Consider the following 54,002-nt stretch of genomic DNA (forward strand, 5'->3'; position numbering starts at 1 on the left):
GCTGTCGGGCGGAGAGAAGCAGCGGGTCGCCATCGCGCGCACGCTGGTGAAAAATCCCCCGATCGTGCTGTTCGACGAGGCGACAAGCGCACTCGATTCGCGCACCGAGCAGGAAATCCTCGCCACCATGCGCCGCGTCAGCCGCGACCGCACCACGCTGGCCATTGCCCACCGGCTGTCCACCATCGCCGATGCGGACCGCATCCTGGTGCTCGATCAGGGGAAGCTGGCCGAATCCGGTTCACACACGCAATTGCTGCGCAAGCGCGGACTTTACGCCGAGATGTGGTCGCGTCAGCAGGCCGAAGGGGACGACGCGGTCGAAGCCGCCGAGTAGGCGCCGCCCCAGGTTCCGGACTGCGGGTTGTGCTGCAGTGCACCATTGCGTAGGCTGTGCCCACTTCTGCGCCCTTCCACCTGAGGGAGCGGCGCGCCCCGAAATCGAGAGAAAAGATCATGGCCGCTACCGCAGCGAGGCCGAGCGCGTTCCGGCGCGACTGGCTGTCCAACATCCGCGCCGACGTCCTTGCCGGGATCGTCGTCTCGCTCGCGCTTATCCCTGAGGCGATCGGCTTCTCGATCATCGCCGGGGTCGATCCGCGCGTGGGGCTCTATGCCTCCATCGCGATCGCGATCGTCATCTCCTTCACCGGCGGGCGACCGGGCATGATTTCCGCCGCAACCGCGGCGGTTGCCGTGGTGGTGGTGCCGCTGGTGCGCGAACATGGGGTCGAATACCTTTTCGCCGCAACCATCCTGATGGGGGTGTTCCAGGGTATCGCCGCGCTGCTGCGCCTCGACCTGCTGATGCAGTTCGTCAGCCGCTCGGTCATCACCGGCTTCGTCAACGCGCTGGCGATCCTGATCTTCATGGCGCAATTGCCGCAGCTGACCGGCGTCGGGTGGGAAACCTATGCCATGGTCGCGGCGGGCCTTGCGATCATCTACGGGCTGCCGCGCCTGACCACCGTCGTGCCCTCCCCCCTCGTCGCCATCGTGGTGCTGGGGCTGGTCGGATGGTGGATCGACGCGCCGGTGTTCCACGTCGCCGACATGGGCGAGCTGCCCGAGGGGCTGCCGAGCGTGGTCTTCCCCGACGTGCCCTTCTCGCTGGAGACGCTGCGGATCATCGCGCCCTATTCGCTGACCATGGCAGCGGTCGGCCTCCTCGAATCGCTGCTGACCGCGCAGATCGTGGACGACATGACCCACACCGGCAGCGCCAAGCGCCGCGAATGCGCGGGCCAGGGCGCGGCGAATATCGTCGCGGCCCTCTTCGGCGGCATGGGCGGCTGCGCGATGATCGGGCAGTCGGTCATCAACGTCACCAGCGGCGGACGCGGGCGGCTATCGACATTCGTCGCGGGCTTCGCGCTGCTGATCTTCCTCGCCGTGCTCGGCCCGGTGGTCGGACAGGTCCCGATGCCCGCACTGGTCGCGGTGATGATCATGGTTTCGATCGGCACCTTCAGCTGGAACTCCATCCCCAACCTCGCGAAGCATCCGTGGCAAAGCTCTGTGGTGATGGTGACCACCGTGGTCGTCGTGGTCGCGACCCACAACCTCGCGCTGGGAGTGCTGGCGGGCGTGATCCTGTCCGGCATCTTCTTCACGCAGAAGGTGATGGGGATGTTCTCCGTCGTGCGCACGCGAGAGGGGGAGACCGCGACCTACACCGCGACGGGGCAGATCTTCTTTGCCAGCGTCGACCGCTTCACCGCGGCGCTCGGCCCCGAAAGCGAACGCGCCGATCCCGCCAGCCACGTCGTGATCGACGTCACCGGCGCGCATTTCTGGGACATCAGCGCGGTAGGCGCGCTGGACAAGGTGGTGGAACGCATGCGCCGCAACGGTCGCAGCGTGCAGGTGATCGGCCTCAACCGCGCCAGCACCGACCTGGTCGATCGCTACGCGCTGACCGACAAGACCGGTGTGGAAATCGGGCTTGCCCCGCATCCGTAGGCAAGACGCCTACAGGATATATTTGCTGAGGTCGGTGTCCTTCGCCAGAGTGTCGAGCTTGTCGCGCACATAGCCGGCATCGACGGTGATCGTTTCGCCCGAATGGTCCTCGGCATCGAAGCTGAGTTCCTCCAGCAGCTTTTCCATCACCGTCTGCAGGCGGCGGGCACCGATGTTCTCGACGCTCTCGTTCACCTGCGCGGCGATGGTCGCGACTTCGCGGATCGCGTCGTCGGTGATCTCCAGCGTCACCTTCTCGGTGCCGATCAGCGCCTTGTACTGCGACACCAGGTTGGCCCGCGTCTCGCTCAGGATGCGGATGAAATCCTCCACCTCCAGCGCTCGCAGCTCGACCCGGATCGGCAGGCGGCCCTGCAGTTCGGGCAGCATGTCGCTGGGCTTCGCGACATGGAACGCGCCGCTCGCGATGAACAGCACATGGTCGGTCTTCATCGGCCCGTGCTTGGTCGAAACCGTGGTCCCCTCGATCAGGGGCAGGAGGTCGCGCTGGACCCCTTCGCGGCTGACCGAGCCGCCGCTGCGCCCCTCGCTGATCGCGATCTTGTCGATCTCGTCGAGGAAGACGATCCCGTTGGTTTCGGCATTGCGCAGCGCGACCTGGGCCACGTCGTCCTGATCGAGGCGCTTTTCCGCCTCCTCGTCGACCAGCTTGTCCCACGCGTCCGGCACCTTGAGCTTGCGCCGCTTGGTCGGCTTCTTGCCCAGCGCCTTGCCCATCATGTCGGACAGGTCGATCATCCCGACATTGCCGCCCATGCCGCCCATGTCGAACGGCATGGAGGGGCTTTCCTCGATTTCGATCTCCACCTCGGTATCGTTCATCGCGTTCTGCACGATCCGCTCGCGGAAGCTCTCGCGCGTCGCCTCGCTGGCGCTGTCGCCGACGAGCGCGTCGAGCAGTCGCTCCATCGCCGCCTTGCTGGCCGATTCGCGCACGCTCTCGCGCCGACGGTCCTTCTCCAGCCGGATCGCTTCCTCGACCAAGTCGCGGGCGATCTGTTCGACGTCGCGGCCGACATAGCCGACCTCGGTGAACTTGGTCGCCTCGACCTTCACGAACGGGGCCTCCGCCAACCGAGCGAGCCGACGGCTGATCTCGGTCTTGCCGCACCCGGTCGGGCCGATCATCAGAATGTTTTTGGGCGTCACCTCGTCGCGCAGCTCGGGTTCGAGCTGCTGGCGCCGCCAGCGATTGCGCAGCGCCACGGCGACCGCGCGCTTGGCGTCTTTCTGGCCGACGATATGCTCGTCCAGCGCGGCGACGATCGCCTTGGGAGTAAGGGCCTGGGTCATGGTACTTGTATCCGGAAAGTTTGGACTTCAGACCGTCTCGACGGTCACGCTGTCATTGGTGAAAACGCACACTTCCGCCGCGACCTGCATCGCGCGGCGGGCGATCTTCTCCGCGTCGTCTTCGTAATCGACCAGCGCGCGCGCCGCGCTGAGCGCGTAGTTGCCGCCGCTGCCGATCGCGGTGATCCCGCCTTCGGGCTCCAGCACGTCGCCATTGCCGGTCAGCACCAGCAGCGTGTCGGCGTCGGCCACGATCATCAGCGCTTCGAGGTTGCGAAGATATTTGTCGGTGCGCCAGTCCTTGGCGAGTTCGACGGCGGCGCGGGTCAACTGGCCGCTATATTGTTCCAGCTTGCGCTCCAGCCGCTCGAACAGGGTGAAGGCGTCGGCGGTCGCACCGGCGAACCCGCCAACGACCTTCCCGCCGTCGCCGATGCGGCGGACCTTCTTCGCATTGGGCTTCATCACCGTGTTGCCCATCGAGACCTGGCCATCGCCCGCGATCACGGTCTTGCCGCCGCGCTTGACCCCGATGATGGTGGTGCCGTGCCACTGTGTCAGGCCGTGGCTCGCCGATCCATTATCCATGGCGCGGAATATGGGGCCGCGCCGATAGGGATCAAGCCGCCATCGCGACGCAGGTTCGCCAGTCCTAGGGCCCGGTGTTCGAGCCGCTCATCGGGCCCTGCCCCGCGCCTACGCTGCCGATATTGCCGAACAGATCCTCGAGGAAGCTGCGTTCGCGACCGAGCGTCGGCGTCCTGTCGCCATCCGGCGAGAGATGGACGACATTTTCCATCCCGCTGCGATCGATCGACGCCACGTTGCCGCTATCGTCGAAGCGAACGGCGAGGACGCGATTGTCGGTGATCCGTACGCGGACCAGCGGCCCACGCGATGTGGCGTTATGAACGTAATACCAGGTCGGCTGCCCGTATTCGCTGGTGAAGCTGGGGCGCCCCATCGTCGCTGCGACCGATCGCTGATCGTCGATCCCGGGCTGGATCGTGCTCGCCAGCGTATCGTCGAAGACATAACCGCGCTGTTCGGTAATGGAGCTACAACCGCCCCCCGCCAGAGCCAGCGCACCCAGCGCCATCCAGCCCGTCGCCCTTGCCTTCGTCATCGGTACCACCGTCCTTCACGTATCGTTCCGATCCCACCCCCTTCATCTGAGGGTCTGGATCGCTATATCGGGCGCAGCCTTACGGCCTCGCGCGCGGCGACGCAACGCCGCCCAGGCCGCGCTGCCCACGCCGCCTTGAATTGCCGCTGAATGAAAGATCGATCCATGTCCTTTCTCTCCCGCCTGCTCGGACTGGAACGGGACCCGCGCGAGGCCTTGCGACCGCTATGGCACCGGGTCGTGGCGGAGGCGCGCGATCCGCACTGGTATGCCGAATGCGGAGTAGCCGACACGCTGGATGGACGGTTCGACATGGTGTCCAGCGTGCTCGCCATCGCGATGCTGCGGGCCGAGCAAGGCGATGCGCACGCGCAGGACGCGGCCCGGCTGGCCGAGCTTTTCGTGGAAGACATGGAGGGTCAGCTCCGCGAAGCGGGCTTCGGCGACCCGGCGGTCGGCAAGAGAGTGGGTCGCCTGATGAGCGCATTGGGCGGTCGCATGGGCGCCTATCGCAGTGCCCTGACCGAACGGAACGACGAAGCCATGACGGCGGCGGCAGCCCGCAACGTCACCTTCCTGGAAGACGGGGGCTCCCCCGCATGTGTCGCCCGGGGGCTGATGGCCCTTGCCGACCGACTCTCCGCGCTCGACTATGCCAGCGTACTGAAGGCCGATTGGTGATGAGCCGACCCGAATTCAGCCGACCCGTCCGCCTCAGGCAGATCGATTCGCGCCCGGTTTCGCTCACCGCGACCGAAGAGGAGCGCGCCGCGCTGGCGCGGCGGTTTGGCATTCGCGCGATCGACCGGCTGGAAGCGGAAATCGCCCTGATCCGCGACGGCGACCGGGTCATTGTGGATGGCACGATGATAGCCGATATCGTGCAGTCCTGTGCGGTGTCCGGCGACGACTTGCCGGTTCCGGTGGAGGAGGAGTTCGCCCTGCGCTTCGTCCCCGCCGGATCGTTTCGACCACCCGAGGAGGGTGACGAGATCGAGATCGAGATCGAACTCGATTCGGACGACTGCGACGAGGTCGAATACGAAGGCGACAGCATCGATCTGGGCGAGGCGGTGGCGCAGACCCTGGCGCTGGCGATCGACCCCTACGCGCAAGGGTCCGGGGCCGACGAAGCACGCGCGGTGGCGGGTATTGAAAGCGACGAGACGCCGCGTGGGCCGCTGGCCGATGCTCTCGCCGCGTTGAAAAAGGCCGACTGAACGCCTGTCAGTTCGCCAGCGCTTGCATGCGCTGCAGGTAGCGGGCGATCGTATCGATCTCCAGATTGACCGTATCGCCGGTGCGAAGCTCGCCCAGCGTCGTGACCTCTCCCGTATGCGGAATGATGTTGAGACCGAACCGGACATTTCCGTCGGCGGTATCTTCCACCTTGTTCACCGTCAGCGATACGCCGTCCACGGTAATCGAACCCTTTTGCGCAATGAACGGCGCGATCTCGCGATCTGCTTCGATCGTCAGGCGGACCGAGCCGCCCTCTTCCGCCGCTGACACGACCTTTCCCACCGAATCGACGTGGCCGGTGACGAGGTGCCCGCCCAGTTCATCGCCCAGCCGCAGCGCCTGCTCCAGATTCAGCCGCTCACCAGCCTGCCAGTGGCGGGCGGCGGTACGCGCCAGCGTTTCCGCCGACATGTCGACGTCGAACCACGCCGCGCCGGGCTCCCCGCCCCGCTCGACCACCGTCAGGCAAGCGCCCGAACAGGCGATGCTCGCGCCGATCGCGATCTTCGCCGGATCGTACGGACAGGCGATCCGCACGCGCGTGTCTCCGCGCTGTTCGACCCGTTCGATCGTTCCGATGGCTGTGACGATCCCAGTGAACATGCCTTCTCCTCAGTTACGCCGCCGCTCATAGGATTCGTACCCGTCGCTGCCAAGCTGGCGACGTTCGCGCAGCATCCAGCGATCGTGCGCCTCCGCCAGTTCGCCCAGCCCGATATCTCCAATTGCGGGCAATCCGTCGCCGATCACGATTGGCGCGCGATAGATGTCGAGGCGGTCGACCAGATCTTCGGCAAGAAAAGCCGCCGCGGCCTGTGCCCCGCCCTCGACGTAAAGCGACAGTGCGTCCGACCCGGCAATATCGCCGGGGGCCGCGATCGCCTGTGCGCCCTCGACCGGTTTCGAGGTCAGGACCCAGCGCTCGGGCGACCGCCGTTCGAGGCCCGGTAGACGGACATCGAGCCGCGGCGCGTCCGCGCGCCATGTCTTGCCGCCCACTAGGATCGCGTTATGCATCGCACGCTGGATGTGGCAGTGCGCGCGCGCCGTTTCGCCGGTGATCCAGCGGCTCCGCCCATCCGTCAATGCGATCCGCCCGTCGAGCGACATCGCCAGCTTCAGCGTCACCATCGGACGCCCATATCGGTGGCGGGTGAGATAGGGGGAGAGGCTGCGCCGGGCGGCTTCGCTCTCGCGATAAACGACCTCGATGCCGGCCGCGCGCAGGCGCGCCGTTCCCGCCCCTGCGGTGCGCTGGTCAGGATCCTCGATCCCGATCACGACGCGGGCCGGAGCCGCCTCCACCAATAGATCGGCGCAAGCCGGTCCGCGCTCCGATCGATGCGCGCATGGCTCCAGCGTCACATAAACGGTCGCACCGCGCGTCTTCGCGCCCGCCGTCTCCAGGGCTGCAGCCTCGGCATGGGGGCGGCCGCCCGCTCGGGTCCAGCCGCGCCCGACCACCGCTGCGCCGTTCACGATAATGCAGCCGACCGCCGGGTTCGGACGGCTTGCGGGCGTTCCCCTCAACGACAGGCGCGCAGCGGCGGCCAGCCAGTCGGCATCACTGGGCGGGGGCGTCACTGCCCTTGCCCACAACCTCTTCGATATAGGCTTCGCGCTTCTTCTCTTCCGCCGCGCGTTCCTTCTCGGCCTGCGCTTCGATCTTGTCGGTATCCATGCCGCTCATCTTGCCCAGCGTACGATAGAGGTCCCGCTTCTCCTCCTCGCGCCGCGCCAGTTCGGCGGCGATGATGTCCTTCTTCTTCTGGTTCGCGATGTTGGAGGCGACGATTTCCGCCTCCGTCCGGTCGGGCGCGAAGGTGGTGATGTAGATAATGTCCGGCTTCTCCGGCGGCACATCGACCTTCTCGGTTCCGAATGCGAGCAGGAGCCCGCCCGTCAGGGCGACGGAAACGAGCAGGATCGGGATGCGATAAGGCTGCGGACGGCTGAACTCTTGCCAGAAATCGCGCATGCCCGAAGCGGGGTTGAGACGGGAAAAGAAGCGCATGGGCGCAAGATAGGCGTTCTGCCCGCCCCGCGCCAGTCCGGCCAGCCGGACGTATCAGCCGAACGCCGCGTAAAGCGATCGCCCGTGGGCCCGCAACCACGCATCCGCTTCGCCGATGTCGCTTTCGAAGATCTCGCCCAGCAGCGCGTGGAAGCGTGGCGAGTGATCGAAATGGACGCGATGCGCGGTCTCATGCGCCGCGACCGATCGGCGGACGAAGTCGGGTGCCTGCACGAGCCGCCAGTTGAGCCGGATCGTCCCTTTGCTGGAACAGCTTCCCCACCGGCGACGCGCATTGCTGAGAGCCAGCGGTGCGGGCGGCAAACCCGCTCGGCGGGAATAGTCGGCCAAATCCTGCGTGAGCAGGCGGCTTGCCTCCGCCCGCAGCCAGCGGCGCAGGCGCGCTTCCAGCAGGTCGCGTGGCCCGCCTATGCGAATGACGCACGCCGCGCTTTCGTGCGCCACCTCGCGCGAACCGTTCGCATCCCAGGCAATGGCGCAGGTTTCACCTCGATAGGCGATGCTGCCGCCGGGGCCGGGGGGCCGCCGCTCGGGAATGCGGGCGAGCTGCGCCGCCAGCCAATCGCTCCGCTCGGCCGCGAAACGCAGAGCGTCGGCGGTGCGACCCCAGCGCGGCAGGGTGACGCGCACGCTTTGCCCGTCGTCGGCTGGGCGCAGGATGATGCGCCGCGCGGTCGGGTGGCGCACGATCGAGACCGGCACGTCGCGATCGCCGCACCGCACCGTCGACGGCGTGGCCGGGTCGCGGCGCAGCCAGTCGATCATTCATCGCCCCAGTCGACGATGTGGTGTTCGAGCGGACCGGCCTTCGTCTCGCTGATGACCCGCCCCGCAACACCCGCGCCGCTGCGATGGACTTCGTCGCGATCGCCGCAGATGAGGTAATGCCAGCGGGGCAACCGCCGCCCCTCCGATCGGCGGCGATAGGCGCAAGTCTCTGGCAACCAGGACAGGCCGGACACCATGCCCGGGGTCAGGCGCAGGCAATCGGGTACGAAAGCCTTGCGATGCTTGTAATCGCTACACCGCGCCGTTTCGGGATCGAGCAGCTTGCAGCAGACGTTCGTGTCCTCGATCTCGCCAGTGTCCGCATCTTCCAGCTTGTGCAGGCAGCAGCGCCCGCAGCCGTCGCACAGCGCCTCCCATTCCCCCGCATCCAGCCGGTCGAGCGGCAATTCCCAGAAGGCATCGCGCATGCGTTCGCCTCAGCGGACCCAGCGGGTCAATTCGGCCGCCACGGCATCAGCACCCTGGTCCGCCGGCAGAGTTGCGATCGGCTCGCCCTTCGGCCCGAACAGGTACACAAAGGACTGGTGGTTCATCAGATAGCCGCCCCCCGGCTGCTCTTCGCCCTTCGAGTACGCAACCGCGAACTTCTTCGCCACTTCCTCGATCTTCTCGGGCGGGCCGGTCAGGCCGAGCAAGCGCGGATGGAACGCGTCGGTAAACTCCGTCAGAACCGTGGGCGTGTCGCGCTCCGGGTCGACGGTGATGAAGATCGGCTGGATTTTTTCGGCGAGCTGCGGCTGCGCCTTGGCGAACTTCTTCAGGCCCGCCATCGTGCGCTGCATGTCGGTCGGACACACGTCGGGGCAATAGGTGTAGCCGAAATAGACGATGCGATATTCGCCGTCGAAATCGCTCCAGCGGTAGGTCTTCCCGTCCTCCCCGGTCAGTTCGAAGGGACCACCGATGCGTGCCCCGGCGAGCGGGGCCTCATCGATCGGCGTGGCGGTCTGAATTGGTCCGCATGCCGCGAGGAAGAGAGAGATTGCGGCAAGGACGATCATCGGGAAAGGGCGGGGCATGGAATCGACGTTCAGTCTCTGCTAACTGGTGGGGTCGGAAGAGCGGGCAATCCGCCATAGTCGATTTACGGAGTGTATATAAGGTGTCGCAGCGCTTTCTCGCCGGTTTTGCCGCCCTGCTGGCCGTTCTCCCCCTTGCCTCGGTCGGCGTGCCGGCAGCGGCCCAGAACTTTTCCGATGGCTACCAGTTGCTGAAGGCGGTGCGCGATGCCGACGCGACGAAGGCGAGCGATTTGCTTTCCCAGCCCGGCTCCACCGTCGTCAACGCTCGCGACCGTTCCAGCGGGGAAACCGGACTGCATATCGCGGCGAAGCGCCGGGATGCGGCGTGGATCCGTTTCCTCTTGCAGCGTGGCGCAAATCCGAACCTCTCGGATAACAAGGGGGTAAGCCCCTTGATGATCGCGACCCGCTTCGGCGACGTGCCTAGTGTGTCGGCCCTGCTCGATGGCGGCGCGCGGATCAATGATAGCGACGACACCGGCGAAACCCCGCTGATCGTGGCGACCCATCTGGGAGACCCGGCGTTAGCAAAGGTGTTGCTCGACCACGGGGCCAATCCCGACCGGTCCGACAATTCGGGCCGCAGCGCCCGCGATTACGCGCGGCTGGACGACAACCGACGCCTGCTGGAAGCTTTCGCGGCGCACGATGCGAGCGCCTCCGGCAATACCGAGACTTATGGGCCGAGCCTGTGACCTCCGGGCCGCCGAACCTGACAACGAGTAACCGATGATCGAAAACGCTTCCGACCTCACGCTGGACGAATTGCGCCCGGCCCTCGCCCCCGCGATCGCCGACAACGCGGTATTCGACGGCTGGAGCGACGAGGCGCTGACCTTGGCCGCCGAAATGGAAGGTGTCGACCCCGACGTAGCTCGTCTCGCCTTCGAAAAGGGCCAGATGGCTATGATCGAGGCGTGGATCGAGAGCATCGATCGCGCAATGGCGCAGGAATGGCCACCCGAACGGCTCGCTCAACTGAAGATCCGCGAGCGGATACGAACGCTCATCCAGTACCGGCTGGACGCGGTGGCCGGACGAGAAGAGGCATTGCGCCGTGCCCTGGCAATCATGGCCATGCCTCAGAACGCCGCGGCGGCGCTGCGCACGGGATGGCACAGCGCCGATGTGATGTGGCGGCTCGCGGGCGATACCGCGACCGATTACAATCACTACACCAAGCGAGCGATCCTCGCGGGAATCTACGGGGCTACGCTCACCGTATTCCTTGACGACCAGAGCGAGAACAAGGCCGAAACCCGCGCTTTCCTTGATCGCCGGATCGACGGGGTGATGAAATTCGAAAAGGTGAAGGCGCAGTTCCTGGGCAGGGAGCGCGAAGGATTCAGCGTCGTGCGCTTCCTCGGGCGCCTCCGTTATCCAGCGACCTGACGCTTTATTGATAATAAGTTGCAATAACCGGCGCGATCTGTCAGCCCGCACGCGATGAAACTCGAAAATCTCCCGCGCCGGCGCCCTGCGGTGATCACCGCAATCGACTGGGCCGCCCTGCCCGCCGGCGAGGGGAAGCGACTGCGCGCGCTCGGTTTCGAGGAAGGCGCGAACGTCGTCGTCGCCCATCGCGGCGTTTTCGGAGGGGCCGATCCGCTGGCGGTCACGCTGGGCCGGATGACCGTCGCGCTGAGACGCGTGCACGCCGCCGCCATCTCCATTCGTCAGGAGCAGGCGGAGGAAGCATGAGCCAGTTGCGCAAGGTGGCGCTGGTCGGCAATCCCAATGCCGGCAAGAGCGCGCTTTTCAACAAGTTGACGGGTGCGCGTCAGAAGATCGCGAATTATCCGGGCGTGACGGTGGAGCGCAAGGCGGGGCGGATCGTCCTGCCATCGGGCGAACCGGTCGAACTGGTCGATCTGCCCGGTGCCTACGCCTTCGATGCGTCGAGTCCTGACGAGGAGGTCACCCGCCAGGTCGTACATGGCGAATTTCCGGGCGAGGCCGCGCCGGGCGTGCTGGTCATCGTGCTCGATGCCGCAAATCTCGAACAGCATCTCGTCTTCGCGCAAGAGGTGATCGCGCTGGGCCGCCCCGTGGTGATCGCGCTCAACATGGTCGATCTGGCGGAGCGCGACGGCGTGCTGCTCGACGCCGATGCGCTGTCGCAATCGCTCGGCGTGCCGGTCGTGTCGACCGTCGCGGTGCGCCGCCGCGGGATCGAGCCCCTGCTGGAAGCTATCGGCGAAGCCTTCGCCCGCACCGAGCCCGTCGAGGAACGCCCGCATCTGGACATCACCGAGCGGCGGCTGGAAGCGAAAGCCATCGCGCGCGCCGCAATCCTGTCCCGATCCGCGCGCCACCGGATCGAATCGGGTCTCGACCGGGTCCTGCTGCATCCATGGCTCGGCCCGCCGATCCTGTTCGGTCTGCTGTTCGTGATCTTCCAGGCGGTGTTCAGTTGGGCGACGCCCTTCGCCGACGCGCTCGACGGAGCGATCGGCGGATTGTCGAACTGGGTCGTGGCGACCTTCCCATCCGGGCTGATTCGCGACTTCGTGACCGAAGGCGCGCTGGCCGGCGTCGGTTCTGTCATCGTCTTCCTGCCGCAGATCGTCATCCTGTTTGCCTTCATCCTGGTGATGGAGGCGAGCGGCTACATGGCCCGTGCCGCATTCCTGATGGACCGCTTGATGCAGGGCGTCGGGCTGTCGGGCCGCAGCTTCATCCCCCTTCTTTCCAGCTTCGCCTGCGCCATTCCCGGCATCATGGCGACGCGGTCGATAGCGGACCCGAAGGACCGGCTGACCACCATCCTGATCGCACCGATGATGACCTGCTCCGCCCGGCTGCCGGTCTATGCGGTCATCATCGCCGCCTTCATCCCGCAAACCACCGTTGGCGGCGGGATCGGGCTGCAAGGGCTGGTGCTGTTCGCCCTCTACGTATCGGGAATCCTCGGTGCCATGGTGGTCGCGCTGGTGCTGCGCCGGTCGGTTACGGCGGGCGCGGCAAGCGGCTTTATCATGGAGCTTCCCCGCTATCAGTGGCCCCATCCGGGCGACCTGCTGATCGGGCTGTGGCAACGCGCCTGGGTGTTCCTGCGCCGCGCGGGCACGATCATCTTCACCGCCACCGTGGTGCTGTGGATCCTGCTCAGCTTTCCCCAGGCGGAACCGGGCGAGAGCCAGCTTGACGCCAGCATCGCGGGGCACGTCGCAACCGGGCTCAATACCGTGCTCGAACCGATCGGCTTCAACCGGGAAATCAGCCTCGCGTTGATCCCGGCGATGGCCGCGCGGGAAGTGGCGGTGGCATCGCTTGCCACCACCTACGCCGTCGATGCGCCCGATGAAGAGGCGGAAGCAACGGGTCTCGCCAGCACGCTGTCGCAACGCTGGAGCCTGCCGACCGCGCTCGCCTTCCTCGCCTGGTTCGTGTTCGCGCCGCAATGCCTCTCCACCATCGCGGTTGCACGGCGCGAGACGAATGGGTGGAAATGGCCCGCCTTCATGTTGGCTTACCTGTTCGGATTGGCCTACCTCTTCGCCGGAATCACCTATTGGAGCGCCGTGGCGCTCGGACTCTAGCGAAGGATCGAAGGAATGGCAGGCAGCCTCAACAAGGTCATGCTGATCGGCAATCTGGGGCAGGACCCGGAAGTGCGCAGTTTCCAGAACGGCGGGCGGGTGTGCAATCTGCGCATCGCCACCAGCGAGAACTGGAAGGACAAGAACACCGGAGAGCGCAAGGAACAGACCGAATGGCATTCGGTCGCGATTTTCTCCGACGGGTTGATCCACGTATGCGAGAACTACCTGCGCAAGGGCAGCAAGGTCTTCATCGAGGGCAAGCTGCAGACGCGCAAGTGGCAGGATCAGTCGGGCAACGACCGCTATTCGACCGAAGTGGTGCTGCGCGGCTTCGACGGCACGCTGACGATGCTCGACGGCCGCGGTGAAGGCGGCGGCGGGGGTGGCGGCGGCAATTATGGCGGCGGGGGCCAACGCTCTGGCGGCGGGGGCGGCTGGAACCAGGGCGGTGGCGGCCAAGGCGGTGAATCGGGTGGCGGTGCGTCGTCCGGCGGCGGCTCGGATTACGACGATTTGGACGACGACATCCCGTTCTGATCCCGGACACCACAGCGCCTTGCCTACCGATCCAGCGCTAAAGGCGCGCGAGAAGCTTGGCACGCCTCGGTGTTAGCGCTACCTTTCTCGGCACAGTAAAGTTGCTTGGCGGGGGGAGATAGCGGATGAACGAGGACGATCGGATCGCGGTATCGCGGCGACATCTGCTGGCGGCCGGGGCCGGTGTTTCCGCAGCGCTCTGGGTCGGACAGGCCATTGGACAGGAGGCGGAAGGTCAGCCTCTGATGGGCAATCCCGACCTGCCCGAACCGATGGAAAAGCGCATGCGCTGGGCGGTGGTAGGCCTCGGCAGTTTCGCGGTCGGACAGGTGATGCCCGGCTTCGTCGATGCGAACCTGTCGCGCATGACGGCGTTCATTTCGGGCAATCGGGCGAAGGCGGAGATGCTGGGCCAGCGCTATGGCGTGGACCGGTTCTACTCGTACGACGATTACGACCGCATCGCGCAGGACGATGAAATCGACTGCGTCTATGTCGCCCTGCCCGTGGGCCTCCATGCCGAATACACCATTCGCGCCCTGGATGCGGGCAAGCATGTGCTGTGCGAGAAGCCGATGGCCTCGACCAGTGCGGAATGCGAGGCGATGATCGCGGCCGCGCGCAGGAACGATCGCCGCCTGGGCGTCGCCTACCGCATCCATTTCGAGCCGACCAATCGCAACGCGTTCGACATGATCGCCGGCGATGCTCTCGGTCCGCTACGCCACATCCGCTGCGATCACGGCTTCGATGCGACGCCGGAAAGCTGGCCGCCGCATCGCTGGCGGCTGGAAAAAGCGCTGGCGGGTGGCGGCTCGATGTACGATATCGGGATCTACGGCCTGAACACCGCGCAGATGATGCTGCCGGACGATCGACCCGTTTCGGTTGCGGGCGTGTATGCCTATCCCAAGGACGATCCGCGCTTCGCCGAGGTCGAGGGCGGCGTCGAATGGCGCATGGCGATGGCTAGCGGCGCGGTCGTCTCCGGCTCCAGTTCCTACTGCTACCAGCCCTATGTCAGCCGACAGGCTTATCTGGGCGCGAGAGGGGCCATCACGATGGACCCGGCGACGACCTATTACGAAAACGAGCTGGTTCTGCGCGCAGGGAACGGCCGCCGCGCCATCGAGAGCGGACCGCCGGCACGACAATTCGCCGATCAGGTCGATGGTTTCACCCGCGCCGTTCGCGAGGGGCGGGCCCACCGGACGCCCGGCGAGATGGGGCTGCGCGACATCCGCCTGATCGAGGCGATCTATCGCAGCGCCGAAAACGGGGGAGCGTCGGTCGCCGTCTAGGCGGCGCGCGAAAAGCCGCCGCCGAACGCGCCGACCGACCGACGTCGGGACCTAGCTATTGTCGGCGACCGCCGCCAGCGCGGCGGTAAACCCGGCAATGTTCCCCTTGGTCAGCCCGGCGATATTGATACGCCCGCTACCCGCCATATACACGGCGTGATCCTCGCGCAGGCGGCGTATCTGATTGGCATCCAGTTTCAGCATGCCGAATAGCCCGTTCTGCGTGCCCAGCGGTGCGAGGTCGAGCCCGCCGACCTCGTTATCCGCGGCGGCCAGCCGCTCGCGCACCGCGCGCAACCGGCTGCGCATATCTGCCAGCTCGTCCAGCCAGAGATCGGTCAGCTCGGGGTCCCGCAGGATCTCGCGCACGGCCGCTCCCCCGTGGTCGGGGGGCATGGACCAGGTCGCGCGGGCCAGGGCGTTCGCGTTCGAAAGGATCGTGCTCATTTCCGACGGGGTTTTGGCCAGCACGTAGAACGCACCGACCCGATCGCGATAGAGCCCGAAATTCTTGTCGCAACTATACGCCACCAGCGCCTCGGGCACCGCATCGATCACGCTGCGCAAACCCGCCGCGTCTTCTTCGATGCCCTCGCCCAGCCCTTGATAGGCGACGTCGATCACGGGAAGCATCGGACTGTCGGCCAATCGCCGGGCGATTTCCTCCCAACCTTCGGCCGTATAATCGATGCCGGTGGGGTTGTGACAGCAACCATGGAGCAGCAGCGCGTCGCCCTCTCTGGCATCGTCGATGACCGCCAGAACTGCATCGCGGTCTGCCTCCCCATCGCTGCGGGCGTGGGCAAACGGTACGACCTCGAGCCCCAGATCGGCGAGGATCTGCGCGTGGTTTGGCCAGCTGGGCGTACCCAGGAACACGCGGCTCACGCCCGCCTGCCGCGCCAGCGCGAAGGCAAGCCGCACCGCGCCGGTGCCGCCAGGGGTCTGCATACCCTCGATCCGGCCGCCGCGCGTCGCATTCTCGCCGAAGATGTAAGGCATCAGCGCATGAACGAAGCCCATATCGCCTTCCGGCCCAAGATAGGCCTTCGACTCCTGGCTCTCGACGAGCCGACGCTCGGCATGCTTTATGGCGGCAAAGACCGGGGTCGCGCCCTCGTCGGTGCGATAGACGCCCACGCCCAGGTCGATCTTGTCCTCCCGCTCGTCGGCGGCGAACATCTTGATCAGCGCGAGCAGCGCGTCGGGCGATTGGGCTTGCAGGCGGTCGAGCATGGGGCGGGCCATGCCGGTCCCGCGTCCCGCTCGCAAGCCGAAAATCGGCGCGGCCGGTCGGTGCGCGTCGTTCAGCGCCCCATCGGTGTCAGAACGGCAGCCAGCGCTGCTTCTTGGAAAACTTCATGTAGCCGGCATTGATGCCCAGCCGAAGCCCGGCCCCGACGCGGATCGGGATCAGCACGACATCGCCCTTGCGCATGTAGCTCGCGGTCAGCCCGCCGATGACATAGGCTTGGCCCTCCCCGGCCGGAAAACGCTCGTAGAGATCTTCGGAATCGTAAAGATTATAGACCAGGATGAAGGTATTGCCCGCGTTCGCACCCGCGTCGAACCCGATCGATGGACCTGTCCAATAGACCGGCTTTTGCCCTTCCACCTTGTGGAACAACGTGCCCGAGCCATAGCGCGCGCCGAAGATGAACGCGCCGCTGGCCTCACGCCCCACGATGTAGGCGTTGGGTTCCCCCTGCTTCGCCAGCAGGTCCTGAATCATGCGCGCGACGCCTTCCGCGCCTTTACCGAACAGCCCTTCGGCAGCTCCGATCAGGTCGTCGGACTTGTAAGTGTCCGACGGCTCGGCCGCCGCGCGGCTCGCTTCGGCTTCCGCGCCAGTACGCGATTCGCTCCCCACAGGCGACGAAACCGGCGCGGTGGAGGCGGGATCGGACCAGTTCGGCGCGACCTCCTCCTGACTAGAGGGGGCGGGGTTGGTCGGTGGAGCGGGCTCGCCATAAACCGGCGGTTCGCCGGGCTGTTCTTCGAGGTCGGCATCGATCGCGCTCGGATCGACCGTCTCCATCTGCTGGGCTGCTGCGGGCGCGGCGATCAGCATCGCCCCCGAGGTCGCGGCAATCAGGACCCGTGCCCACAAACCTGCGAACGCTTTCATAAATTCTTCCCCGTCTCCGGGTCCGGAACGAACCCGCCGTCGCGACAGATGAGACCCCCGCCGCTGAAGCGGCAATGAATGCGCGACGAACCGAATCCAAAACACGCCAGGATGCGAAGGCAGCGGCTAGAGGGAAGTCGGATCGAAAGCCAGCGCCGATCCCCTTGCCCAGCCCCGACACCCTCGCTATAGCGCCGCCCCTAGCCGCCGCGCGTGTGATACGGAGACGTGGGTGAGTGGCTGAAACCAGTTCCCTGCTAAGGAACCATACCCTTTCCGGGTATCGAGGGTTCGAATCCCTCCGTCTCCGCCACTACCCTGTTCGCCACGATCCATCGATGGTCGAGAAAAGCCGCGGTTTCCTGCGGCTTACGAGGTAATTCGGGTCCTCATGCGTCCCTTCCGATCCGGCACAGTCCGATTGGCTTTATGGGAACGCCTCCGGACTTTGAATTGGGAGCGCTTTGCAGGTCTTGCTTCGCGGTTCGAGCGTCATAAAGGCTTGTGCGAACGGGATGGTATTGTGCCCACTCAATCTGCCTGGGTTCGGTGGAGCTAACGGCTCCGATCGCCGCGCGCCCGAAGGCAAAACGGGCGTCGGCGCTTCAAAGCTCTATTAGGCGTTCCAGCCATTCACGCAGTAGCGATTTTTCCGCCATAGAAAGCCCTGCCGTATCGTCGAGGTGCGCGCGCAGGGCGATGGCGTGGGGAACCGGCCCGGATTCTTGCGAAGCTGCCGTCTCATCAACGATCGCAGCAATCGCCGCATCGCGGGCGAGGGTGAGCATCTGCTCGTCACGTTCCTCGGGCGGTAAGGCCAGAAGCGTGGTCACGATGCCGACCGCGGAGGCATGGATCAGCGCGATGGCCCGCTCTTCCGCGACACGAAGCCGGCCAGCCTGCGCGATCTGCGCCACGCGGCGGCGCAGGGCCGCCATCCCGGCCAGCGACGCAGGCGACTGCGCCAAGGGCGAACCGATCTCGTTCATGATCGCGAATACTTCCGGATTCTCGAGCCCGAAGGCGACATAGCGGCTCCACCCCCGCCGCAGCTCCTCGACCGGATGGGGATGCGGCGGATCGGCTTCCTTTTCCGCCACGAACCGCGCCAGCCTGTCTTGCGCCACGGCGTCGAGCAGGCCGCGCTTATCGCCGAAGATGCGGTAGAGCGTGGGCGGCTGGATCGCGGCCTTCGCGGCGACCGCGCGCGTCGTCAGCGCAGCGGTTCCGCCGCTTGCGATCAGCTCGGCAGCAGCATCGAGCACTGCCCGCCTGGTATCGGTATCGGTGTCGGTGGCTTCGTCCATCGTCATGACCAATCATTATCGACGATACGGGAACAATGATAGCGCCGATTGCGTATCACTGATAACGAATAGGTCATATCACCGGAAGGAGCCCAGTCATGATCCTCGTCACAGGCGCCAACGGCCACCTTGGCCGGGGTATCGTCGAACATCTTTCGGACCGCGTAGGACCGGCGCAGATTATCGCTGCTTCGCGCGATCCGGATTCGCTCTCGCCGCCCGAGGGTGTCGCCGTACGGCGCGCAGACTTCGCCGATCCGGCCAGCCTGCCCGACGCTTTTGCCGGGATGGAGAGGATCGAGATTGTCTCGGTCGACAAGCTCGGTGAGGAAGCACGCAGATTGCACCGCAATGCGATCGTCGCGGCCAGCGACGCAGGCGTCGAACGCATCTTCTACACGTCCCATGCCGGCGCGCGCGAGGGATCGTCCTTTCCGCCCGCCGACCAGCACGCCAGGAGCGAAGCGGACCTCAAGGCAAGCGGCACGCCGTTCACGGCGCTGCGGCATGGCTTCTATGCCGAGAGCTGCCTGCAGATGATCGGCGAGGATCTGAAGGGCAACGAATTGCGCGTGCCAGAGGATGGCCCGGTTTGTTGGACCGCCCGCGATGACTTGGCACAGGCGGACGCGGCACTCCTCGCGGGCGCGGCGACCTTCGACGGGGCGACCCCGCCGCTCACGGCGCCGCGCGCCTGGACCATGGCCGAGATTGCCGAACTCGCCTCGCAGATCACCGGCCGCCAGATTCGCCACACCGTCGTTTCGGACGCGGAATGGAAGGCGGCGAAGGTCGATGCCGGCGTGCCCGAACACTACGCCGAAATGCTGCTGGGCACCTTCCGTGCCGCGCGCATGGGAGATTTCAGCACGGTGGACCCGACGCTCGAAACCCTCCTCGGCCGCCAACCCACACCGCTGCGCGAAGTACTCGCGGCCGCGCTGGCTCCGGCCCCCCAAACCAATCACGCATAAAGGAATTGCCAATGCTTACGACAGACAACGCCATCGCCAATTCGGGCACCTTCGCCTTGGGCCACCGCACCGTGCACCGGATGGGCTACGGCGCGATGCAGCTTGCCGGACCGCATGTTTTCGGCCCGCCGAACGACCGCGAGGGCGCGATCGCCGTGCTGCGCGAGGCGGTGGCGCTCGGCATCGACCATATCGACACGAGCGACTTCTACGGCCCGCACCACACCAACCGCGTGATCCGCGAAGCGCTCGCCCCTTTTCCCGAAGGGTTGACGATAGTGACCAAGCTCGGCGCACGCCGCGATGACGAAGGCGCCTGGCTACCGGCGATGGAGCCGCAGGAACTGATCGATGCGGTCGAAAGCAATTGCGACAATCTCGGGATCGAGCGGATCGAGATCGCGAACCTGCGGTTGATGTTTGGCGGCGGCGACGCGGGGCCCACTCCCGGCGACGTAAGACCGATGCTCGAACCCCTCATCGCGCTGAAGGAACGCGGCCGGATCGGTGCGCTGGGCATGAGCAATGCCCTGCCCGAACAGGTCGAGGCGGCGCGTTCAATGACTGAGATCGTCTGCGTGCAGAACATGTACAATCTCGCCAATCGCGGTGACGATGATCTGATCGATCACCTCGCGGACGACGGGATTGCCTATGTCCCGTTCTTCCCGCTCGGCGGGTTCGATCCCTTGCAATCGGGCACGCTGGAGAATGTCGCGCGGGATATGGAAGCGACGCCGATGCAGGTCGCACTTGCCTGGCTGCTGCAGCGGTCGCCCAATATCCTGTTGATTCCCGGAACGAGTTCGGTCGAGCATCTGCGCCAGAACGTCGCGGCAGCCAATCTCCACCTGCCTGCGGAGGCCGTGGCCACGCTGAACGGAATAGGCAGTTAATTACTGAGCTGTTGTCGGCTGTCGGCGAACCCGGTTGCGCATCAGGAATGGCAACGTCTCGAAGCCGGGACCGCTCAACTGATCGCAGCCCCCCACTTTTCCAGCTTGCGATAGATGGTGGAAGGGCCGACATCGAGGGCCTTCGCGGCCTTGGTGATATTACCGCCGCATCGCTCTATCGCCGCATGGATTGCCATGCGCTCGATCTGATTGAGCGTCATCCCTTCCCACACATCCTGCGGCACAGGGTGTTTCTCCGCAACGAGCGCGCTTGAAGTGGCGACGTTGGGTTGGCCCTCGCTGGCAGGCGCTCCCTGCTGGGCCGGTGCGCCGGGATGCCGCTGCAATGCGAGGTCCAGGATCGGGCCGGACCCGACGACGACGGCGCGGCGAACGGTGTTCTGCAACTCGCGGACATTGCCGGGCCATGGATGTTCGTACAGCGCGGCGCGGCTTTCCTCGCTCAATGCAGTCAGCTCGCGCCCCTCTTCCTTGCCGAAGCGCGCCATGAATTGCTCGGCGATCAGTTGCACGTCCTGGGCACGCGCGCGCAGCGGCGGCAGTTCTAGCGGGATGACATTGAGGCGATAGAACAGGTCTTCGCGGAACCGGCCCGCCGCCACTTCGGCAATCGGATCGCGGTTGGTGGCGCACACGATCCGCACGTCGACCGGCTCGACCTTGCTCGAGCCGACCGGCTGGACTGTCGCGGTTTGCAGGAACCGCAGCAGTTTGACCTGCAGCTTCAGCTCCATTTCGCAAAGTTCGTCGAGGAACAGCGTGCCGCCGTCCGCGGCCTTGGCGGCGCCGATGCGGTTCTCGACCGCGCCGGTGAAGGCGCCTTTCACATGGCCGAACAGCTCCGACTCCAGCAGGCTTTCCGGGATCGCGCCGCAATTTATCGCCACGAAGGGGCCATTGCCGCGCGCACCTGCGGCGTGGATCGCCTCGGCGGTCACTTCCTTGCCCGTTCCGCTCTCGCCGGTGACGAAGACGGTGGCCTTGGAACTCGCGATATTCTCGATCGCCTCATAGACCTGCTGCATGGCAGGCGATTTGCCGATGAAGCCGTGGTACCCGTTTGCGGTGTCCACACTCTTGGGCGTTTGTGCCTTGCGCGCGGAGCGGCCCCGTTCGGCGGCGTTGCGCACCGTGGTCAGTAGCCGTTCGCCAGCCACCGGTTTGACCAGGAAATCGTAAGCACCCAACCGCATCGCGTCGATTGCACGGGCGAGGGAGCCGTCCGCGGTAACGATGATGAACGCAGGGGCCGGTTTTCCACCCGACGCGCTGCTGCTCAGGAGGTCCATGCCGTTGCCGTCGGGCAATTGCAGGTCCAGCAGCACGACGTCGAAATCGCCCCCACGCAGAGCGGCCTTCGCGTCCGCCAGCGTCTCGGCGACATCCACCTTGTGTCCCGCGCTTTGCAATTGCGCCGCATAACCGAGCGCGATGGACGCGCTGTCTTCGACGATCAGAACCGAGTTTACCATCACGCTGCGATCCTGAATGTGGCGGCGTCACCGCTGTCGCTGCAGTCTACCCATTCGATCGACCGTCCGTCACCGAAATGCTCGAGACAGCCACGGATGAGGCCGCATGCGATATGCGCGAGCGGCCGGTGCGATCGATATTCGACAACGCATTCGCCATCCTGCGTCCTCGCCGTCACTTCGGGAGGGACGGCATCGGGGTAGAGCACCTTCACGTCCTGATGGATATGCTCGCGGACATGCAATTGCGCGACGCCTAACGGGTCAAGCTCCAGCACCGGGTAAAATGAGACGTGCCGCGTTCCGACAGGAGGGAGACCGGTCTCCTCTCGCTGCCGCGCAATCCCTCGGTCTCCTCTCGCTGCCGCGCAATCCCTCGATACCTTCGGGTGTCCGCCCCACATGTATATTAGGCAGCGTGCGTGAAGTCGGCAGCGCCAGGTTGTGTCCTCAGGCCCGACTTGCCCCGCCGCGTCCCCCGTTGATCGTCCTAAAGCTCACGTTTGGCTCGACCAGCGCACTGCCCACCGGCCGCATTGACACCGGTATCAAACCTTTCTAGGTCGGTGTGATTGTTGACACCGGTATCAAAGCCGCATCAGAACGGCGATAACGGAAAAAAGATGGGAGAGAGGAATGCTGAGAGGTCGGATTGGCTTGGTTTCGCGCACGCTGTCGTCATCGGCGATGGGTGTTGTGCTGTTGGCGGGAATCGGGCTGCCCTGCACGGCCGCCCATGCACAAGCCGCCGAAGAAGATCCCGCGACCCAGGCCGAGCCTGAAACCGCGATCGACGAAAATGTCATCATCGTCACCGGCTTTCGCGGGTCGCTGAAGGAAGCGCAGGACATCAAGCGCGAGGCGGTCAACGTCATCGACAGCATCGTGGCCGAAGACATCGCCAAGATGCCGGACCTGAACATCGCCGAATCGATCCAGCGTATTCCCGGCGTCGCGGTTTCGCGCGAGGGCGGCGAGGGTCGCAACATTACTTTGCGCGGCTTCGCACCCGATTTTACCCGCACGACGCTCAACGGCATGGAAGTGCCCGCCAGCTCCGACGGCCTCGATTCCGGTGGCTTCACGATCAATGCCGGGCGCTCTTTCGACTTCCACATCTTCGCGTCCGAGCTGTTCAACCGGATCGACGTTCAGAAGTCGCAACGCGCCTCGACCGAAGAAGGCGGCATCGCCGGCACCGTCGACCTCTATACCGCGCACCCCTTCGATTATCCGGGGCTGACCGTGGTGGGATCGGCGCAGGCCGGCTACAATTCGCTCAGCCACAAGATCGACCCCCGGTTCACCGCGCTGGTCAGCGATACGTTCGCGGACGGCCTGATAGGCGTTCTGTTCTCCGCTGCATATTCGGAGCGCACCGTGCGGCAGGAAGGCTTCGGCACCGTTCGCTATACCTCGCCCTACGAAACCGGCGATAGCTGGGCCGATACCAACCCGACCGTCATCGGAACGGTCGATGGCAGCTGCGGCGCAGTCGATCCGCTGGACTGCCTGTGGGCCCCCCGCCTGCCGCGCGCCGACTACTTCGGCAACGATCAGAAGCGGCTTGGGCTGACCGGCTCGGTTCAGCTCGCGCCCGCCGATGGGCTGAAGCTTTCGTTCGACTGGCTGCATTCGGAACTGGAGAACGACCGGCGCAGCTACAACTCGATGGAGTGGCTGCTCACGCACGGCCAGCCTGGCGATTTCACGGGGCAGACCCCTCTCGAATTCGTGGTCGGGCCGGACGGGAAGCAACTGATCGCAGCGTCGTTCGACGATGTGACCAGTTGGTTCGAAAGCCGCTACCAGTATTCGAAATCCACCTTCAACCAGTACATTTTCAATGCCGACTACGACGTCAGCGACGACATCACGTTTAGTGGTCTGGTCGGATATGCGGCGGACCAGGCGGACCGTACCGAGCTGCGTTTCTACACCCGCTCCGCGCCTCATTTCTACAGCTACGATTTCCGGGACAACCCGTACGTCGCGCAAGTGGACTACGGAGGCTGGGATCCGAACGACCCGGACAATTTCATCAACGCGCAGACTTCGGGCAACCGCATAAACAACGTCGACAAGAAGAATTTCACCACGAAAGGTGACTTCGTGTACGACGGCGATCGCTTCAGCGTCCTGCTCGGCGCGGCCTATAACGACCGGTCGGTTCGCTATGAGGAAGGCTACGGCGATGCCGTTTCCCAGTCGCCGCTCGATTACATCATCCCCTTCCCCATCGACAATTTCAGTCGTGGGCTGGACGAAACTCTGGTTCCATTTGCAGTCGTTGATTTCGACGCACTGCGATCCGCTGGCGGGTTCCCCGCGGGCTACACTCTCGACGTCGGACGCGGCTGGAAGGTTTCGGAGGAAACCCTAGGCGGATATGTGGAGATCAATTCCGATTTCGATATCGGCTCCATGCTGCTGCGGGCAAATGCCGGCGTTCGCTATGTGCGGACCAAGGTGACGTCGGAAGCGGTCCTCAACGGCACCAATGTCGAGCAGGGCAACACCTACGACAATTACCTCCCGTCGCTGAACCTCGCGCTGGAGATCACGCCCGATGTCGTCGCGCGCTTCGCCTACGGGCGCAGCATGACGCGGCCGGGCCTGGGCTCGCTCAACATCGCCGGGCCGAGCTTCGGTTACACCACCCGTACCGTCAGCAATCTCGGCAATCCTGCCCTGAAGCCCTACGAGTCGAACGACCTGGACCTGTCCTTCGAATATTACACGCCCAATGGCGGCCTGGTGGCGGTCGCGCTGTTCAACAAGGACATCGTGACCTCACTCAAGACCGACGTGGTCGAACAGATGATCGATCCGGTGTTTTGGCCCGGCATCTACGCGGATCCGGTCTACGATCCGTCGTACAATGCCGATCCGGCAGAGGTGCCCTACACCTTCTACATCCCGGTAAACAGCGACGATGGCAACCGGGTCCGAGGTATCGAGGTAACCGTGAACCAGCCGTTCACCTTCCTCCCGGGCATGCTCCAGTATTTCGGTGTCGCGGCCAACTACACCCATGTGTCGGCCGAAGATTCCACCGGACTGTCGCCCAACTCCTACAACGCCACGTTCTATTACGATCACAAGGATTACGGCGTGCGCCTGTCGGTCAACAAGCGCGATGATTATCTGTTGAGCGAACCGGGCGGAAACGGCCATGTGCAGGAGCGCAAATACGGCCCGACGCATGTCGACTTCTCGGCCTTCGTCAACGTGACCGAGAAGTTCGCGGTGACCCTCGAAGGGATAAATATCACCGACGAGAAGGAATTGATCTATGGCACGGGCTATGGCGACCAATACCTTCCGCGCGAATACAGCCATACCGGCGCGCAGTGGTTCCTGGGTGCCCGGTACACCTACTGAAGCCGGTACGTGCTGAAACAGTATCTTGTACAAAGGACGGCGGTGACCTTGCTGGTTGCCGCCGTCATGGCTTTACCCCTTTCCGGGTGTATGCTCCCCGCAGCCGCGGATGCACCCCGTGCGCCGCTCTCTCCCAGCGCCACCGATGAACGGACGCGTTTGCTGGACGACAGCTATACGGTGTCGCAGCGCTTCGAAGCGAACAGTCCTGCGCACCCCGAACTGGCCATGCCCACCGTTGACCTCGGGGACGGACGCCGGATCATGTTCGATCGTCTCTACGCAAAGCGCGGAATGCGCGAATTGCATGCCGACGTGTTCCTCCCCGCCCCTGCCGCCAAACCGGCGCAGGCGATCGTGCTGGTGCATGGTGGGGCTTGGCGGTCGGGCAACAAGTCCAATTTCTACGCCATGGCCAACCTGCTTGCGCAGCGCGGCTACGCGGTGGTCATACCCGAATACCGGCTGGCGCTGGAAAGCCCTTATCCTGCCGGACTGATCGACGTGAACGCGGCGGTCGGATGGACGATCGAAAACGCCCAAGCCTTCGGGATCGACCCCCGGCGGATCGCGATCGGCGGGGAATCGTCCGGCGGGCAGATGGCTTCGCTCATCGCCTATACCGGGGGAACGGCACTGTTCTCGGGCGGAGCGGCGCATGCGCCGCGCCTCAATGCGCTGATCGATCTGGATGGGGTGCTGGATTTCACCACGCCACTCGCGCTGCGGTACGAAAACGCCGCAGGCGAGGACTCCGCCGCCGCACGCTGGCTTGGCGGATCGATGGAAACCGCGCCGCAAACTTGGCGAGAGGCGAGCGCGGCTACCCATCTGAGCGCAGCTTCGCCGCCTACTCTCATCGTGAGCGGAGAGGATGACCGGTTCACCGCCGGTCGTGACGAAGTTATCGCCACGCTCACCGCGGAGGGCATTCCGGTCCGCCACGTCCACTTCGCGGGACTGCCGCACACTTTCTGGCTGTTCGACCCCTATCTGGGACAGGTCGTGGAAGCGATCGACAGCTTCCTGAAGGACCTGCCGCCCGCGCGCCCATCGCAAGCCGAGGAATGATCAATTGAAGACCACCACCAGCCTTTCCTCGCTCACGGCAATGCTCCTGTGCACCGCTGCCTGCACGACCCTGCCGCCGCAATCCTCCGCCGCTAGGATCGAGGTCAGCAAGGATTGCGGAGCGCGGCCCGCGTGCTTTGCCACCCTCACCGGCGCGCTCCAGTCCGTCGATGCGTCAGACAGCGCCCCGGTGCGTATCAATATCGGTCCCGGGGAATATGAAGAACGCGTCGTGATCGGGCGATCCAACCTCACCATCCAGGGTGCCGGCCGAGACTCGACCGTTCTGCATAACGATCTCGTCGCCGAGAATGCCGGTCCCTATCATCGCGACGGCTGGGGCACGGCGGGATCGGCGACCCTCACGCTGGCCGGACAGAATATCCGCATCGCCGGACTGACGATCGAGAACGGCTTCGACTACCTCGCCAACGATGCCTTGCCGGACTCCGACCCGCGCAAGATCGGCAATTCGCAGGCACTCGCCGTCCTGCTCGACGAGACCAGCGACATGGTGCTGCTGCGCGACGTCGCCCTGCTCGGCTATCAGGATACGCTGTTCGCCCATGGCGGCCGGGCGGTCGTGCGCGACAGCCTGATCGCGGGAAATGTCGATTTCATCTTCGGCGACGGGCAGCTGCTGATCGAGGATAGCGAAATCCGTTCGCGCCCGCGCAGCGGCGTCGATAGCGACGGCTTCCAGTCCTACATTGCCGCCCCTTCCACCCAGCTCTCGCAGCCGGTCGGGATCGTGTTCCGCAATTGTCGGCTGACGCGAGAGGACGGCGTGCCAGATGGGAGCGTGGCCCTGGCGCGGCCGTGGCATCCGACGACCCGTTTTCCCGACGGGCGCTATGCCGATCCCCGGGCGGTGGGCATGGCGGTGTTCGCCGATTGCTGGATGGATGCGCATATCGCGCCGGCCCACTGGACGAGCATGGCGGGAACCGCGCGCGACGGCACGAAGACCGATATATTCCGCCCGCAGGACTCGCGCTTCTGGGAAACGGGGTCCACCGGCCCCGGCGCGCGTCGCGAAGAGATCGGGATCGCCTGGCGACCGGCCATGACCGTGCAAGAGATGAGCAACGTCATCACCCGCGGCTGGGCCGCGGACTGACCGATCCGCCTTCGGTATCGCTAAGCCTCCCGGAGGGCACCTGCCATCTCCGTGGCCGTGAAGACTACTCGGCGAATATCGAGGGCAACCAGAGCGACAGGAAGGGCACGTAGGTGACCAGCGCCAGCGCGGCGATGAGCGTCAGGTAGAACGGCCAGATCGTCTTCACCAGCTTCGTCACCGGAATCTTGCCCACCGCAGACCCCACGAACAGCACCGAACCGACCGGCGGCGTTACCAGCCCGATCCCCAGGTTCAACATCATGATGATGCCGAAGTGGACCGGATCGACGCCGACACCCATGGCGACAGGCAGGAAGATCGGCGTGGTGATCACGATCAGCGGCGCCATGTCCATGAACGTGCCCAGCACCAGCAGCATCACGTTGATGATAAGCAGCGTCATGACCGGGTTATCGGTGATGACCGCGATCAGGCTGGCGAGCTCGGTCGGCACCTCCAGCAGAGCAAGCGCGAAGCCGAAGGCGGTGGCGGTCGCGATGATGAACAGGACCATCGCCGTGGTCCGCGCCGACTTGCGCGCCGCGCCCCAGAATTCGTTCCACCCGAGGCTGCGATAGACGAGCGTGCCGACCAGCACGGTATAGATCACCGCGATCGCCGAGATCTCGGTCGGCGTGAAGATACCGCTCAAGATACCGCCCATGATGATGATCGCGGTCATCAGCCCGGGCAGCGCGACTGCAACCGCGCGCGACAGGGCCCGCCAACCGGGAAAATAGCCCTTGGGAAGCTGCCGCTGGCGGGCGACGAACCACGCCGTCGCCATCAGCATGGCCCCGGTCAGCAAGCCTGGCAGCACGCCCGCCATGAACAGGTCGCCGATCGAAACCCCGATGCCTGACGCGGCGGAATAGATGATCATGTTGTGCGAAGGTGGGATCAACAGGCCGACGATGGCGGCGGTCACCGTCACGTTGACCGAATAATCGAGCGGATAGCCCTTGTCCTTCATCAGCGGGACCATCGTCGAACCGATCGCGGAGGCGCTGGCGATGGCCGACCCGGACACCGCGCCGAACATCATCGATGCGCCCACGTCGACCAGGCCGAGCCCGCCGCGAACCCGCCCAACCGCTGCATCGGCGACGCGCACGAGACGGTCGGCAATGCCGGCGCGGTACATCAGATCGCCGGCGAAGATGAAGAACGGAATCGCCATCAGGGTGAAGACGCTGATCCCCGCGGCGGTCCGCTGAACGGCCACGATTAGCGGAATGTCCATCACGGCGAAGCAGGCGATGGCGGAACCGAGCAGGGCGAAGCCGACCGGCACGCCCAGGATCAGCAGGGCGAAGAGGACCACGAAAAGAACCAGCAATTCCATCAGTCGTCTTCTTGATCAGGTTCGAAAGGGAGGCCGGTGAAAACCCGGGGCAAGGCGAACAGCGCCATCAGCAAACCCGAAACCGGCATCGGGAAATACGCGACCGACCGGCTGATCCCGAGCGAGGCGATGACGTTATCGCGCACCGACCAGCACAGCTGCGCACCGAAAATGCACAGCACCAAACCCAGCAGGAAAATGACCAGCGCGACCACGCGTCGCACGGACAGCGCCCGGTCGCCCAGTCGCTCCTCCAGCAAGGTTATGCGGATGTGGAATTCCTCGTAAACGCCCGCGGCGGTCACGAACATCACGTACCAGATCATCAGCACCAGAGAGGCCTGTTCGGTCCAGGACGGGCTCGATTGCAGGACGAACCGCCCGAACACCTGCCAGCCCACGATGATGGCCATCAGGACCAGGCCGACCGATCCCAGGCGGACCAGCCAGGCGGAAACCGTGCGCGCCATGTCAGCCCTGCCCCATTGCGACGATGCGATCGACCAGCGATTTCTGGGTCGGCGTCACGATGAACCGGTCCCAAACGGGCCGCATCAGCTCGGCGAAAGGGGCCTTGTCGACCGTGTTCACCTTCACGTCGGACGCGGCGATAACCCGTTTCGCTTCGGCGACGCGCAGATCCCACAGGCGTCGCATCTCGACGACCGATCGCTTCGCCGCCCGGCGCACCAGCGAACGATCGTCATCCGCCAGATTGTCCCAGCTCGCCTTGCTCATCACCAAAGCCTCCGGGGTGAAGAGATGTTCGGTCAGGCTGAAATAGCTGACGGCTTCGTAATGCCGCTCCCCCACCAGCGTCGGCCAGTTGTTTTCCGCACCGTCGATCACGCCTTGCGTCAGGGCCTGGTAAATCTCGCCGAAGGGAATCGGCACCGCGTTCGCGCCCAGCGCATTGATCATCGCGACATAGAGGTCCGACGGTGGCACGCGGAGCTTCAGTCCCGCCATGTCCCGGGGATGGCGGATCGGGTTGCGCTTGTTGTAGAAACTGCGCGCGCCGGAATCGTAATAGCACAGACCGATCAGCCCATGCGGTTCGAGCGAGGCGAGGATTTCCTCGCCCACGTCGCTGTCCACCACCTTGCGCATATGCGCCACGGAATTGAAGATGAAGGGAAGGCAGACCGGCAGGGTCGTCGGCTCGATCGAATTGAGCGGCGCAAAATTCACGCGGGTGAGATCGAGACCGCCGAAGCTGGTGATTTCCAACGTGTCGGTTTCGCTGCCGAGCTGACCGCCCGCGAATATCTTGATGCCGAGGCGGCCACCGGTCCATTGGGACAGCAGATCGCCCATGTATCGCACCGCCTGCACCGTGGGATAGTTCTCCGGGTGCGCGTCGGCCGCGGTCAGCATGCCGCCGAGCTTGGGCGCGCAGCCGGCCAGAAACGCGGACGCACCGAGACCAGCCACACCCTTCAGGAAGACGCGGCGATCGGCAGTCGGCGTACCGGTCATGCGATCCCGTGCTCCTTAAGCCACGCGAGGAACATTTGGGGCCAGAGCGACAGCGCGCCGCGATCGATCCTGCGCATTCCGAAACCGTGGCCGCCCTCCGCGAACAGGTGAGTGTCGACCGCGATCCCTTTCGCCTTCAGCGCGTCGCGCATCGCCAGCGTGTTCTGCACCGAAACCGCCCCATCGTCTTCGGCATGCGCGAGGAAGAACGGCGGTGCGTTGCCAGAAACATTGCGATCCGGCGAATGCGCGTTCTCGGCTGCTGCCGTGGGTCGCTCACCCAGCAGCAATCTTCGCGAACCGGCATGGGCCAGCGGTTCGCGCATCGAAATGACGGGGTAAAGCAACGCGGTGCAGGCCGGCGTGCAATCTTCCCGATCCGCGGCATCGACCGGCGCGGCCGCGCCAGCGGCGTTCACGGACGCTTCGGCGGCAACGTGCCCACCGGCGGAAAATCCGATCATCGCGATCCGCGCAGGATCGAACCGGTAGCGTCCGGCCTGATCGCGGGCCAGGCGCACCGCGCGCTGTGCATCGCGAGAGGGGACGTTCGCACGGTCCGCCCAGCCTTCGCCGGGCAGGCGGTGGAACAGTACGAAGGCCGTCAGGCCGTTCTCCGCCGCCCAGCGAGCCGTCTCCAGCCCTTCCTTGTCGACGACGATATGCCGGTAGCCGCCACCGGGAATGACGACGAGCGCACCCCCATTGGGCTGCCGCGCACGAACGACCAGCATACGCGGGTTGGAGATGCCGCTCATCGCACGGTCGCGGATACCGGTATCGGTGCTACGTTCGACCATCTGCTCGACCCGGTTCGGATCGAGATCGCCGGGAGCGCCCTGGGGCCAAAGAGCGATCGTGTCCGACACGCCTGCGAGATCGAGCGTCGCCGTCGCGCCGCCGGGCGACGCGGCTGCGGCGCTCGCGGCACCGCCTCCGAACGCCGCCAGAGCCACACTGGTTGCAAGCAATGACCGGCGATCCAGGCCCACTCTCTTCCTCTCCCCCCGGCTCTTCACATTTTTTGGTAACCGGTGTCATTCGGCATTGCATTGCCGCCGCAAGCTTGTCAAGTTCGCCGGGAGAGGAGCAAATATGAAATTTTCCAGCACCCTGATCGGGCTCGTTACCGGTGCCGCGCTATCGCTGGCAACACCCGCCGCCCTGAGCGCACATCCGGCCGATCCCACCAATGGCGGGGAAGGCGGGCGGATCGTGCGCGTCACCACGCTGGCCAAGGATGGACCGGGATCCCTGGCCGAAGCCCTGGCGGGCAAGGGGCCGCGTATCATCGTGTTCGAGGTTGGCGGCGCGATCGATCTGGAACGATCGTCCCTGCGCATAGACCAGCCCTACGTCACCATTGCCGGGCAGACCGCGCCTTCGCCCGGCATCACCCTGCTGCGCGGCGGGATCGACGTCGCGACCCACGACGTGAAGATCAGCCATCTGCGCGTCCTCACCGGGGTCGACGGGCAGGCCAAGCGCAGCGGCTGGGAGGCGGACGCCTTTTCCACGGTCGCGGCGCATGACGTGGTGATCGAAAACAACACCTTCATGTGGGCGATCGACGAGAACATGTCGGCCAGCGGCCCCCGCTTCACCGGCGATACGGTGGCCGACTGGCGCGCGGGCACCAGCCACGACATCGTCTTCCGCCTCAACATCGCCGCCGAGGGCCTGGCCGATGCCAGCCATCCCAAGGGCGAGCATTCCAAGGGCTCCCTCGTTCACGACAACACCACCGGGATCGTGTTCGACCGCAACATCTGGGCGCACAATGTGGAGCGTTCCCCGCTGGTGAAGGGCGGCGCGCAGGTGCTGATGGTCAACAACTTCATCTACGACCCGATGCACCGGGCGGTGCATTACAATCTCATGGATCTCGAATGGGCCGGGCACGAACCGGTGACGGGCCAGATCACCGCGGTCGGGAACGTCATGCGCGGTGGCAACAGCACCGATCCCGAGCTCCCCTTCCTGATGCTGGGCGGGGTGGGCGATCTTGCCTATTACGGTCGCGACAACGTCGCGGTGGATCGCCATGGCACCAAGCTGCCGGATTTCGGCCGCTACGGCGATACCGCGGCGAGGTTGATCACGGCGGAACGACCCCTCGCCTCGCTGGAGGGATACGACATCATGCCCTCCTCCGATGTGGAGACCACGCTGCTCGCTACCGCCGGTGCCCGCCCCTGGGACCGCGGCGACGAGGAGGTTCGCATCCTCTTCTACATTGCCGAGGGCCGAGGCCACGTCATCGATTCCGAGGAGGAAGTCGGCGGCTATCCGCAGATCGCGCCGAGCCGCGCGCCCTTCGTCGAGAAGAATTGGGATCTGAAGACGATGGCGCCGAAGGCCGGGCTATATCCCGGACAGAAGGCGGGCGCGCAGGAGCATCTGTCGCCGCGGGACCGGGAGATGCGGCAGACCGGGAAGTAATCCTTCCCGGCCCGCGGCCAGGCTAGCGGATGACATCGCCGCCCGAGAGGTCGAAGGCCTCGACCTCCTCGGGCGTGACCGCCAGAACGTCGCCCGGTCGGCCATGCTTCATCGCCGCGAGCTTGAGCCCGAGCTGCGCCATCCGGGCGAGCTCCACCCCTTCGAGCCAGCCGCACAGGATGCCCGTGGCAAAGGCGTCGCCCGTGCCGACCCGATCGACGATCGGCGCGATGCGCACTTCGTCGGTCTGCGAGCAGCCTTCGCGGCGATCGACGCGCGCCGCCAGCCGGTGGACCTGCCCCGTTTCGACATGGCGCGCGGTGGACGCGATGAGTTCGAGGTTGGGATAGGCATCGAATGCGCGCTGCGCTGCGATCCGGCGGCGTTCGGGGCCGGACCCCTCCAGCTCCTCCCCCAGCAACAGCGAGATATCCCGGTGGTTGCCGAGCAGGATGGTTGCCTGCGAGACCAGATCGTTCAGAATCGCGCGGGCATCGCCGTCCCATGCGCTCCAGAGGTTGGCGCGATAGTTCCCGTCGAAACAGATCGGAACCTCTCGACGTCGTGCGGCATCGACCGCCGCCTTCGCCAACGCTACACCGTTCGGGCCGAGCGCGGGCGTTATTCCGGACATATGCAGCAGCGCGGCACCGTCGAGAGCGTCATCGAACCGCAAGTCTTCCGGGCGGACCACCGCGAACGAGCTATGCTCGCGGTCGTAGGTAACGCGTCCCGGGATCGGTCCCGACGGATATTCGAAGAAATACGTCCCCATGCGCCCCGCCGACCGCACGACCGCGCGCGTGTCGACCCCGGCTTCCGCCAGCGCGGCTATGGCCCGCTGCCCGAGGCCGTTCGGCGGGAGGGCGGTGACCATCCGGGCGGAATGCCCCATCCCCGCCAGCGCCATTGCCACATTGGCTTCCGCCCCGCCGACATGCAGGTCGAGCGCGTTGGCCCGCGCCAGCGGCGTGCCGGCGGGCGGCGACAGCCGCAGCAGCATCTCGCCGAAACAGACGACATGCCCCCCCACCGTCGCGCTCATCGGGCGAGCCAGCCCCCGTCGACGGCGAGGATATGGCCCTGCACGTAATCGGCCGCCTTGCTAGCCAGGAATACGGCGGCCCCGCCGATATCGCTCGGATCGCCCCAGCGCCCTTCGGGAATGCGTTCGAGGATCTGGCGATTGCGCGTCTCGTCATCCTGTAGCGCGGCGGTGTTGTTCGTCGCGATATAGCCGGGCGCGATGGCGTTCACATTGATGCCCTTGGGCGCCCATTCGTTCGCCATCAGCTTGGTCAGCCCGCCCACACCGCTCTTCGATGCGGTGTAGCTGGGCACGCGTACGCCGCCCTGAAAGGTAAGCATCGAGGCGATGTTGACGATCTTGCCACGGGTTTCGTCCTGCTTCGACCAGCCGCTCATGTGGCGGGCGGCCGCCTGGCTGAGGAAGAACAAAACCTTCAGGTTCACATCCATGACCGCGTCCCAGTCCTCCTCCGAAAAATCGAGGGCATCGTTGCGCCGGATGATCCCCGCGTTGTTTACGAGGATATCGAGCTTCCCGAAAGTGTCCACCGTCTCGCCCACGATGCGTTCGCACGGTTCGATGCTGGACAGGTCCGCCATCACGACATGCGCCCGGCTGCCTGTATCTTCCACCATGCGGCGGGTTTCGGACGGGTCCCGGCGGGCGACCAGAGTCACATCCGCCCCGGCTTGCGCCAGAGCAACGGCGATACCCTGCCCGATTCCGGTGTTCGCACCCGTCACCACAGCGGTCCGCCCGGTGAGGTCAAAAGCGTTCGCGCTCATAGCTTCGTATCCCTCCGCCCGCGATCAGAGGCTACGCAGGTAGTCGTTCATCTGCTCGTCCGTCGAATTGGCGTAGAACAGCTCGTCGAACTTTTCCCCCGCGATCGCACTCTTCAGCAGGTCCTGGTCGACGTTCTTGACCACCGTCAGCATGTCGTAGCAGGTCTTGGACTTGAGATCGGACAGCACCCCGCGGTTCTTCGCCATGATCTGCGCCCGCTCCTTGGGATAGCCTTCGCCCGGCGTGCCCTCGAACAGTTTGCGATAGCAATCCTGCAGGTTCAGCTCCGCCGCCCAGCCGAAGCCCTTGGCATAGGGCATGGCGATCGCGTTGCCATCGTTGATCTGCGCGAACAGGAAGGCATCGGTCGGATCGATGATCAATCCACAGAAGACGCCCGGCATCGCATTCGCGGCGAGCATCGAGCCCGTCCCCGTGCCGCAGCCGGTGACGACGAAATCCGCCGCGCCGGAATTCAGCAGGATGCCCGTCAGCAGGCCGACCATCGGATAGGTGACCTGGGCTTCGTCGTCGGCGGTGTACATGCCGTAATTGTGCACTTCGTGCCCCAGCGGCTCGACCACCGTGGTCAGCGCGTCGTGGATGATGCCGTTCTTGGCGGCCTGGCTGTTTTCGTTGATGAGCGCGATTTTCATGGGGGTCACCTCTCTATGATTTGATCGATTGGGGCCACCGCGGAAACGCATCGAATCGCGTTACGGTAACCGGTGTCATAATTCGTTATCGACGGTAGCGGGCGAAATTGCAACCGCCCCCACCTAATCGCGCGGTGCCGCTACCGAGTTGCGCACCACCAGGCGGGCGGGAAAGGTGGAAAGGTCCGCCGCCGGATTGGTCGGCTCGATCAGCTTGAGCGCGGCCGATTTGGCCATTTCGCGAATGGGCCAGCCGACAGTCGTCATCGGCGGCAGGATATGCGCTGCGATGGGGGAATCGTCGAAGCCGACGATCGAGAGCTGCGTCGGCACGTCGATCCCCCGCGCCCGCGCCGCGTGGAACGCGCCCGCCGCCATCTCGTCATTGCTGGCGAATATGGCGGTCGGCCGATAGTCGGTATCGATCAGCGTTTCGGCCGCGGCGATACCTGAATCGAAGCGATAATTGCCGCTCCCGATCGCAGCAGAGGGAATGTCCAGCCCATGCTTCTTCATGGCGGCAGCGAAACCCTCGTAGCGCTCCTTGGCGGATCGAAACCCGTCCGGCCCCTTGATGATCGCGATCCGGCGATGCCCTTGCGCCACGAGATGGTCGATCACGCTCTCGACACATTCGCGGTCGTTCGACTGAACCAGATGCTCGTCGTCGTCCAGTCGGGCCGAGCCCATCCGGACATATCCGCATCCCATGTCGCGGCACAGCCGGGCGAGATCGTCGTTCTCCGATATCGGCGGCAGTATCAGCACCCCGAAAAGACGCTGAATTTCCAGAAACGAACGAATGTCTTCCAGCATATGCGGCGATTGCCGGTCCACCGGGCGCACGACCAGCGCAAATTCCGTATCGCGAATGGCGTCGAGCACCCCGACCTGAAAATTCAGCACGGTCTGGGCATTGGGATTGTCGTGCAGCAATCCGATCAGGAAGTTGCGCCCCATGGCCAGAGCCCGCGCCTGCGGGTTGGGCCGATAACCCAGCTCGGCGATCACGCCCTCCACCTTGGTCCGCGTTTCCTTCTTCAGGAGAGGCGAGCGGTTGATCACCCGGCTGACGGTCTTCTTCGAAACGCCGGCCATGCGTGCCACATCGTTGATCGTCGGTTTTTGAGTGGCGTCAGGCATTTGCTTCCCGCGTTAATGACAGGTTGTGCAAGGGATAGACGACCCTGCGCATAATGCGAAGCGCTTCGGACGCCGATTACGGGTTCTCCGCCAAACCGCTTTGACACCGGTGTCGTTATACGCCAAGCGGTATCCACAGTGCTTTAATGACGGGGCGAGGTTTGATGGAAATGGCGAGGGACATCGCGAGCGCGTTCGTGGAAGCGCGAAAATCCGGACGTCCGATCGAGGAATACCCGGGCGAGCGGCCCACCACGTTGGCGGCGGCGTATCGCGTTCAGGACAAGGCGCTGTCCCTGTGGGATCGCGAAGTGGCGGGCTGGAAAGTCGGGAAGATCAATCCGCCCGACAGCGAGGCTCTGGGCGCCAATCGGCTGGCCGGTCCGATCTTCACCGACAGCGTCCAGCGCGAACAAGACCAGCCTGCGCAGTTCGCGATTTTCGACGGGGGCTTCGCCGCGGTCGAGGCCGAGTTCATGCTGCGCCTGAAAACCCTAGACGAACCTCTTCCCCAAACGCCGCGCGAGGCGCTGCGCTGGATCGACGAAGTCCGGATCGGAATGGAAATCGCCTCGTCGCCCTATGCCGGTATCAATGCCGATGGGCCATGCGTCACGATTTCGGACCACGGCAACAACGCCGGGATCCTGCTGGGCAAAACCGTCCCGGAAGAAATGTGGGACGCGCTCGATTCCGTGCCCGTTTCGGTTCGTGTCGAAGATACGGTCGTGGGCAAGGCGACGACGGCGGACATGCTGGACGGGCCGTTCGGTGCGGCCTGCTTCCTGCTGCAGAACCTGGCGGATCGCGGTATCGAACCGCGCTCCGGCTGGTGGATTTCGAGCGGCGCGATCACCGGCGTTCACGAGGTCGGTGCCGGTCAGCAGGTCACCGCTTCGTTCGGAGAAATCGGAAGCGTCGAGATTTCGACCAGCATCTTCGGTGCGTAATACGCCGTAAAGCGAGACGGGCGGGCGGGCTGGCCGCCCCGCCCCCGATCCGGCGGTTAACAGCCCCTAACGCAGCAGCAGCAGCGAGATCCGCCGGTTGCGCGGATCGGTGGGATCGTCGGCGATCAGCAATTCGCGATCCGCGACGCCTTCGATCCGGCTGAAGCGCTTTTCGGGCAGGCCGTCGCGCATCAATTGCTGCCGCGTCGCTTCCGCCCGCCCGGCGGAGAGCGACCAGTTGTTCGCCACCGTTCCCGGCTTCCATTTCACCGCATCGGTGTGCCCGCGCACGATCATCGGCGCGGCTTCCTCCGCCACCGCGTCCGCGATGACGTGCAGCAATTCGCGCGCGTCGCCGGTCAGTACGGTGGTGCCGAGCGCGAACATGGAGAAATCGGCGTCGTCGATCATGTCGATACGGATACCTTCGGGCACCACCATCACCCGCACCTGCCCCGCCAGGCTGCGCAGGCGCGCGGTCTGCGCCAGGCGATCCTGGATCTGCTTCTGCATCTGCGCGGCCCGCGCTGTGCTCGGCGCGGGCGAGGCGCCCTCGCGCGGTCCGCCGGTGGCATCGCGGGGAATGGTGAGCGCCCGCGTCCCGGTCTGACCCGCGGCATTCGGATAACTGTCGGCATCGGTAATCGAACTGCCGCCCAGCAGCCCGTTGGACCCGGCGCTCTGCTCCTTCAGCTTGACCAGCGTCGGAGTGAAATAGTCCGCCAGCCCCTTGCGCTGATCGTCGGTCGTGGAACCAAGCAGCCATAGCAGGAGGAAGAACGCCATCATCGCGGTGACGAAGTCGGCATAGGCCACTTTCCACGCGCCGCCGTGATGGCCCGCCTCCTGGACGATGATCTTCTTCACGATCAGCGGCCGGGGCGCCTCCGCCTCGTTCGCTGCCACGGTGGGCGCGCGCCGCTCCCCGCCGGGCGGCGGGTTGTCCATGAGAGGCGCGCTGGCCACCTCAGCGGCCCTTCAGGACGTCGAGCAGATCGGTCAGCTGCGGGCGCAGCATGTGCGGCAGGCCGGAACGCGCCGATTCCACCGCCAGCGCGTGCGGGTGGCCGTGCAGGCTGGCGATCATCACCTGCTTGACCGACAGGAATATCTGCTGGTCGTGGATGTTGATCTGCTTCAGCCGGGTCGCGAGCGGCCCCACGATGCCGTAGGCGAGCAGCACGCCCAGGAACGTGCCGACCAGGGCGGAGCCGATCATGCCGCCCAGCACCGACGGCGGCTCGTCGATCGAACCCATCGTCTTCACCACGCCGAGCACCGCGGCAACGATCCCCAGCGCGGGCAGCGCGTCGGCAAGATTCTGCAGCGCATGGGCGGGCTCGTCCATGTCGTGGAAATGCGTCTTGATCGCGTTGTCCATCACCTCTTCCACCGCGTGCGTGTCCAGCGTTCCCGAAGAGACCACCAGCAGGGTGAGCGTATCGCAGATCAGGTGGAGCAGCGCCTCGTCCGCCAGCACGCGCGGATATTCGGCGAAGATCGTCGATTCCTGCGGGTTCTCGACGTGGCTTTCGAGCGCGACCGGCCCTTCGGTCTTGAGCGAGCGCATCAGTTTCGCCGACAGGGCGATGGCGTCGATATGATCCTGCTTGGTGTAGCTGTTGCCCTTGAACACGCGCAGCAGCCCTTTGCCCAGCGCCTTGAGCTCGTGCATCGAATTGCCCGCCACCAGCGCGCCGATCGCGGCACCGCCGATGATCAGCATTTCGTGCGGCACGGCTTCCGCGACCGGGCCGATCGCACCGCCGGTCAGCACGAAGCCGCCGAATACCATGACGAGCAGGATGACGATCCCGATGGCCGGAAACATGATCAATTACTCCCGTAAATCAAATTGAGTTGAACAGGCTGAGCGAAGCGAGCCGCGAGAACCCGGCCTGGCTTGCTTCCAGCACGGTCATCATTTGCTGCAGTTCTGCGATGGTTTCCGCGAAATCGATCCCGCCGATCTCGCCCGATTCGGCGGTGCGGACCTGCGCCTTCGTTTCCTGGCGGCCCTGCACCGTCTCGACCCAGGCCAGGCGGGCACCGATCACGGTCTGGGTGCGCACGACCGAATCGAGCGACCCATCCAGATCCTTCGCCGCCCCTCTTGCGACTTCCTTGGCCATGGCGTCATCCACCGTGGGATCGAGGAGCGTGTCGCTGAGCTGGCGCAGATAGGCGAGGAGATCGGTGTTCTGGCCGCCCGCCTGGAAATCGAGGAAGCTCGGTCCGGTGACGCCGCGCGAGACCGACTGTCCGTCGCCGAGCGAAAGCTCGCCCGCGGCGGCGGTGCCGACATAGGTGGCATCGCCATTGCCATCCAACGCATAGGCATCGCCGGTCGCCGCCCCGCCGAACAGCGCGTTGCCGCTGCTGTCGCGGGCGTTCGCGGTGGCCAGGATGCCCAGCCGCATCTGCGCCAGTTCCTGCCCGATGGAGTACCGCTCCTGCGGGGATGAGGAGGCGTTGGCCGCCCACAGCGCCAGTTCGCGCGCGCGCACTATGTCGTCCGCCACCAGTTGCAGCGAACTGCCCGCCAGCGACAGGCTGTCATTGGCCCGCGCCGCATTGGCGCTGTCGATCGCGGCGAGCTTGTCCATGCGGCCGAGCTGGCGCAGGCGCGAGGCCGCGACCGGGTTGTCGGACGACCGCGACAGCTTGCTGCCGGTCGAAAGCTGTTCCTGCAGACGCTCCGCCTCACGCCGGATGGAGCCCATCTGCATGGTCGAGCGGTCGTAGAACGCGAGGGTGGAATTTACCGGACCGGGCATGTCATCCAATCCCCAGCAACGTGTCGAAAATATCGGCGGCGACCTGGATGATCCGGCCATTCGCCTGGAAGGCCTGCTGGAAGCGCAGGAGATTGGCGGCCTCCGCATCCAGATCGACCGCGGTTTCCGCGCTCAGGGCGATTCCCGCGGTGTCGGCAATGGTGCGCAGCGCATCGCGCGTGGTGGTGCGCCCGCCGATCGCGCTCGACAGCTCGAACAGGATACGGTCGGCGGATTTGGCCGGGCCGCTGTCGTCCATCGCCGCGATGAAGGCGGTGAGGTTTCCGGTATCGCGGCTGTTGGCACTCGCTCCGGCGGGCGCGGTCGCAAGACCCGCGCCGCTGGTCAGCGCAATCCCGATGTCGCGGGCGTTGGTGCCGGAAAACAGCGGCTGGCCCTGCGTCCCGGCGGGCGTGATGCCCGCGGCCTGGGCGGTGTTGCCACGTTCGATCAGCTGGGCGGCGAGCCCGTCCAGCTTGTTCGACAGGTCGGCGATATGGCGCAGGCCCTGCGCCTGTCCGGCGAGCGAGCCCGAACCCAGCACCAGAGGGGTGCCCCCGACCGAGAATTCGGTATTGCCCGCGCCATCGAACGCGACGCTGATCGAGGCGGCCTGTGCCCCCGATACGATCGTCTGCCCCCCTGCGCCCCCGGCGCGGACTGCCACCCGCCCGACGCTGTCGAATTCGGTCGACAGATTGGCAAGGCCCGACATGCGGGTGAGCAGGGCGTCGCGCTGGTCGAGCAGCGCCGCCTTGTTCGCGCTGCCTTCCTGCGAGCGGGCCAGGCCGATATTGGTCCGCGCCAGTTCCGCCGACAGGGTGTTGAACTCGGTCACCCCGGCTTCGACATCGAAGCGCAGCTCGTCCGCGGCGACCCCCATGCCCTCGGTCGCGATGGCGAAGGTCTGCGTCAGCGTATTGGCGCTTTCCAGGGCATTGGCGCGCAGCGCGCCGTCCAGCGGATCGGATACCAGCTGCGACAGCGCGGCTTCGAAATTGACGATGGCGGGATAGATGCCCGCCTGTTCGATCGCGCTTTCGGCGTTCTTGAGCCCGCGCAGTTCAGCGTCGGCCCGGCTGACGTCGCTGTTGGTCCGGCGGACCTCGTTCTGCAGGAACAGCGACTGGGTGCGCTGCACCCCGTCCGCGCGCACGCCGCTGAGCGCGGACGACGCGCTGAGCCCGATCCCGCCGGTCGCGACGACTTCCGACTGGCCCAGCGTGCGCCGGGCATAGGTGGCGTTGCCGGCATTGGCGATGTTCTGGCCCGTCAGCTCCAGTGCCGCGCGCGCCGCGCTTGCGCCGCTCTTGCCGATGGTAATCAGATTGCCGGACATCGCGCCTTAGCCTTCCTTGTGATCCAGCCGCGCGGACAGCTGCGCCTCGATCGCGTCCGCGATGCCGAAGCTGCTGCGCTCCGCTGCGATATCGGCGAGATGTTCGTCCCGCATCGCGGAAAACTGCTCCATGCCCCCGGCGCCCATCACGTCATCGCCGCCGAAATCCGCCGCCCGGGCGGCCTCCAGCATGCGGCGCACGAAGATCGCCTCGAACCCGCGAGCGGCCTTGCGCAGTTCTGCGCGTTCGGGCGACAGCTCGGGTGTCGCCGGTCCGGTGGCCGGGCCGATGGCGGAGAGCGGGCTCACATCACCACCATTTCGGCCTGCAGCGCACCGGCCTGCTTCAGCGCCTCGAGGATGACGACGAGATCGGATGCGCCCACGCCCAGGGTGTTGAGCGCATCGACGATTTCCGACAGGTCGGCCCCGCCCTGCATCAGCACGACGCGCTCGCCCACTTCATCCACGGAGATGGTGCTCGCATCCTCCACCGCGGTCACCCCGCGGCTGAACGGCTCGGGCTGGACGATGCGGGGATCCTCCTCGACCCGGACGATCAGCTTGCCGTGGCTGATGGCGGCAGGCGACAGGCGCACCGCGCCGTTCATCACCACCGTTCCGGTGCGGCTGTTGACGATGACCTTGGCCGCGCTTTCCGCGGGCTTCACCTCCAGCATCTCGATCGCGGCCATCAGCGACGAACGCGCGTCGCTGCCCAGCGGCATCAGCAGCTCGATCGTGACGCCGTCGACGATCCGGGCGGTTTCGGGATAGCGCGCATTGATGGCGTCGCGCACCCTCGATGCGGTCAGGAAATCGGCGTCGTGGAGATTGTAGCGCAGCGTGCTGCCGGCATCGAAGCCGGTGGCCACGTCGCGTTCCACAGTGGCCCCGCCCGCCACACGGCCGACGGTAGGCACGTTGACCGACAGCTGGGAGCCGTCGCGTCCGCTCACGCCCAGTCCGCCGACGGCGAGGTTGCCCTGCGCCATCGCGTAGATCTGTCCATCGGCGCCGTAGAGCGGGCTCAGGACCAGGGTGCCGCCGCGCAGGCTCTTCGCCTTGCCCAGCGTCGATACGGTGATGTCGATCCGCTGGCCGGGCTTGGAGAACGCCGGCAGCTCGGCGGTGATAATCACCGCGGCGGCGTTCTTCAGGCCCGGGGCCACGCCGGGCGGCAACGTGAGGCCGAACCGGCCCGACACGCCCTTCATCGCCTGCGTGACATATTCCAGATTGTCGTCGCCCGTGCCCTGCAGGCCGACCACGACACCGTAACCGGTTAGCTGGTTGGTCCGCACGCCCTGGAACCCGCCCAGGTCGCGCACGCGCTCGGCGGCGGCGGGGGTCGGTGCGAGCACGCCGAACAGCGCGGCGACGCACATGAAAAGGATGGAAAGCCGGTTCATCGTCGCCTCTCCCTCAGAACGGGCTGATCGCGCCGAAGAAGCGCGACAGCCAACCCGGGCGGCTGGCCTGCTGCACCGCGCCATTGCCCGAATAGATGATCTGGGCGTCGGCGACCGAAGTCGACCGGACGCGGTTCTCGATATCGATATCGGCGAGGCGCACGATGCCGGCGAACTGCACCCACTCGTCGCCCTGGCTCAGAAGCATCTTCTTTTCCCCTAGGACCAGAGCGGTCCGGTTGGGACGCACTTCTGCGATGGTGACGGCGATGGCACCGCTGAGCGTGCTGCGTTGCGCGGCATCGCCCTTCCCATTGAACGACGCCTGGGCCGCAGCTTTAAGGGCTTCGGGGTCGAGAAAGTCGAGCGGACCGGCGCTGGGCGGCGTGATCGACGCGCTGCCGTTGCGATTGGTGCTGCCCGCCGTGCTCTTGGCGGTGACCACGCTCTCGGTCAGGACGATGGTCAGCACATCGCCGACCGCGCGGGCACGGGTGCCCTCGTGATAGGCGGCATAGCCGTTCGCGGCCTGGAAGATGGCGCCGTCGCGCGCGGGGGCGACCGGCGGTGGCGGCGGCAGCGCGGCGTGGAAACCGGGCGCGGGCGCGGTGGAGCCGCACGCGGCGAGCGAAGCGGCGAGACCGGCGACGGATACGAGGCGGAAGCGGTTCATCATGGGGCTCACAGCGTCTGGTTCGCGTTGCGCAGCATTTCGTCGACCGCGCTGATCATCTTGGAATTGATCTCGTAGGCGCGCTGCGCCTCGATCATCGCGACCATTTCCTCGACCACGTTGACGTTGGACGCTTCCAGCATGCCCTGCCGGATGGAGCCGCGCCCCTCGGTCCCCGCCGCGCCCAGCTCCGCCGGGCCGCTGGCCGCGGTTTCGAGCAGGAAGTTGTCGCCGCTCTGGCGCAGGCCGGCCGCATTGGCGAAGCGCGCGACGGTGAGCTGGCCGATCTCGGTCGGATCGGTATCGCCCGCGACCAGCGCGCTGACGGTGCCGTCGGGCGCAATGCTGATGGACTGCGCACCCGGCGGCACGGCGATCGCGGGCTGCACCGCGAAACCCTGCGCGGTGACCAGCTGGCCCTCTGCGGACAGGGTGAAATTGCCGGCGCGCGTATAGCCCAGCTGCCCGCCGGGGAGCTGCACCTGGAAATAGCCCGCGCCGTCCAGCGCCAGGTCGAAGGTGTTGCCGGTGGTGTCGAGCGTGCCCTGCGTCTCGATCCGGCTGGTGCCTTGCAGCCCCACGCCGGTACCCAGGTTCAGCCCGACCGCATATTGCGATTCGTTGGTCGATTGCTGTCCGGCGACGCGCGCCTCCTGATAGGCGAGCGTGGCGAAGTTCGCCCGGTCGCGCTTGAACCCCGTGGTGCCGATATTGGCGAGGTTGTTGGCGATGACGCGCATCCGCGCGTCCTGTGCCTCGAGCCCGGTGCGGGCGACGTGAAGGGCGGAAATGGGCATGGTGGGTGGTCCTTCGTGCGGAAAAAAGCGCGCGTCAGCCGCGCAGGCTCATGAGCTGGGAACCGGCGCGATCGAGATCGCTGGCGGTGGTGAACAGTTTGGCGCGCCGGTCGAAACTGCGCTGCGCCTCGATGATGTCGATCAGCGTTCCCGCCGTATCGACGTTGGACTGCTCCAGCGCGCCGACCTCGACCTCGGCGGTCGGATCGCCGGGCAGCACGCCGCCATTCGGCACGCGCATGAACCCGTCGAGATCCTTTATGATGGTGCTGCCCGCCGGGCTGGCGAGCTTGATCCGGCCGACCTCTTCGGGCGGCAGTTCGGGCGTCGCGGGATCGGCGGCGGTGACCGTGCCGTCTCCCGCGATCGCGACCTGGCGACCGGCGGGGACGGTGATCGGCCCGTTCTCGCCCAGCACCGGGCGACCGTCGCCGTTTTCGAGGACGCCCCCGACCCCGATCGAGAGATCGCCGCGGCGCGAATAGACTTCCGCCCCGTCCTTCCCCTGGAGCGCGATCAGGGCATCGCCCTTGACCGCGATGTCGAGCGGTTGACCGGTCGTGATCACCTTGCCGGCGGACATGTCCGCCCCGCGCACCGCGCCTTGCGCCATGACCCGCACTTCCAGCGGCGAGCCCTTCAGCGTCAGGGGTTTGACGCTGAAGGTCTCGGCGCGAAAGCCGGTGGTCTGCGCATTGGCGAGGTTGCTGGCGACGGCGCGCTGGCGCGTCATCGCCGCATCCATGCCGGTCAGCGCGGTGTAGATCATCCGGTCCATCGCGATCAGCTCCGCAGGTTGATGATCGTCTGCGAAAGCTGCGTCGCGGTGTCGATCGCCTTGGCGTTCGCCTGGAAGTTGCGCTGCGCGGTGATCAGGCCGACCATCTCCTCCGCCAGGTCGACGTTGGACCGCTCGAGCGCGCCCGACTGCAGTTCACCGAAGCGGCCGACCGCCGGCACGCCGTAGGACGCGGTGCCCGAGGTGCCGGACGCTTCCCACTGCGAGGAGCCGAGCTGGCGCAGGCCGGTCGGCGCGATGAAGCTGGCGAGTGCCACGCGGCCGATCGTATCGACCGTACCATCGGCATAGGCAGCCCGGATGCGCCCGTCCTTCTGCACCGTGACGCCCGAAAGATCGGCACCGGCGGCGTTCTGCTGCGGGATGAACACGTCGAGCGTGGTCCCCGGATTGGTCGGCTGACCGTTCGCATCGACCGCCATCATCTGCACGCGGTTGTCGGCCCCGTCCTGCAGAAAGCCCTGGCCGTCGATCTCGAACGCGCCGTTGCGGGTAAACACCGTCTTGCCGGTTTCCCCGCCGCGCAGGGTGAAGAAGCCGTCGCCGCTGATGGCGAGGTCGGTCGCGCGCTGGGTCTGCTCGATCGGGCCGAGGGTGAAGCTCTGCGTCATGGAGACCACGGTCGCGCCGATGCCGCGGATCATCTTGGGCTCGGTATTGGGGCCGCCCGAAACCAGGTCGGCGAACTGCGTATCGCTCTTCTTGAAGCCGGTCGTTTCCGCGTTGGCGATGTTGTGCGCGATGACGCCGAGGTCGGTCTGTGCGTTCTTGAGGCCGTTGAGAGAGGTATAGAAAGACATGGTAGGGTTTCCTTCGTGAAAATTCGGATGGAGATCAGGCGGAGGCGCCGGGCTGGAGCATGTCCTGCAGGCTCGATTGGGCGGCGACGAGGGAGTCGAGCTTGTCGGCGATCGCCTGCAGCGTCGCGTTCGTCTCGGTCGTGCCGGACAGCGCGGTAAACTGCGCCATCTGGACCAGCATTTCCTTGTTATCGACCGGATTGGTGGGGTCCTGCTGCTTCAGCTGCTCGATCATCAGGCGCAGGAAATCGCCACTGCCGAGCGCGGCGAAGCCACTCTTGGCAGGGGCCGCGGGGGCGGTCGGCGGGGCGGCACCGGTGGCACCGGTGGCACCGGCGGGCTGGTTGGCTATGACGGTCATTTCATCCTCATCGTTTCGAGCATCAGTTGCTTGGCGGTCTGCATCGCCTCGACCAGGTTCTGGTACTGGCGGGCGCTTTCCATGATCTCGACCATCTCGGCCGTCTCATCGACGGGCGCTTCCCACACGTCGCCGTTCTCGTCGGCGAGCGGGTGGCCGGGATCGTGGCGCTTGACCGGCGCCGCGTCGGATCGGGCGATGCCGTTCAGCTTCACCGTGGAGTTACCGCTCGCGCGGTCGAGCTCTTCGCCGAAGACGGGGCGAACCGGGCGATAGGCCTCGTCCTCGCTGCCCGCGACGGAACCCGCGTTGGAGAGGTTGGAGGCGGCGGCGTTCATGCGCACCATCTGCGCGGACATCCCGCGCTGGACGATGGTGAAGACGTTCATCGGGGCGGGCATGTCATTCCCCCTTGATCGCGCGGGTGAGCGTTTCGACCCGGCCCTGGAGGAAGGACAGAGTGGCGGTGTAGGAAACCGCGTTTTCGGCGAAGGCCATCTGTTCGTTGGCGAGCTCCACCGTGTTGCCGTCGAGCGAGGGCATGGTCGGCACGCGGTAGCGGGTCGCGCCCGCCATGGCGGAAGAGCCGTCGGTCCCGCCCAGACGCGCCTGCAGCGCGGCACCGAAATCGATGTCGCGCGCCTTGTAGCCCGGAGTGGAAGCGTTCGCGATGTTGGAGGTCAGCATTTCCATGCGCCGCGAGCGCACTTCCAGCGCCGCTCCGTGAATGCCGAACAATGTCTCGCTCATAATCGGTCCTTTCGCGCTCGTGTCAGGCGCTCGCAGGACCATACGCAACAAGCGTGCCAGTTTTCACAGCCCCACCTTTCGGGACCGCGCCCGGCGCCGTTGCGGCAAGTTCTTGCCGCTCCCGGCAATGTTCGGCCACCTGCTTAAGCCCTCCATCGCCGGGACGTTCTCCAGTCTCGAGGAGCTTTCTTATGGATTTCGCGAACCTGATCGATCCGACCGGTGCGGCGATCGTGCTTGGCGGCACGATAATCGCCACGGTGCTGCGGACCGGGCGCCAGGAATGGCGCGCGACCGCGCACGTGCTGGCCCGGCTGACCCGCCCGCGCTTTTCCTACGCGCGCACGCGGGCGGAAATCGCCCCCCAGGTGGAGGGGATCCGCAATGACGGCGTGCTGCGCGCCCGCCCGGCGCCCTCCAACGACCGCGAGATCGCGGAGGCGACCGGCGCGCTGATCCATCACCGGTCGGTCACCGCCCTGATCGAGGCGCATGACCGCCATCGCCAGGCCCGCCAGCAACAGCGCGCCGACGCCCTGCAACTGCTGCACCAGGCCGGCGAACTCGCGCCCGTGTTCGGCCTTGCCGGAACGCTCGTCGCGCTCAGCCAGCTCGCGGCCACGGGGCTCGACCGGACCGGGCTGCTGGCGGCGGTCGGCACCGCCGTGCTGACGACGCTGTACGGCCTCGTCACCGCGCACGTCCTGATCTATCCGGTCGCGCGCCTGATCGAGCGGCGCGGCGCGCACGAAGAAAGCGAGCGCGATCGGCTGATCGAGTGGCTGAGCGAACAGGTCCGCGACGCGATCCCGGGCGGCTCCAGCCAATCCCGGGTGCGCGCGGCATGATCCCGCGCCTCACCAGCGGCTGGCAGATCATGCTGGCCGACCTGTCCCTAATCCTGTTCATCGTCACCGCCGCGGCGATCGACACCGATGCGGCCCCCACCCCGGCGCAGGGCCTCGCCGCGCGGGCGGAGCCGGTCGCGGTGTTTCGCCCCACCGGCGAAACCGACCTGACCAGCTGGCTGGCGGAACGTCCCACCGACCCGCGCGAGCAGCTCACCATCGTCGCGCGCTATGGCGCAGGCGGGCTCGACCGCACCCGCGCGCAGGCCGAGGCGCTGGCGCGGCAGGCGGATGCGGCGGGCCTCGCCCCGCGGATCGTGATCGAGCCGGGCGAGGCGGACGACGTGGCCGCGGTGTTCGCCTTCGATCCAGCCGTGGCACGCAACTTGCAGAGATCGGGCACACCGGCCCAGGGCCGATAAAGGATTTCGCGCGGGACCACCGCCCGCCAGCAGGAGACATCAATGTCCATTCGCCGTTTCGTCCCCCGTCTTGTCGTCGCCATCGCGGCTGCCAGTGCCGTCGTGCCCGCCGCGGCGCAGAGCGCCTATACCGACCCCGCCGCGATCGACCGCGCCGTGGCCGAATTCACCGGCAGCTCCATCGGCACGCCCGGTGGGGCCCTGCGCGGTGTCGATCGCCGGTTGCGGCTGAACGCCTGCCGCGGGCCGCTGGCCCTCGCATGGTACGGCACCACCCGAGACAATGTCCGGGTCGAATGCACCGATGCCTCCGGGTGGAAGCTGTTCGTGCCCGTCCGCCGCGACGTCGCCGCGATGCAGGCCGCCGCCGCCCCCGTGGTCAAGCGGGGCGAGAACGTTTCGGTGGTCATGCGCGGCCGCGGTTTTTCCATCACCGCCTCGGGAGAGGCGATGGAAGCGGGCGCGGAAGGCGAATGGATCAGGGTGAAGCCCGAGAACGCGAAAGAACCGGTGCGCGCGCGTGTCGAACGCCCGGGCCTCGTCACTATCCCCATGTCATAACGTTGTTTTTCAACAACTTTGCCGGGTCCGGCAACTTTCTGCCGTCCAGTCCTTAAACTTTCGTGACAGGCGTCGTTCTATTCCTTGTAAGCGATGGAGCACGCCATGTCCCTCGATATCAACCCGCTTCGTATCATCCGCGCCAGCGATGCGCGCCTCGATCAGACGCGCCAGTCCGACACCGGTTCGATGCCGCAGACGTCGGTCAAGTCCGGTCGGCAGGAAGCCGGGGTGCTGGTCGAAACGAAGGCGCTCCTCGCCGAATCCGGGCCCCCGGTCGACAACGACCGCGTGCGCGAGATCCGCAAGGCGGTGAGCGACGGAACCTATCCCCTGTCCCCAACCCGCGTGGCCGATGCGATGATCGCCGCGAAATTCATGCTGAGCGACCGGAAATGACGCAAACCAAGACCCTGGCGGATTCCCTGCGGCAGATGATTGCCGTTCTGGAAGAAGAGCGGCAAGCGCTTGCCGCGATGGACATCGACGCGCTGTCGCTCGCCGGGCAGGAAAAGCACATGCTGTGCGGAACTTTGGAGGGCGGGAGCGCCGATCCGCTCGACGCCGAGTGCCGCAGCCTGCTGGAGATGGCGCGGCACGCGAACGAGGTCAACCGCCGGGTCCGCAACCTGATGGCGGCGAACGTCGCCGCGCGGCTCAACGCGCTGACCGGCGGCGCGGGCACCTACCGCGCGGGCGCGGCCAACGCATCCTACGCGGTCGTGCGCGCCTAGGCCCACGATCGGGGCGCTCCGGCGGAGCAATCTGGCACGCTTATTGCTGAACCCGTGGGACCATGTGCCCAGGTGACAGACATTGAGCGATACTTCGACCATTCCGGCGAGCGTGGCCGGCGCGACCCGCCCGGCACCCGCCATGGGCGGCGGCGATGCGCGCACCCGCGCCGCGATCGCGCGCGCCGCCGAACGGACGGGTACGGATTTTTCCTATCTGCTCGCGCAGGCGCGCATCGAATCGAGCCTCAACCCCTCCGCCCGGGCCCCCACCTCCTCCGCGAGCGGTCTCTACCAGTTCATCGACAGCACCTGGCTGGCGACGCTCGACCGGCACGGCGACAGCTACGGCCTGTCGCACATCGCCGGGGCGATCGACACGCGCGGCGGGCGCAGCTTCGTGAACAATCCCGCGCTGCGCGGCCAGATCATGGGCCTGCGCAACGATCCGGACGTGTCCTCCATGATGGCGGGCGCGCTCGCGCAGCAGAACCGCGCGGCGCTGTTGCCGGTGCTGGGGCGCGAGCCGCAGCCGACCGAACTCTACATGGCGCATTTCCTGGGGACCGGCGGCGCGACCCGCTTCTTCACCGCCCTCGCTGCCAATCCCGACCAGTCCGCCGCCGCGCTGCTGCCCCAGGCCGCCGGGGCCAACCGCTCTATCTTCTACGCGCCCGGCGGCGCGCCCCGCAGCCTGCGCGGCGTGATGCAACTGATGGAAAGCAAGATGGCCCGCGCCATGGCCGCCGACGGTGGCGGCCTGCCCGGTCCGTCGACGCTGGAAGGCGAATTCGCCCTTGCCCGCGGCGGATGGCAAAGCGCGCCCTCTTCGGCCGGCAATTTCGGCGGGGCCGCACCGGCGGCTCCTGCCCCGATGCGCGGCACGCCGTCGATGTCGGATACGCTGCGCGACAATTTCGGTTTGGCCAATGCGAGCGGAGGCGACCGGGGTCATGTCCGGGCGGCCTATGACAAGCTGAAGGCGTTCGGACTATGACCGGGAAAACCCCACTTTCCCCGGGTGCCTTTGCACTTCCGGTGGCAATCCTCGTACTTATCGTGCTGATGGTGTTGCCCATCCCGACGATGATGCTCGATGCGTTTTTCGTCCTTAACATCGCGTTTTCAATAGCGATTTTGATGGTCGCGATGAACGCCGCGAAGCCGCTCGACTTCTCTTCCTTCCCGTCCGTCCTGCTGTTCGCGACACTGCTTAGACTCGCGCTCAACGTCGCGTCGACGCGCATCGTACTGGTCGGCGGACACAACGGATCGGGCGCTGCGGGCAAGGTGATCGAGAGCTTCGGCGAGTTCCTGATCGGCGGCAATTTCGCGGTCGGCCTGTTCGTCTTCATGATCCTGCTCATCATCAACATGGTGGTGATCACGAAGGGCGCGGGCCGCGTTTCCGAGGTTTCGGCGCGCTTCACCCTCGACGCCCTGCCGGGCAAGCAGATGGCGATCGACGCCGATATCGCCGCCGGGCTGATGACCGCGGAAGAAGCCAAAGCGCGCCGCGCCGAGGTCGCGACCGAAGCCGATTTCTACGGTGCGATGGATGGTGCTTCCAAGTTCGTGAAGGGCGACGCGATCGCCGCATTGCTGATCCTGGCGGTCAACATCATCGCCGGGTTCTGCCTCGGCATGATCAGCCACGGGCTGACCGCGGCCGAGGCGGCGCAGCATTACATCACGCTCGCCGTCGGCGACGCGCTGGTGGCGCAGGTTCCCTCGCTGCTGCTCTCCATCGCCGCCGCCGCGATCGTCACCCGCGTTACCGACAAGAGCGACCTGGCGGGGCAGATCGGCGGCCAGTTCGCCGATCCGCGTAGCTGGCTGCCGGTGGCGCTGGTCCTGGGTGGCCTGGGCGTGATACCGGCGATGCCGCAATCGATCTTCCTGCCCGCCGCGGCGGGCGCGTTCTGGCTCTACTTCGTCCTGCGCCGCCGGGCCGCTCGCCCCGAGCCGGTTGCCGAGACGATCGAACCTGCGAAGCCCGAGGCGCTCACTATCGAGGACGTATCGGACCACACGCTGGTGACGGTCGAGCTCGGCTACGGCCTCGTACATCTCGTCGACGAGGCGCGCGGATCGTCGCTGGTCGCGCGCATCACCGGGGTGCGCAAGCAGCTGTCCCAGGAATTCGGCTTCGTGGTGCCGCAATTCCGCTTGCGCGACAGCCTGCAGATGGCACCCAATGATTATCGTATCACCATCGGCGGCACGCCGGTTGGTGGCGGACAGATCCTGTCCGACCAGGTCCTGGCGATCGATACCGGGGACGTCATGCCCCAGCACGGTATCCATGGTACCCCCACGACCGATCCCAGCTTCGGCTGTCCGGCCCTGTGGATCGCGCCGGGCGAGCGGGATCAGGCGGTCGCGGAAGGATTTCTGACGGTCGATCCCGGCACGGTTGTCGCAACGCACCTCAACCAGCTCCTGCGCCAGCGGGGGCCGGAACTGCTCGGGCCGGAGGAAGTTCGCACCATCGTCGATTCGCTGCGCGAGCGTTCGCCGGGTGTGATCGAGGCGATCACGCCGGAGCCGCTCTCGCTGGCGGCCCTTACCCGCTTGCTGCGCGCGCTGATGGCAGACGGCATCACGCTGGCGCATCCCGGACCGGTGATGTCCAGCATCGCACTCGCGCTCCAGCATACGCAGGAATTCGACGCTCTCATCGACCGCGTGAGGGCCGATCTGGGCGGCTGGCTGGTGGGTCGCATCTGCCCCCCTGACGCGAAGCTGGCCGTGATCACCCTCGACGCGGCGCTGGAAAGCGCGGTGCTGGGCGGCATGCGCGACCCCGCGACGGGTCAGCCGATCATCGAGCCGGACTGCGCCCAGATGATCGGCATGCGCATCGGGCAGATCTGTGCCGAGGCGCCAGAGGGGCGCAGTCCCGCGCTCATCGTACAGCCCCCCGCCCGTCGCGCGCTCGCCGATCTGCTGCGCGCCCGCGCGCCGTCCTGCCTCGTGCTGTCGATCACCGAACTGCCGCCCACCCAGCCGATCGAAGTCGTCGCGGTGATCGGCGAAACCGAACCTGCCCCGCAACTCGCTTCAGCCACGCCGGAGGTGCTTGCCGCATGAAACTGGACCAATCGCAATTCAACGCAGCCGCCGCCTATGGATCGGTGGACCTGATCGAGGACCGCGTGCGGCGGTTCGTGCCGATGGTGCGAAAGGCCGCGTGGCATATCCATGGCAGCGCGATGAACGAATTCGATGTGGAGGACCTGATCCAGGTCGGCCTGATCGCCTTGACAGAATGTGCCCAACGCCATGCCGGCCCCACGGAAGACGGCTTTGCCGCCTATGCGAAAATCCGGGTGCGCGGCGCGATCCTGGACCATGTGCGGCGAACCATTCCGGGCAGCAGGGGCAGCGGCGCGCGCCGCCGACGGGTCGAGCATGCGACGAGCCGGCTTCGCGCCCGGCTCCGCCGTGAACCGCGCGCGGACGAGCTCGCGGCAGAGATCGTGGAGATTGGCGGCAGTCTGTCCGATCTCGAAGCGGAACCCATGCGCACCGCATCGCTGGACACCATGTACGACGACACCAGCGATATGTTCGCGGACGATCGCCCCAACCCCTTCGAACTTCTAAGTGAGCACCAGGACAGCGAACGGCTCGGCCGGATCGTAGCCGCCTTGCCCGAACGCCTGCAGACGGTGCTCCAACTCTACTTCGTCGAAGAGCTGAACCTCGCCGAAATCGCCCAGGTTCTCGAGGTCAGCGTACCGCGAGTCCATCAGCTGAAAGCGCAAGCGCTGAAGATCGTCCGCAAAGAGTTGCAGCCAGAGTAACCATTGTTAAAGTCGTAGCGGGCAGGGTGAAGCGAGACGCCGGGGCGGGCTTGGCCGGACCGGTGGGCTTTTCGCTTCGCAAACGTTAACAGGGTCTCGGGTTAAGACAGGCAATGCTGAAATTCGCGGTGGTGGACCACGACATGCGGCGCAAGGCCGACGTGGTGATGCAGTTTTCCGATATCGGCCATTCTTGCGCACCTTATGACAATGTGGAGGAATTCGCGGACTCCGGGCGGCACTATGATCTGCTGTTGCTCGCCGAACGGGCCGATGGTGCCTTTCGCGACGATCTCGAGAGCTTGCGATCCACCGTCCATGGCCAGAAGACGATCGTCTATTCGACCGATCCGCATTACGCGAACGCGTGCGAGGCCCTACGGCTAGGGGCGCTCGACCTGCGGGCGTGGCCTTTCGACCTGACCGAGATCGAGGCGTGGTGGCATCGCAATGCGGAAACCTTCCTGCCCGTCAATCGCCTCCGCCTCCGCACCCGCGAGGCCCGCGACCGGCTCGCCGCTCTCACCAGCCGCGAACGGGATATCCTGCACGCCATTGCCGACGGGAAATCGAACAAGATGATCGCGGCCGGGCTGGGCGTCAGTCACCGTACCATCGAAGCGCATCGTCTCCGCTTGCTGAAAAAGATCGAGGTTACGAATTCCAGCGATGCGGTGCGCATTTCGATCGAAAGCCGGCTCTTCGATCCCGCCTGAGCCGCGTCAGGCCGGTCGGCGCCCGGTTTCCGCGAACGCCTGCTCCATCTCTAGAAAATCGTCCCGCAACGCCGTGAGCTCCGCGCGGTCGAACCTGGAACTGCCGCGAACCAGCTTGGCGCAC

General features: G+C 65.9%; 61 protein-coding genes, 1 tRNA gene and 1 pseudogene (2 of these 63 only partly in view). 27 read left to right on the top strand and 36 right to left on the bottom strand.

What is annotated here, in order from left to right:
• Positions 1–337: pseudogene (locus MKP08_RS00245) on the top strand (ABC transporter ATP-binding protein/permease); it begins 1,477 nt to the left of the window's first position.
• A gap of 119 nt (positions 338–456) precedes the next feature.
• A complete protein-coding gene (locus MKP08_RS00250; protein ID WP_241554395.1) occupies positions 457–1,962 on the top strand; it encodes a SulP family inorganic anion transporter in 1,506 nt (501 codons plus the stop codon).
• A 9-nt stretch (positions 1,963–1,971) separates the two neighbouring features.
• On the opposite strand, the gene hslU is transcribed toward MKP08_RS00250, so the two are convergent.
• From hslU to MKP08_RS00265, 3 genes are all read right to left on the bottom strand, one after another.
• On the bottom strand, positions 1,972–3,276 hold the full coding sequence (gene hslU / locus MKP08_RS00255; protein WP_241554396.1) for an ATP-dependent protease ATPase subunit HslU: 1,305 nt from the start codon (positions 3,274–3,276) through the stop codon (positions 1,972–1,974).
• A 27-nt stretch (positions 3,277–3,303) separates the two neighbouring features.
• Positions 3,304–3,864, bottom strand: coding sequence for an ATP-dependent protease subunit HslV (gene hslV, locus MKP08_RS00260; RefSeq protein WP_306300102.1), 561 nt, complete (start codon positions 3,862–3,864; stop codon positions 3,304–3,306).
• A gap of 64 nt (positions 3,865–3,928) precedes the next feature.
• On the bottom strand, positions 3,929–4,402 hold the full coding sequence (locus MKP08_RS00265; RefSeq protein WP_241554397.1) for an outer membrane protein assembly factor BamE: 474 nt from the start codon (positions 4,400–4,402) through the stop codon (positions 3,929–3,931).
• Positions 4,403–4,567: 165 nt separating this feature from the next.
• On the opposite strand from MKP08_RS00265, the gene MKP08_RS00270 reads away from it, so the two are divergent.
• Together MKP08_RS00270 and MKP08_RS00275 are read left to right on the top strand one after the other, a co-directional pair.
• Entirely contained in the window at positions 4,568–5,083 is a 516-nt protein-coding gene (locus MKP08_RS00270; protein WP_241554398.1) for a ubiquinol-cytochrome C chaperone family protein, read from the top strand.
• Entirely contained in the window at positions 5,083–5,622 is a 540-nt protein-coding gene (locus MKP08_RS00275; protein WP_241554399.1) for a DUF177 domain-containing protein, read from the top strand. The genes MKP08_RS00270 and MKP08_RS00275 overlap by 1 nt, the downstream gene beginning before the upstream one ends.
• Positions 5,623–5,629: 7 nt before the next feature.
• Here the strand turns inward: MKP08_RS00275 and MKP08_RS00280 are convergent, their stop codons facing one another.
• Genes MKP08_RS00280 through MKP08_RS00305 form a run of 6 tightly spaced genes read right to left on the bottom strand, consistent with a single transcriptional unit; the run spans position 5,630 to position 9,487 of the window.
• Positions 5,630–6,247: a riboflavin synthase gene (locus MKP08_RS00280; protein ID WP_241554400.1), complete on the bottom strand. Its 618-nt coding sequence runs from the start codon at positions 6,245–6,247 to the stop codon at positions 5,630–5,632.
• Positions 6,248–6,256: 9 nt separating this feature from the next.
• Positions 6,257–7,228, bottom strand: coding sequence for a bifunctional diaminohydroxyphosphoribosylaminopyrimidine deaminase/5-amino-6-(5-phosphoribosylamino)uracil reductase RibD (gene ribD / locus MKP08_RS00285; RefSeq protein ID WP_241554401.1), 972 nt, complete (start codon positions 7,226–7,228; stop codon positions 6,257–6,259).
• The gene (locus MKP08_RS00290; protein ID WP_241554402.1) at positions 7,209–7,658 is read right to left on the bottom strand and encodes a hypothetical protein; all 450 of its coding nucleotides are present in this window, start codon (positions 7,656–7,658) and stop codon (positions 7,209–7,211) included. Before MKP08_RS00290 ends, ribD begins: the two co-directional genes overlap by 20 nt.
• Positions 7,659–7,712: 54 nt before the next feature.
• Positions 7,713–8,444 carry a M48 family metallopeptidase gene (locus tag MKP08_RS00295; protein WP_241554403.1) on the bottom strand — a complete coding sequence of 244 codons (732 nt, stop codon included), beginning with the start codon at positions 8,442–8,444 and terminating at the stop codon, positions 7,713–7,715.
• Positions 8,441–8,875 (bottom strand): YcgN family cysteine cluster protein, encoded by a 435-nt coding sequence (locus MKP08_RS00300; RefSeq protein WP_241554404.1) that lies wholly within the window; start codon positions 8,873–8,875, stop codon positions 8,441–8,443. Before MKP08_RS00300 ends, MKP08_RS00295 begins: the two co-directional genes overlap by 4 nt.
• A gap of 9 nt (positions 8,876–8,884) precedes the next feature.
• A complete protein-coding gene (locus tag MKP08_RS00305; RefSeq protein ID WP_241554405.1) occupies positions 8,885–9,487 on the bottom strand; it encodes an SCO family protein in 603 nt (200 codons plus the stop codon).
• A gap of 83 nt (positions 9,488–9,570) precedes the next feature.
• Here MKP08_RS00305 and MKP08_RS00310 point away from each other — a divergent pair, with 83 nt between their 5' ends.
• The 6 genes from MKP08_RS00310 to MKP08_RS00335 all read left to right on the top strand — a co-directional run bounded on the left by MKP08_RS00310 (position 9,571) and on the right by MKP08_RS00335 (position 14,873).
• Positions 9,571–10,185: an ankyrin repeat domain-containing protein gene (locus tag MKP08_RS00310; RefSeq protein ID WP_241554406.1), complete on the top strand. Its 615-nt coding sequence runs from the start codon at positions 9,571–9,573 to the stop codon at positions 10,183–10,185.
• Positions 10,186–10,219: 34 nt separating this feature from the next.
• On the top strand, positions 10,220–10,882 hold the full coding sequence (locus MKP08_RS00315) for a COQ9 family protein (RefSeq protein ID WP_241554407.1): 663 nt from the start codon (positions 10,220–10,222) through the stop codon (positions 10,880–10,882).
• A gap of 54 nt (positions 10,883–10,936) precedes the next feature.
• Entirely contained in the window at positions 10,937–11,191 is a 255-nt protein-coding gene (locus MKP08_RS00320; protein WP_241554408.1) for a FeoA family protein, read from the top strand.
• Complete coding sequence (locus MKP08_RS00325) at positions 11,188–13,032, top strand: ferrous iron transporter B (protein ID WP_241554409.1); 1,845 nt, start codon at positions 11,188–11,190, stop codon at positions 13,030–13,032. The genes MKP08_RS00320 and MKP08_RS00325 overlap by 4 nt, the downstream gene beginning before the upstream one ends.
• A gap of 15 nt (positions 13,033–13,047) precedes the next feature.
• On the top strand, positions 13,048–13,572 hold the full coding sequence (gene ssb / locus MKP08_RS00330) for a single-stranded DNA-binding protein (protein ID WP_241554410.1): 525 nt from the start codon (positions 13,048–13,050) through the stop codon (positions 13,570–13,572).
• 125 nt (positions 13,573–13,697) lie between these two features.
• Positions 13,698–14,873 carry a Gfo/Idh/MocA family protein gene (locus MKP08_RS00335; RefSeq protein WP_241554411.1) on the top strand — a complete coding sequence of 392 codons (1,176 nt, stop codon included), beginning with the start codon at positions 13,698–13,700 and terminating at the stop codon, positions 14,871–14,873.
• Between the two features lie 51 nt (positions 14,874–14,924).
• On the opposite strand, the gene MKP08_RS00340 is transcribed toward MKP08_RS00335, so the two are convergent.
• Complete coding sequence (locus tag MKP08_RS00340; protein WP_241555490.1) at positions 14,925–16,109, bottom strand: aromatic amino acid transaminase; 1,185 nt, start codon at positions 16,107–16,109, stop codon at positions 14,925–14,927.
• A gap of 88 nt (positions 16,110–16,197) precedes the next feature.
• Entirely contained in the window at positions 16,198–17,001 is an 804-nt protein-coding gene (locus tag MKP08_RS00345) for a DUF1134 domain-containing protein (RefSeq protein ID WP_241554412.1), read from the bottom strand.
• Between the two features lie 222 nt (positions 17,002–17,223).
• On the opposite strand from MKP08_RS00345, the gene MKP08_RS00350 reads away from it, so the two are divergent.
• Positions 17,224–17,314, top strand: a tRNA-Ser gene (locus tag MKP08_RS00350).
• A 292-nt stretch (positions 17,315–17,606) separates the two neighbouring features.
• Here MKP08_RS00350 and MKP08_RS00355 read toward each other — a convergent pair.
• Complete coding sequence (locus MKP08_RS00355; protein WP_241554413.1) at positions 17,607–18,314, bottom strand: TetR/AcrR family transcriptional regulator; 708 nt, start codon at positions 18,312–18,314, stop codon at positions 17,607–17,609.
• Between the two features lie 92 nt (positions 18,315–18,406).
• Here MKP08_RS00355 and MKP08_RS00360 point away from each other — a divergent pair, with 92 nt between their 5' ends.
• Positions 18,407–19,282: an NAD(P)H-binding protein gene (locus MKP08_RS00360; RefSeq protein ID WP_241554414.1), complete on the top strand. Its 876-nt coding sequence runs from the start codon at positions 18,407–18,409 to the stop codon at positions 19,280–19,282.
• Positions 19,283–19,293: 11 nt separating this feature from the next.
• Positions 19,294–20,178 carry an oxidoreductase gene (locus tag MKP08_RS00365; protein WP_241554415.1) on the top strand — a complete coding sequence of 295 codons (885 nt, stop codon included), beginning with the start codon at positions 19,294–19,296 and terminating at the stop codon, positions 20,176–20,178.
• A gap of 74 nt (positions 20,179–20,252) precedes the next feature.
• Here MKP08_RS00365 and MKP08_RS00370 read toward each other — a convergent pair whose 3' ends face one another.
• Positions 20,253–21,671: a sigma-54 dependent transcriptional regulator gene (locus tag MKP08_RS00370; protein ID WP_241554416.1), complete on the bottom strand. Its 1,419-nt coding sequence runs from the start codon at positions 21,669–21,671 to the stop codon at positions 20,253–20,255.
• Entirely contained in the window at positions 21,671–21,949 is a 279-nt protein-coding gene (locus MKP08_RS00375; protein WP_241554417.1) for a heme NO-binding domain-containing protein, read from the bottom strand. Before MKP08_RS00375 ends, MKP08_RS00370 begins: the two co-directional genes overlap by 1 nt.
• 358 nt (positions 21,950–22,307) lie before the next feature.
• Here MKP08_RS00375 and MKP08_RS00380 point away from each other — a divergent pair, with 358 nt between their 5' ends.
• The 3 genes from MKP08_RS00380 to MKP08_RS00390 are packed head-to-tail and all read left to right on the top strand — an operon-like array spanning position 22,308 to position 27,246.
• Positions 22,308–25,055, top strand: coding sequence for a TonB-dependent receptor (locus tag MKP08_RS00380; protein WP_241554418.1), 2,748 nt, complete (start codon positions 22,308–22,310; stop codon positions 25,053–25,055).
• 42 nt (positions 25,056–25,097) lie between these two features.
• Positions 25,098–26,126 carry an alpha/beta hydrolase gene (locus tag MKP08_RS00385; protein ID WP_241554419.1) on the top strand — a complete coding sequence of 343 codons (1,029 nt, stop codon included), beginning with the start codon at positions 25,098–25,100 and terminating at the stop codon, positions 26,124–26,126.
• A gap of 4 nt (positions 26,127–26,130) precedes the next feature.
• Positions 26,131–27,246 carry a pectinesterase family protein gene (locus tag MKP08_RS00390; RefSeq protein WP_241554420.1) on the top strand — a complete coding sequence of 372 codons (1,116 nt, stop codon included), beginning with the start codon at positions 26,131–26,133 and terminating at the stop codon, positions 27,244–27,246.
• Between the two features lie 64 nt (positions 27,247–27,310).
• On the opposite strand, the gene MKP08_RS00395 is transcribed toward MKP08_RS00390, so the two are convergent.
• From MKP08_RS00395 to MKP08_RS00410, 4 genes are read right to left on the bottom strand one after another with little or no spacing between them, the layout of a single operon-like run.
• On the bottom strand, positions 27,311–28,594 hold the full coding sequence (locus tag MKP08_RS00395; protein WP_241554421.1) for a TRAP transporter large permease: 1,284 nt from the start codon (positions 28,592–28,594) through the stop codon (positions 27,311–27,313).
• A complete protein-coding gene (locus MKP08_RS00400) occupies positions 28,594–29,064 on the bottom strand; it encodes a TRAP transporter small permease (RefSeq protein ID WP_241554422.1) in 471 nt (156 codons plus the stop codon). The genes MKP08_RS00395 and MKP08_RS00400 overlap by 1 nt, the downstream gene beginning before the upstream one ends.
• A 1-nt stretch (position 29,065) precedes the next feature.
• Positions 29,066–30,073: a TRAP transporter substrate-binding protein gene (locus MKP08_RS00405; protein ID WP_241554423.1), complete on the bottom strand. Its 1,008-nt coding sequence runs from the start codon at positions 30,071–30,073 to the stop codon at positions 29,066–29,068.
• The gene (locus MKP08_RS00410) at positions 30,070–31,044 is read right to left on the bottom strand and encodes an alpha/beta hydrolase (RefSeq protein ID WP_241554424.1); all 975 of its coding nucleotides are present in this window, start codon (positions 31,042–31,044) and stop codon (positions 30,070–30,072) included. The genes MKP08_RS00405 and MKP08_RS00410 overlap by 4 nt, the downstream gene beginning before the upstream one ends.
• A 124-nt stretch (positions 31,045–31,168) precedes the next feature.
• On the opposite strand from MKP08_RS00410, the gene MKP08_RS00415 reads away from it, so the two are divergent.
• On the top strand, positions 31,169–32,515 hold the full coding sequence (locus MKP08_RS00415) for a polysaccharide lyase family 1 protein (RefSeq protein WP_241554425.1): 1,347 nt from the start codon (positions 31,169–31,171) through the stop codon (positions 32,513–32,515).
• 22 nt (positions 32,516–32,537) lie between these two features.
• Here MKP08_RS00415 and MKP08_RS00420 read toward each other — a convergent pair whose 3' ends face one another.
• From MKP08_RS00420 to MKP08_RS00435, 4 genes are all read right to left on the bottom strand, one after another.
• The gene (locus MKP08_RS00420; protein ID WP_241554426.1) at positions 32,538–33,560 is read right to left on the bottom strand and encodes a sugar kinase; all 1,023 of its coding nucleotides are present in this window, start codon (positions 33,558–33,560) and stop codon (positions 32,538–32,540) included.
• Entirely contained in the window at positions 33,557–34,330 is a 774-nt protein-coding gene (kduD, locus tag MKP08_RS00425; RefSeq protein WP_241554427.1) for a 2-dehydro-3-deoxy-D-gluconate 5-dehydrogenase KduD, read from the bottom strand. Before kduD ends, MKP08_RS00420 begins: the two co-directional genes overlap by 4 nt.
• Before the next feature lie 24 nt (positions 34,331–34,354).
• The gene (locus tag MKP08_RS00430; RefSeq protein ID WP_215227499.1) at positions 34,355–34,987 is read right to left on the bottom strand and encodes an RpiB/LacA/LacB family sugar-phosphate isomerase; all 633 of its coding nucleotides are present in this window, start codon (positions 34,985–34,987) and stop codon (positions 34,355–34,357) included.
• Between the two features lie 123 nt (positions 34,988–35,110).
• Positions 35,111–36,130 carry a LacI family DNA-binding transcriptional regulator gene (locus MKP08_RS00435; protein ID WP_241554428.1) on the bottom strand — a complete coding sequence of 340 codons (1,020 nt, stop codon included), beginning with the start codon at positions 36,128–36,130 and terminating at the stop codon, positions 35,111–35,113.
• A gap of 164 nt (positions 36,131–36,294) precedes the next feature.
• On the opposite strand from MKP08_RS00435, the gene MKP08_RS00440 reads away from it, so the two are divergent.
• Positions 36,295–37,080, top strand: coding sequence for a 2-keto-4-pentenoate hydratase (locus tag MKP08_RS00440; protein ID WP_241554429.1), 786 nt, complete (start codon positions 36,295–36,297; stop codon positions 37,078–37,080).
• Positions 37,081–37,146: 66 nt separating this feature from the next.
• Here MKP08_RS00440 and MKP08_RS00445 read toward each other — a convergent pair whose 3' ends face one another.
• Genes MKP08_RS00445 through flgB form a run of 13 tightly spaced genes read right to left on the bottom strand, consistent with a single transcriptional unit; the run spans position 37,147 to position 46,788 of the window.
• Complete coding sequence (locus tag MKP08_RS00445) at positions 37,147–38,028, bottom strand: flagellar motor protein MotB (protein ID WP_241554430.1); 882 nt, start codon at positions 38,026–38,028, stop codon at positions 37,147–37,149.
• Between the two features lie 19 nt (positions 38,029–38,047).
• Positions 38,048–38,911: a flagellar motor stator protein MotA gene (motA, locus tag MKP08_RS00450; RefSeq protein WP_241554431.1), complete on the bottom strand. Its 864-nt coding sequence runs from the start codon at positions 38,909–38,911 to the stop codon at positions 38,048–38,050.
• Positions 38,912–38,930: 19 nt separating this feature from the next.
• Entirely contained in the window at positions 38,931–39,857 is a 927-nt protein-coding gene (locus MKP08_RS00455; protein WP_241554432.1) for a flagellar biosynthesis protein FlgL, read from the bottom strand.
• 1 nt (position 39,858) lies between these two features.
• Entirely contained in the window at positions 39,859–41,196 is a 1,338-nt protein-coding gene (gene flgK, locus MKP08_RS00460) for a flagellar hook-associated protein FlgK (protein ID WP_241554433.1), read from the bottom strand.
• Positions 41,197–41,202: 6 nt separating this feature from the next.
• Entirely contained in the window at positions 41,203–41,505 is a 303-nt protein-coding gene (locus MKP08_RS14365) for a rod-binding protein (RefSeq protein ID WP_241554434.1), read from the bottom strand.
• Positions 41,502–42,608 carry a flagellar basal body P-ring protein FlgI gene (locus MKP08_RS00470; protein WP_241554435.1) on the bottom strand — a complete coding sequence of 369 codons (1,107 nt, stop codon included), beginning with the start codon at positions 42,606–42,608 and terminating at the stop codon, positions 41,502–41,504. The genes MKP08_RS14365 and MKP08_RS00470 overlap by 4 nt, the downstream gene beginning before the upstream one ends.
• A gap of 13 nt (positions 42,609–42,621) precedes the next feature.
• Positions 42,622–43,281: a flagellar basal body L-ring protein FlgH gene (locus tag MKP08_RS00475; protein WP_215229767.1), complete on the bottom strand. Its 660-nt coding sequence runs from the start codon at positions 43,279–43,281 to the stop codon at positions 42,622–42,624.
• Positions 43,282–43,289: 8 nt separating this feature from the next.
• Positions 43,290–44,078, bottom strand: a complete 789-nt coding sequence (flgG, locus tag MKP08_RS00480) for a flagellar basal-body rod protein FlgG (RefSeq protein WP_215227490.1) — start codon at positions 44,076–44,078, stop codon at positions 43,290–43,292.
• Positions 44,079–44,112: 34 nt separating this feature from the next.
• On the bottom strand, positions 44,113–44,856 hold the full coding sequence (locus tag MKP08_RS00485) for a flagellar basal body rod protein FlgF (protein WP_215227489.1): 744 nt from the start codon (positions 44,854–44,856) through the stop codon (positions 44,113–44,115).
• A gap of 5 nt (positions 44,857–44,861) precedes the next feature.
• On the bottom strand, positions 44,862–45,677 hold the full coding sequence (locus MKP08_RS00490; protein WP_241554436.1) for a flagellar hook-basal body complex protein: 816 nt from the start codon (positions 45,675–45,677) through the stop codon (positions 44,862–44,864).
• 34 nt (positions 45,678–45,711) lie between these two features.
• On the bottom strand, positions 45,712–46,038 hold the full coding sequence (locus MKP08_RS00495; RefSeq protein WP_241554437.1) for a flagellar hook assembly protein FlgD: 327 nt from the start codon (positions 46,036–46,038) through the stop codon (positions 45,712–45,714).
• Positions 46,035–46,439, bottom strand: a complete 405-nt coding sequence (flgC, locus tag MKP08_RS00500) for a flagellar basal body rod protein FlgC (protein ID WP_373418057.1) — start codon at positions 46,437–46,439, stop codon at positions 46,035–46,037. Before flgC ends, MKP08_RS00495 begins: the two co-directional genes overlap by 4 nt.
• Before the next feature lies 1 nt (position 46,440).
• Positions 46,441–46,788 (bottom strand): flagellar basal body rod protein FlgB, encoded by a 348-nt coding sequence (gene flgB, locus MKP08_RS00505; protein WP_215227486.1) that lies wholly within the window; start codon positions 46,786–46,788, stop codon positions 46,441–46,443.
• Between the two features lie 191 nt (positions 46,789–46,979).
• Here flgB and MKP08_RS00510 point away from each other — a divergent pair, with 191 nt between their 5' ends.
• The 9 genes from MKP08_RS00510 (at position 46,980) to MKP08_RS00550 (ending at position 53,878) form a co-directional block, all read left to right on the top strand.
• Positions 46,980–47,636 (top strand): MotA/TolQ/ExbB proton channel family protein, encoded by a 657-nt coding sequence (locus MKP08_RS00510; protein WP_241554438.1) that lies wholly within the window; start codon positions 46,980–46,982, stop codon positions 47,634–47,636.
• Positions 47,633–48,058, top strand: coding sequence for a hypothetical protein (locus tag MKP08_RS00515; protein WP_241554439.1), 426 nt, complete (start codon positions 47,633–47,635; stop codon positions 48,056–48,058). Before MKP08_RS00510 ends, MKP08_RS00515 begins: the two co-directional genes overlap by 4 nt.
• A gap of 42 nt (positions 48,059–48,100) precedes the next feature.
• Positions 48,101–48,619, top strand: coding sequence for a flagellar basal body P-ring formation chaperone FlgA (gene flgA, locus MKP08_RS00520; RefSeq protein WP_241554440.1), 519 nt, complete (start codon positions 48,101–48,103; stop codon positions 48,617–48,619).
• 105 nt (positions 48,620–48,724) lie between these two features.
• Positions 48,725–49,018, top strand: a complete 294-nt coding sequence (gene flgM, locus MKP08_RS00525) for a flagellar biosynthesis anti-sigma factor FlgM (protein ID WP_241554441.1) — start codon at positions 48,725–48,727, stop codon at positions 49,016–49,018.
• A complete protein-coding gene (locus MKP08_RS00530) occupies positions 49,015–49,353 on the top strand; it encodes a flagellar protein FlgN (RefSeq protein WP_241554442.1) in 339 nt (112 codons plus the stop codon). Before flgM ends, MKP08_RS00530 begins: the two co-directional genes overlap by 4 nt.
• Before the next feature lie 82 nt (positions 49,354–49,435).
• Positions 49,436–50,350: a transglycosylase SLT domain-containing protein gene (locus MKP08_RS00535; RefSeq protein ID WP_241554443.1), complete on the top strand. Its 915-nt coding sequence runs from the start codon at positions 49,436–49,438 to the stop codon at positions 50,348–50,350.
• Positions 50,347–52,446 (top strand): flagellar biosynthesis protein FlhA, encoded by a 2,100-nt coding sequence (locus tag MKP08_RS00540; RefSeq protein WP_241554444.1) that lies wholly within the window; start codon positions 50,347–50,349, stop codon positions 52,444–52,446. Before MKP08_RS00535 ends, MKP08_RS00540 begins: the two co-directional genes overlap by 4 nt.
• Positions 52,443–53,162 (top strand): sigma-70 family RNA polymerase sigma factor, encoded by a 720-nt coding sequence (locus tag MKP08_RS00545; protein WP_241554445.1) that lies wholly within the window; start codon positions 52,443–52,445, stop codon positions 53,160–53,162. Before MKP08_RS00540 ends, MKP08_RS00545 begins: the two co-directional genes overlap by 4 nt.
• Positions 53,163–53,275: 113 nt before the next feature.
• A complete protein-coding gene (locus MKP08_RS00550; protein WP_241554446.1) occupies positions 53,276–53,878 on the top strand; it encodes a response regulator transcription factor in 603 nt (200 codons plus the stop codon).
• A 6-nt stretch (positions 53,879–53,884) separates the two neighbouring features.
• Here the strand turns inward: MKP08_RS00550 and MKP08_RS00555 are convergent, their stop codons facing one another.
• On the bottom strand, positions 53,885–54,002 hold the end of the coding sequence (locus tag MKP08_RS00555) for a hypothetical protein (RefSeq protein WP_215227478.1). The gene runs 269 nt beyond the window's last position; only the last 118 of its 387 coding nucleotides appear in the window; its start codon lies beyond the right edge, outside the window; its stop codon occupies positions 53,885–53,887.

Origin of the sequence: Erythrobacter sp. LQ02-29, from assembly GCF_022576075.2 — a bacterium.
GTDB lineage: Bacteria > Pseudomonadota > Alphaproteobacteria > Sphingomonadales > Sphingomonadaceae > Alteriqipengyuania.

Coding starts and splice junctions, on each gene's coding strand:
- MKP08_RS00250 (WP_241554395.1), top strand. CDS start 457: ATGGCCGCTACCGCAGCGAGGCCGAGCGCGTTCCGGCGCGACTGGCTG.
- hslU (WP_241554396.1), bottom strand. CDS start 3,276: ATGACCCAGGCCCTTACTCCCAAGGCGATCGTCGCCGCGCTGGACGAG.
- hslV (WP_306300102.1), bottom strand. CDS start 3,864: ATGGATAATGGATCGGCGAGCCACGGCCTGACACAGTGGCACGGCACC.
- MKP08_RS00265 (WP_241554397.1), bottom strand. CDS start 4,402: ATGACGAAGGCAAGGGCGACGGGCTGGATGGCGCTGGGTGCGCTGGCT.
- MKP08_RS00270 (WP_241554398.1), top strand. CDS start 4,568: ATGTCCTTTCTCTCCCGCCTGCTCGGACTGGAACGGGACCCGCGCGAG.
- MKP08_RS00275 (WP_241554399.1), top strand. CDS start 5,083: ATGAGCCGACCCGAATTCAGCCGACCCGTCCGCCTCAGGCAGATCGAT.
- MKP08_RS00280 (WP_241554400.1), bottom strand. CDS start 6,247: ATGTTCACTGGGATCGTCACAGCCATCGGAACGATCGAACGGGTCGAA.
- MKP08_RS00290 (WP_241554402.1), bottom strand. CDS start 7,658: ATGCGCTTCTTTTCCCGTCTCAACCCCGCTTCGGGCATGCGCGATTTC.
- MKP08_RS00295 (WP_241554403.1), bottom strand. CDS start 8,444: ATGATCGACTGGCTGCGCCGCGACCCGGCCACGCCGTCGACGGTGCGG.
- MKP08_RS00300 (WP_241554404.1), bottom strand. CDS start 8,875: ATGCGCGATGCCTTCTGGGAATTGCCGCTCGACCGGCTGGATGCGGGG.
- MKP08_RS00305 (WP_241554405.1), bottom strand. CDS start 9,487: ATGCCCCGCCCTTTCCCGATGATCGTCCTTGCCGCAATCTCTCTCTTC.
- MKP08_RS00315 (WP_241554407.1), top strand. CDS start 10,220: ATGATCGAAAACGCTTCCGACCTCACGCTGGACGAATTGCGCCCGGCC.
- MKP08_RS00320 (WP_241554408.1), top strand. CDS start 10,937: ATGAAACTCGAAAATCTCCCGCGCCGGCGCCCTGCGGTGATCACCGCA.
- MKP08_RS00325 (WP_241554409.1), top strand. CDS start 11,188: ATGAGCCAGTTGCGCAAGGTGGCGCTGGTCGGCAATCCCAATGCCGGC.
- ssb (WP_241554410.1), top strand. CDS start 13,048: ATGGCAGGCAGCCTCAACAAGGTCATGCTGATCGGCAATCTGGGGCAG.
- MKP08_RS00335 (WP_241554411.1), top strand. CDS start 13,698: ATGAACGAGGACGATCGGATCGCGGTATCGCGGCGACATCTGCTGGCG.
- MKP08_RS00340 (WP_241555490.1), bottom strand. CDS start 16,109: ATGCTCGACCGCCTGCAAGCCCAATCGCCCGACGCGCTGCTCGCGCTG.
- MKP08_RS00345 (WP_241554412.1), bottom strand. CDS start 17,001: ATGAAAGCGTTCGCAGGTTTGTGGGCACGGGTCCTGATTGCCGCGACC.
- MKP08_RS00355 (WP_241554413.1), bottom strand. CDS start 18,314: ATGACGATGGACGAAGCCACCGACACCGATACCGATACCAGGCGGGCA.
- MKP08_RS00360 (WP_241554414.1), top strand. CDS start 18,407: ATGATCCTCGTCACAGGCGCCAACGGCCACCTTGGCCGGGGTATCGTC.
- MKP08_RS00365 (WP_241554415.1), top strand. CDS start 19,294: ATGCTTACGACAGACAACGCCATCGCCAATTCGGGCACCTTCGCCTTG.
- MKP08_RS00370 (WP_241554416.1), bottom strand. CDS start 21,671: ATGGTAAACTCGGTTCTGATCGTCGAAGACAGCGCGTCCATCGCGCTC.
- MKP08_RS00380 (WP_241554418.1), top strand. CDS start 22,308: ATGCTGAGAGGTCGGATTGGCTTGGTTTCGCGCACGCTGTCGTCATCG.
- MKP08_RS00395 (WP_241554421.1), bottom strand. CDS start 28,594: ATGGAATTGCTGGTTCTTTTCGTGGTCCTCTTCGCCCTGCTGATCCTG.
- MKP08_RS00400 (WP_241554422.1), bottom strand. CDS start 29,064: ATGGCGCGCACGGTTTCCGCCTGGCTGGTCCGCCTGGGATCGGTCGGC.
- MKP08_RS00405 (WP_241554423.1), bottom strand. CDS start 30,073: ATGACCGGTACGCCGACTGCCGATCGCCGCGTCTTCCTGAAGGGTGTG.
- MKP08_RS00415 (WP_241554425.1), top strand. CDS start 31,169: ATGAAATTTTCCAGCACCCTGATCGGGCTCGTTACCGGTGCCGCGCTA.
- MKP08_RS00420 (WP_241554426.1), bottom strand. CDS start 33,560: ATGAGCGCGACGGTGGGGGGGCATGTCGTCTGTTTCGGCGAGATGCTG.
- kduD (WP_241554427.1), bottom strand. CDS start 34,330: ATGAGCGCGAACGCTTTTGACCTCACCGGGCGGACCGCTGTGGTGACG.
- MKP08_RS00430 (WP_215227499.1), bottom strand. CDS start 34,987: ATGAAAATCGCGCTCATCAACGAAAACAGCCAGGCCGCCAAGAACGGC.
- MKP08_RS00435 (WP_241554428.1), bottom strand. CDS start 36,130: ATGCCTGACGCCACTCAAAAACCGACGATCAACGATGTGGCACGCATG.
- MKP08_RS00440 (WP_241554429.1), top strand. CDS start 36,295: ATGGAAATGGCGAGGGACATCGCGAGCGCGTTCGTGGAAGCGCGAAAA.
- MKP08_RS00445 (WP_241554430.1), bottom strand. CDS start 38,028: ATGGACAACCCGCCGCCCGGCGGGGAGCGGCGCGCGCCCACCGTGGCA.
- motA (WP_241554431.1), bottom strand. CDS start 38,911: ATGTTTCCGGCCATCGGGATCGTCATCCTGCTCGTCATGGTATTCGGC.
- MKP08_RS00455 (WP_241554432.1), bottom strand. CDS start 39,857: ATGCCCGGTCCGGTAAATTCCACCCTCGCGTTCTACGACCGCTCGACC.
- flgK (WP_241554433.1), bottom strand. CDS start 41,196: ATGTCCGGCAATCTGATTACCATCGGCAAGAGCGGCGCAAGCGCGGCG.
- MKP08_RS00470 (WP_241554435.1), bottom strand. CDS start 42,608: ATGAACCGGCTTTCCATCCTTTTCATGTGCGTCGCCGCGCTGTTCGGC.
- MKP08_RS00475 (WP_215229767.1), bottom strand. CDS start 43,281: ATGAACCGCTTCCGCCTCGTATCCGTCGCCGGTCTCGCCGCTTCGCTC.
- flgG (WP_215227490.1), bottom strand. CDS start 44,078: ATGCCCATTTCCGCCCTTCACGTCGCCCGCACCGGGCTCGAGGCACAG.
- MKP08_RS00485 (WP_215227489.1), bottom strand. CDS start 44,856: ATGGACCGGATGATCTACACCGCGCTGACCGGCATGGATGCGGCGATG.
- MKP08_RS00490 (WP_241554436.1), bottom strand. CDS start 45,677: ATGTCTTTCTATACCTCTCTCAACGGCCTCAAGAACGCACAGACCGAC.
- MKP08_RS00495 (WP_241554437.1), bottom strand. CDS start 46,038: ATGACCGTCATAGCCAACCAGCCCGCCGGTGCCACCGGTGCCACCGGT.
- flgC (WP_373418057.1), bottom strand. CDS start 46,439: ATGCCCGCCCCGATGAACGTCTTCACCATCGTCCAGCGCGGGATGTCC.
- flgB (WP_215227486.1), bottom strand. CDS start 46,788: ATGAGCGAGACATTGTTCGGCATTCACGGAGCGGCGCTGGAAGTGCGC.
- MKP08_RS00510 (WP_241554438.1), top strand. CDS start 46,980: ATGGATTTCGCGAACCTGATCGATCCGACCGGTGCGGCGATCGTGCTT.
- MKP08_RS00515 (WP_241554439.1), top strand. CDS start 47,633: ATGATCCCGCGCCTCACCAGCGGCTGGCAGATCATGCTGGCCGACCTG.
- flgA (WP_241554440.1), top strand. CDS start 48,101: ATGTCCATTCGCCGTTTCGTCCCCCGTCTTGTCGTCGCCATCGCGGCT.
- flgM (WP_241554441.1), top strand. CDS start 48,725: ATGTCCCTCGATATCAACCCGCTTCGTATCATCCGCGCCAGCGATGCG.
- MKP08_RS00530 (WP_241554442.1), top strand. CDS start 49,015: ATGACGCAAACCAAGACCCTGGCGGATTCCCTGCGGCAGATGATTGCC.
- MKP08_RS00540 (WP_241554444.1), top strand. CDS start 50,347: ATGACCGGGAAAACCCCACTTTCCCCGGGTGCCTTTGCACTTCCGGTG.
- MKP08_RS00545 (WP_241554445.1), top strand. CDS start 52,443: ATGAAACTGGACCAATCGCAATTCAACGCAGCCGCCGCCTATGGATCG.
- MKP08_RS00550 (WP_241554446.1), top strand. CDS start 53,276: ATGCTGAAATTCGCGGTGGTGGACCACGACATGCGGCGCAAGGCCGAC.